This is a genomic window from Cupriavidus pauculus (assembly GCF_002858765.1).
Classification (GTDB): domain Bacteria; phylum Pseudomonadota; class Gammaproteobacteria; order Burkholderiales; family Burkholderiaceae; genus Cupriavidus; species Cupriavidus pauculus_B.
Genome location: NZ_PJRP01000002.1, coordinates 684,406 through 731,234 on the forward strand (window position 1 = coordinate 684,406; position 46,829 = coordinate 731,234).

The 46,829-nt window shown below is 65.4% G+C and carries 47 protein-coding genes and 1 tRNA gene (1 of these 48 running past the window's edge); 19 read left to right on the plus strand and 29 right to left on the minus strand.

What is annotated here, in order from left to right; all coding sequences use genetic code 11:
• From tolB to CYJ10_RS35075, 8 genes are all read left to right on the plus strand, one after another.
• Window positions 1-900, plus strand: partial view of a Tol-Pal system beta propeller repeat protein TolB gene (tolB, locus tag CYJ10_RS07990; protein WP_101680951.1) — the 3' portion only. The gene continues 441 nt to the left of window position 1, outside the view; only the last 900 of its 1,341 coding nucleotides appear in the window; its start codon lies beyond the left edge, outside the window; it ends in the stop codon at window positions 898-900.
• Window positions 901-920: 20 nt separating this feature from the next.
• On the plus strand, window positions 921-1,430 hold the full coding sequence (pal, locus tag CYJ10_RS07995; RefSeq protein ID WP_180862856.1) for a peptidoglycan-associated lipoprotein Pal: 510 nt from the start codon (window positions 921-923) through the stop codon (window positions 1,428-1,430).
• Window positions 1,431-1,448: 18 nt separating this feature from the next.
• Window positions 1,449-2,204, plus strand: a complete 756-nt coding sequence (gene ybgF / locus CYJ10_RS08000; RefSeq protein WP_101680953.1) for a tol-pal system protein YbgF — start codon at window positions 1,449-1,451, stop codon at window positions 2,202-2,204.
• A 238-nt stretch (window positions 2,205-2,442) separates the two neighbouring features.
• Window positions 2,443-3,126, plus strand: a complete 684-nt coding sequence (gene queC, locus CYJ10_RS08005; RefSeq protein ID WP_101681072.1) for a 7-cyano-7-deazaguanine synthase QueC — start codon at window positions 2,443-2,445, stop codon at window positions 3,124-3,126.
• A 97-nt stretch (window positions 3,127-3,223) separates the two neighbouring features.
• Window positions 3,224-4,339 (plus strand): YeeE/YedE family protein, encoded by a 1,116-nt coding sequence (locus CYJ10_RS08010; RefSeq protein WP_101680954.1) that lies wholly within the window; start codon window positions 3,224-3,226, stop codon window positions 4,337-4,339.
• Window positions 4,340-4,410: 71 nt separating this feature from the next.
• Window positions 4,411-4,486, plus strand: a tRNA-Lys gene (locus tag CYJ10_RS08015).
• Between the two features lie 206 nt (window positions 4,487-4,692).
• Window positions 4,693-5,568 carry a hypothetical protein gene (locus tag CYJ10_RS33640; protein WP_146001997.1) on the plus strand — a complete coding sequence of 292 codons (876 nt, stop codon included), beginning with the start codon at window positions 4,693-4,695 and terminating at the stop codon, window positions 5,566-5,568.
• A gap of 128 nt (window positions 5,569-5,696) precedes the next feature.
• On the plus strand, window positions 5,697-7,709 hold the full coding sequence (locus CYJ10_RS35075) for a diguanylate cyclase domain-containing protein (RefSeq protein ID WP_180862857.1): 2,013 nt from the start codon (window positions 5,697-5,699) through the stop codon (window positions 7,707-7,709).
• Here CYJ10_RS35075 and CYJ10_RS08030 read toward each other — a convergent pair whose 3' ends face one another.
• The 3 genes from CYJ10_RS08030 to CYJ10_RS08040 form a co-directional block, all read right to left on the minus strand.
• Window positions 7,710-8,252: a DUF3318 domain-containing protein gene (locus tag CYJ10_RS08030; protein WP_101680957.1), complete on the minus strand. Its 543-nt coding sequence runs from the start codon at window positions 8,250-8,252 to the stop codon at window positions 7,710-7,712.
• Window positions 8,249-8,626, minus strand: coding sequence for a phage holin family protein (locus tag CYJ10_RS08035; RefSeq protein ID WP_101680958.1), 378 nt, complete (start codon window positions 8,624-8,626; stop codon window positions 8,249-8,251). Before CYJ10_RS08035 ends, CYJ10_RS08030 begins: the two co-directional genes overlap by 4 nt.
• A gap of 166 nt (window positions 8,627-8,792) precedes the next feature.
• Window positions 8,793-9,140, minus strand: a complete 348-nt coding sequence (locus tag CYJ10_RS08040) for a DUF883 family protein (RefSeq protein WP_307188098.1) — start codon at window positions 9,138-9,140, stop codon at window positions 8,793-8,795.
• A 270-nt stretch (window positions 9,141-9,410) separates the two neighbouring features.
• Between CYJ10_RS08040 and CYJ10_RS08045 the strand changes: the two genes are divergently transcribed.
• Entirely contained in the window at window positions 9,411-10,049 is a 639-nt protein-coding gene (locus CYJ10_RS08045) for a peroxiredoxin (RefSeq protein ID WP_101680959.1), read from the plus strand.
• A 143-nt stretch (window positions 10,050-10,192) separates the two neighbouring features.
• Here CYJ10_RS08045 and CYJ10_RS08050 read toward each other — a convergent pair whose 3' ends face one another.
• Window positions 10,193-11,386: an acyl-CoA dehydrogenase gene (locus CYJ10_RS08050; protein WP_101680960.1), complete on the minus strand. Its 1,194-nt coding sequence runs from the start codon at window positions 11,384-11,386 to the stop codon at window positions 10,193-10,195.
• Between the two features lie 199 nt (window positions 11,387-11,585).
• Between CYJ10_RS08050 and CYJ10_RS08055 the strand changes: the two genes are divergently transcribed.
• Window positions 11,586-12,395 carry an IclR family transcriptional regulator gene (locus CYJ10_RS08055; protein ID WP_101680961.1) on the plus strand — a complete coding sequence of 270 codons (810 nt, stop codon included), beginning with the start codon at window positions 11,586-11,588 and terminating at the stop codon, window positions 12,393-12,395.
• 88 nt (window positions 12,396-12,483) lie between these two features.
• On the opposite strand, the gene kynA is transcribed toward CYJ10_RS08055, so the two are convergent.
• From kynA to kynB, 3 genes are read right to left on the minus strand one after another with little or no spacing between them, the layout of a single operon-like run.
• Window positions 12,484-13,365 carry a tryptophan 2,3-dioxygenase gene (gene kynA / locus CYJ10_RS08060; RefSeq protein ID WP_101680962.1) on the minus strand — a complete coding sequence of 294 codons (882 nt, stop codon included), beginning with the start codon at window positions 13,363-13,365 and terminating at the stop codon, window positions 12,484-12,486.
• A gap of 12 nt (window positions 13,366-13,377) precedes the next feature.
• The gene (gene kynU, locus CYJ10_RS08065; protein WP_101680963.1) at window positions 13,378-14,634 is read right to left on the minus strand and encodes a kynureninase; all 1,257 of its coding nucleotides are present in this window, start codon (window positions 14,632-14,634) and stop codon (window positions 13,378-13,380) included.
• Between the two features lie 30 nt (window positions 14,635-14,664).
• The gene (gene kynB, locus CYJ10_RS08070) at window positions 14,665-15,327 is read right to left on the minus strand and encodes an arylformamidase (protein ID WP_374703237.1); all 663 of its coding nucleotides are present in this window, start codon (window positions 15,325-15,327) and stop codon (window positions 14,665-14,667) included.
• A 157-nt stretch (window positions 15,328-15,484) separates the two neighbouring features.
• Between kynB and CYJ10_RS08075 the strand changes: the two genes are divergently transcribed.
• Window positions 15,485-15,973: an Lrp/AsnC family transcriptional regulator gene (locus CYJ10_RS08075; protein ID WP_101680965.1), complete on the plus strand. Its 489-nt coding sequence runs from the start codon at window positions 15,485-15,487 to the stop codon at window positions 15,971-15,973.
• A 1-nt stretch (window position 15,974) separates the two neighbouring features.
• Here CYJ10_RS08075 and CYJ10_RS08080 read toward each other — a convergent pair whose 3' ends face one another.
• Window positions 15,975-16,565 carry a flavin reductase family protein gene (locus tag CYJ10_RS08080; protein WP_180862858.1) on the minus strand — a complete coding sequence of 197 codons (591 nt, stop codon included), beginning with the start codon at window positions 16,563-16,565 and terminating at the stop codon, window positions 15,975-15,977.
• Window positions 16,566-16,926: 361 nt separating this feature from the next.
• On the opposite strand from CYJ10_RS08080, the gene msrA reads away from it, so the two are divergent.
• Window positions 16,927-17,469 carry a peptide-methionine (S)-S-oxide reductase MsrA gene (gene msrA / locus CYJ10_RS08085; RefSeq protein ID WP_101680967.1) on the plus strand — a complete coding sequence of 181 codons (543 nt, stop codon included), beginning with the start codon at window positions 16,927-16,929 and terminating at the stop codon, window positions 17,467-17,469.
• Here the strand turns inward: msrA and CYJ10_RS08090 are convergent.
• The 5 genes from CYJ10_RS08090 to CYJ10_RS08110 all read right to left on the minus strand — a co-directional run bounded on the left by CYJ10_RS08090 (window position 17,466) and on the right by CYJ10_RS08110 (window position 24,704).
• The gene (locus CYJ10_RS08090; RefSeq protein WP_101680968.1) at window positions 17,466-18,545 is read right to left on the minus strand and encodes a DUF72 domain-containing protein; all 1,080 of its coding nucleotides are present in this window, start codon (window positions 18,543-18,545) and stop codon (window positions 17,466-17,468) included. The genes msrA and CYJ10_RS08090 overlap by 4 nt on opposite strands.
• 3 nt (window positions 18,546-18,548) lie before the next feature.
• The gene (locus CYJ10_RS08095) at window positions 18,549-19,790 is read right to left on the minus strand and encodes an SAM-dependent methyltransferase (protein ID WP_101680969.1); all 1,242 of its coding nucleotides are present in this window, start codon (window positions 19,788-19,790) and stop codon (window positions 18,549-18,551) included.
• A 256-nt stretch (window positions 19,791-20,046) separates the two neighbouring features.
• Entirely contained in the window at window positions 20,047-20,685 is a 639-nt protein-coding gene (pdxH, locus tag CYJ10_RS08100; protein WP_101680970.1) for a pyridoxamine 5'-phosphate oxidase, read from the minus strand.
• A 129-nt stretch (window positions 20,686-20,814) separates the two neighbouring features.
• The gene (locus CYJ10_RS08105) at window positions 20,815-22,014 is read right to left on the minus strand and encodes an MFS transporter (protein ID WP_101680971.1); all 1,200 of its coding nucleotides are present in this window, start codon (window positions 22,012-22,014) and stop codon (window positions 20,815-20,817) included.
• Between the two features lie 362 nt (window positions 22,015-22,376).
• Entirely contained in the window at window positions 22,377-24,704 is a 2,328-nt protein-coding gene (locus CYJ10_RS08110; RefSeq protein WP_101680972.1) for an AsmA family protein, read from the minus strand.
• A gap of 194 nt (window positions 24,705-24,898) precedes the next feature.
• On the opposite strand from CYJ10_RS08110, the gene tcdA reads away from it, so the two are divergent.
• Window positions 24,899-25,768: a tRNA cyclic N6-threonylcarbamoyladenosine(37) synthase TcdA gene (tcdA, locus tag CYJ10_RS08115; protein WP_101680973.1), complete on the plus strand. Its 870-nt coding sequence runs from the start codon at window positions 24,899-24,901 to the stop codon at window positions 25,766-25,768.
• Window positions 25,769-25,770: 2 nt separating this feature from the next.
• Here the strand turns inward: tcdA and CYJ10_RS08120 are convergent, their stop codons facing one another.
• Window positions 25,771-26,349, minus strand: a complete 579-nt coding sequence (locus CYJ10_RS08120) for an AAA family ATPase (RefSeq protein ID WP_101680974.1) — start codon at window positions 26,347-26,349, stop codon at window positions 25,771-25,773.
• Window positions 26,350-26,484: 135 nt separating this feature from the next.
• On the opposite strand from CYJ10_RS08120, the gene CYJ10_RS08125 reads away from it, so the two are divergent.
• A complete protein-coding gene (locus tag CYJ10_RS08125) occupies window positions 26,485-26,958 on the plus strand; it encodes a bacteriohemerythrin (RefSeq protein WP_101680975.1) in 474 nt (157 codons plus the stop codon).
• A gap of 52 nt (window positions 26,959-27,010) precedes the next feature.
• Here CYJ10_RS08125 and trxA read toward each other — a convergent pair whose 3' ends face one another.
• On the minus strand, window positions 27,011-27,850 hold the full coding sequence (gene trxA / locus CYJ10_RS08130) for a thioredoxin (protein ID WP_101680976.1): 840 nt from the start codon (window positions 27,848-27,850) through the stop codon (window positions 27,011-27,013).
• Window positions 27,851-28,085: 235 nt separating this feature from the next.
• Here trxA and CYJ10_RS08135 point away from each other — a divergent pair, with 235 nt between their 5' ends.
• Window positions 28,086-29,795, plus strand: coding sequence for a long-chain fatty acid--CoA ligase (locus CYJ10_RS08135; RefSeq protein ID WP_101680977.1), 1,710 nt, complete (start codon window positions 28,086-28,088; stop codon window positions 29,793-29,795).
• Between the two features lie 65 nt (window positions 29,796-29,860).
• Here CYJ10_RS08135 and CYJ10_RS08140 read toward each other — a convergent pair whose 3' ends face one another.
• Both CYJ10_RS08140 and CYJ10_RS08145 read right to left on the minus strand, forming a co-directional pair.
• Entirely contained in the window at window positions 29,861-30,664 is an 804-nt protein-coding gene (locus CYJ10_RS08140) for an ankyrin repeat domain-containing protein (RefSeq protein ID WP_101680978.1), read from the minus strand.
• A gap of 21 nt (window positions 30,665-30,685) precedes the next feature.
• Window positions 30,686-31,483 carry a gamma-glutamylcyclotransferase gene (locus CYJ10_RS08145; RefSeq protein WP_101680979.1) on the minus strand — a complete coding sequence of 266 codons (798 nt, stop codon included), beginning with the start codon at window positions 31,481-31,483 and terminating at the stop codon, window positions 30,686-30,688.
• A 199-nt stretch (window positions 31,484-31,682) separates the two neighbouring features.
• Between CYJ10_RS08145 and CYJ10_RS08150 the strand changes: the two genes are divergently transcribed.
• A complete protein-coding gene (locus CYJ10_RS08150; RefSeq protein ID WP_101680980.1) occupies window positions 31,683-32,003 on the plus strand; it encodes a hypothetical protein in 321 nt (106 codons plus the stop codon).
• A 67-nt stretch (window positions 32,004-32,070) separates the two neighbouring features.
• Here CYJ10_RS08150 and CYJ10_RS08155 read toward each other — a convergent pair whose 3' ends face one another.
• The 7 genes from CYJ10_RS08155 to CYJ10_RS08185 form a co-directional block, all read right to left on the minus strand.
• Window positions 32,071-32,418: an FKBP-type peptidyl-prolyl cis-trans isomerase gene (locus tag CYJ10_RS08155; protein WP_101680981.1), complete on the minus strand. Its 348-nt coding sequence runs from the start codon at window positions 32,416-32,418 to the stop codon at window positions 32,071-32,073.
• 52 nt (window positions 32,419-32,470) lie between these two features.
• Window positions 32,471-33,019, minus strand: a complete 549-nt coding sequence (locus tag CYJ10_RS08160; RefSeq protein ID WP_101680982.1) for a YaeQ family protein — start codon at window positions 33,017-33,019, stop codon at window positions 32,471-32,473.
• Window positions 33,020-33,193: 174 nt separating this feature from the next.
• Window positions 33,194-33,502: a hypothetical protein gene (locus tag CYJ10_RS08165; protein WP_101680983.1), complete on the minus strand. Its 309-nt coding sequence runs from the start codon at window positions 33,500-33,502 to the stop codon at window positions 33,194-33,196.
• Between the two features lie 141 nt (window positions 33,503-33,643).
• Complete coding sequence (locus CYJ10_RS08170) at window positions 33,644-34,267, minus strand: YceI family protein (RefSeq protein WP_101680984.1); 624 nt, start codon at window positions 34,265-34,267, stop codon at window positions 33,644-33,646.
• Between the two features lie 10 nt (window positions 34,268-34,277).
• Complete coding sequence (locus CYJ10_RS08175) at window positions 34,278-34,667, minus strand: MAPEG family protein (RefSeq protein WP_101680985.1); 390 nt, start codon at window positions 34,665-34,667, stop codon at window positions 34,278-34,280.
• Between the two features lie 93 nt (window positions 34,668-34,760).
• Window positions 34,761-34,991, minus strand: coding sequence for an RNA-binding S4 domain-containing protein (locus tag CYJ10_RS08180; protein ID WP_101680986.1), 231 nt, complete (start codon window positions 34,989-34,991; stop codon window positions 34,761-34,763).
• Between the two features lie 2 nt (window positions 34,992-34,993).
• Window positions 34,994-36,742: a glutamine--tRNA ligase/YqeY domain fusion protein gene (locus CYJ10_RS08185; RefSeq protein ID WP_101680987.1), complete on the minus strand. Its 1,749-nt coding sequence runs from the start codon at window positions 36,740-36,742 to the stop codon at window positions 34,994-34,996.
• Between the two features lie 431 nt (window positions 36,743-37,173).
• Between CYJ10_RS08185 and CYJ10_RS08190 the strand changes: the two genes are divergently transcribed.
• Window positions 37,174-38,547, plus strand: a complete 1,374-nt coding sequence (locus tag CYJ10_RS08190) for a CoA transferase (protein WP_308302963.1) — start codon at window positions 37,174-37,176, stop codon at window positions 38,545-38,547.
• A 10-nt stretch (window positions 38,548-38,557) separates the two neighbouring features.
• On the opposite strand, the gene CYJ10_RS08195 is transcribed toward CYJ10_RS08190, so the two are convergent.
• Together CYJ10_RS08195 and CYJ10_RS08200 are read right to left on the minus strand one after the other, a co-directional pair.
• Window positions 38,558-39,175, minus strand: coding sequence for a pyridoxamine 5'-phosphate oxidase family protein (locus tag CYJ10_RS08195; RefSeq protein ID WP_101680989.1), 618 nt, complete (start codon window positions 39,173-39,175; stop codon window positions 38,558-38,560).
• A gap of 78 nt (window positions 39,176-39,253) precedes the next feature.
• Entirely contained in the window at window positions 39,254-40,114 is an 861-nt protein-coding gene (locus tag CYJ10_RS08200; RefSeq protein ID WP_101681073.1) for a PhzF family phenazine biosynthesis protein, read from the minus strand.
• A gap of 184 nt (window positions 40,115-40,298) precedes the next feature.
• Here CYJ10_RS08200 and gltS point away from each other — a divergent pair, with 184 nt between their 5' ends.
• Window positions 40,299-41,495, plus strand: a complete 1,197-nt coding sequence (gene gltS, locus CYJ10_RS08205) for a sodium/glutamate symporter (RefSeq protein WP_101680990.1) — start codon at window positions 40,299-40,301, stop codon at window positions 41,493-41,495.
• 111 nt (window positions 41,496-41,606) lie between these two features.
• Here the strand turns inward: gltS and ggt are convergent, their stop codons facing one another.
• Both ggt and CYJ10_RS08215 read right to left on the minus strand, forming a co-directional pair.
• Window positions 41,607-43,232 carry a gamma-glutamyltransferase gene (gene ggt / locus CYJ10_RS08210; protein ID WP_101680991.1) on the minus strand — a complete coding sequence of 542 codons (1,626 nt, stop codon included), beginning with the start codon at window positions 43,230-43,232 and terminating at the stop codon, window positions 41,607-41,609.
• Window positions 43,233-43,298: 66 nt separating this feature from the next.
• Window positions 43,299-44,276: a Bug family tripartite tricarboxylate transporter substrate binding protein gene (locus tag CYJ10_RS08215; RefSeq protein WP_101680992.1), complete on the minus strand. Its 978-nt coding sequence runs from the start codon at window positions 44,274-44,276 to the stop codon at window positions 43,299-43,301.
• Window positions 44,277-44,441: 165 nt separating this feature from the next.
• On the opposite strand from CYJ10_RS08215, the gene CYJ10_RS08220 reads away from it, so the two are divergent.
• The gene (locus CYJ10_RS08220; RefSeq protein WP_101680993.1) at window positions 44,442-45,326 is read left to right on the plus strand and encodes a LysR family transcriptional regulator; all 885 of its coding nucleotides are present in this window, start codon (window positions 44,442-44,444) and stop codon (window positions 45,324-45,326) included.
• A gap of 83 nt (window positions 45,327-45,409) precedes the next feature.
• On the opposite strand, the gene CYJ10_RS08225 is transcribed toward CYJ10_RS08220, so the two are convergent.
• The coding region (locus CYJ10_RS08225; RefSeq protein ID WP_101680994.1) for a tripartite tricarboxylate transporter permease at window positions 45,410-46,829 on the minus strand (1,420 nt) is incomplete at its 5' end.

Below are 46,829 nucleotides of genomic sequence, written 5' to 3' on the forward strand. Positions count from 1 at the left end.
CTGGCGTTCAACGTCAGCCAGAGCCAGCTGCGCGTGACCGCGCACAAGATCGCCGACTATATCTACGAAAAGTTGCTGGGCGAGCGCGGCGTATTTGCCACGCGTCTGTCGTACGTGTCGAAGGTGGGCAGCCGCTACCAGCTGCTGATTTCGGATTCGGACGGCCAGAACGCCCAGGTGGCGCTGTCCAGCAGCGAGCCGATCATCTCGCCGTCGTGGTCGCCTGACGGCCGCCGCGTGGCCTATGTCTCGTTCGAGGCCAAGAAACCGGTGGTATACGTGCATGACCTGGCCACGGGCAAGCGCACGCTGGTGTCGAACCAGAAGGGCAATAACAGCGCGCCGTCGTGGTCGCCTGACGGCCAGCGTCTGGCCGTGGCGCTCTCGCGCGATGGCAACACCCAGGTCTACCTGGTCAACGCCGACGGCTCCGGCCTGCGTCGCATCTCGCGCAGCAGTGCGATCGACACCGAGCCGCAGTTCTCGCCGGATGGCCGCAGCATCTATTTCACCAGCGATCGTGGCGGTGCGCCGCAGATCTACCGTATGCCGGCCTCTGGCGAGGAATCCGGCGCAGCACAACGCGTGACCTTCAAGGGCAACTACAACGTCAGTCCGCGCGTTTCGCCGGACGGCAAGTACCTGGCCTACATCTCGCGTTCGGGCGGCTTCCGCCTGCAGCTGCAGGACCTGTCCAACGGTGACGTGACTTCTCTCACGGATACGTCCAACGACGAAGCCCCGAGCTTCGCCGCCAATGGCAAATACATCCTGTATGCCACCCGCGTTGGCGGCCGCTCGGTACTGGCGGCGGTCTCCACGGACGGCCGAACGAAACAGGTTCTGTCACTCCAGTCCGGCGAGGTTCGCGAGCCGTCCTGGGGTCCTTTCATGCAGTAGAAAAAGAGGAGTCTCTCGCCATGTCCCAAATGATGACCAAATCGCTCGCCCTGGCCGCACTGCTGGCCCTGGGCGCCTGCTCTTCCGGCGTAAAGCTGGACGACGCATCGAAGTCGGGTGCCAACCAGGGCGGCGCCCAGACCGATCCGCGCGCCGTGGCGCCGGTGGTTGCCGCCGACCCGCTGAACGACCCGAACAGCCCGCTGGCCAAGCGTAGCGTGTACTTCGACTTCGACAGCTACTCGGTCAAGTCGGAATACCAGAGCACGCTGCAAACGCACGCCCAGTACCTGGGTGGCAACAAGGGCCGCAAGATCCTGATCCAGGGCAACACCGACGAGCGCGGTACCAGCGAGTACAACCTGGCCCTGGGCCAGAAGCGTGCCGAGGCCGTGCGTCGCTCGATGTCGTCGCTGGGCGTGCCCGATTCGCAGATGGAAGCTGTGAGCCTGGGCAAGGAAAAGCCGAAGGCCACCGGCCACGACGAAGCTTCGTGGGCTGAAAACCGTCGCGCCGACATCGTCTACTGATCCACGGAATAATCCTTCATGAAAGCTCGCGTTTCCACCCTGCTGTGGCTGGTCGCTGTCGCCGGCGGCCTGCCGGCAGCCAGTGCCGCACACGCCGGCGTCTTTGATGACGACGAGGCACGCAAGGCGGTGCTGCAACTGCGGGACCAGTTCAACGGTTTCCAAGCAACGGCATCGCAGCGTATCGACCAGAGCAGCCGCCAGCAGCTCGACATGCAGAACCAGCTGGAAGGTCTGCGTCAGGAAGTGGCTCGGCTGCGCGGTCAGAACGAGGTGTTGCAAAACACGGTGGACACGCTGCAGAAACAGCAGAAGGATTATTACGCGGACCTGGATGCGCGCCTGAAGAAATTCGAGCCGCAACAGGTGACCGTGGACGGCAAGGAAGGGCTTGCACAGCCGACCGAAAAGGCTGAGTACGACGCGGCGCTGAAGCAGTTCCAGTCGGGCGATTTCAAGGGCGCGGGCAACGCCTTCTCGGCGTTTGCGAAGAAGTATCCGCAAAGCCCGTATTTGCCGCTGGCGCAGTTCTGGCTCGGCAATTCGCTCTACGCGCAGCGTGACTACAAGGGTTCGACTTTCGTGCTGCAGAACATGGTGCAACAGTTCCCGACCCATGCGAAGGTACCGGACGCCATGATCGCCATCGCCAACAACCAGATGGAATCGGGCCAGAAGGCAGCGGCCAAGAAGACGCTGGAGACGGTGGTGTCGAAATATCCGGGCACCGAAGGCGCCCAGGCCGCCAGCAACAGGCTGAAGACGCTGAAGTGACCGGCCGGGTCTGTCGACAGAGGTACGAAAGCCAGGAGAGAGCCCGCAATTTGCGGGTTTTTTCTTTTTTGGGCGGTGCAATGGCGGCATCGCGCCCATCGGACGGCGATTCGGCCCATTCCCGCTCATCCCGCCCATCACCCCCGGCTGATCCTCCCCGGGACGTCAGCGCGCTAAAATACGCGATTCGCCCACCGAGGCGTGTTCGACAGCGCGCTTGTTCCGCGCGCACCCCATCATGACCAAACGTGCAATCGTCCTGCTTTCCGGCGGCCTGGACTCCGCCACCGTGCTCGCCATGGCCAATGCGGCCGGCTTTGAAACCTATGCGTTGTCGATGCGTTACGGCCAGCGCCATTCGTCCGAACTGGATGCCGCGAAGAAGGTGGCCTCCGCGCTCGGCGCCAAACGCCACGAGATCATCGACCTGGACCTGCGCCGCTTTGGCGGCTCGGCACTGACCGACGATACGATGGACGTGCCTGTGGACGGCGCCACGGGGGGCATTCCGGTGACCTACGTGCCCGCGCGCAACACGATCATGCTGTCGCTGGCGCTAGGCTGGGCCGAAGCCATCGGCGGCCGCGACCTGTTTTTTGGCGCCAATGCGGTGGACTACTCCGGCTACCCCGATTGCCGGCCCGAGTACGTCTCGGCATATGAAACGCTGGCCAACCTGGCAACCAAGGCCGGTGTCGAAGGCGATCGCTTCCGCGTGCATGCCCCGATCATCGACATGACCAAGGCCGAGATCATCCGCGCCGGCGTGAAGCTGGGCGTGGACTATGGCTTGACCGTGTCGTGCTACAAGGCCGACGACGAAGGCCGCGCCTGCGGGGTTTGCGATTCCTGCCGCATCCGCAAGGCGGGCTTCGAGCAGGCCGGCGTAGCCGATCCCACGCATTACCAGCCGGCTGCTTGAGCGCCTGAACAAGCGGCCGGTCATGGCGAGAGGCGCCGCCAACGAGCGCCTCCGCTGAGAAAAAATCAGAAATCCACGAGCCACCCCCAGTCACGACATGCCCGATATCGACATCCCCGCGCTGACGCACACCGTACTGCTGAGTACCTTCGTCCTGACCTTTCTGTTTGGCGCGGTGCTGCAGCGCACGCACTTCTGCACGATGGGCGCCATCTCCGACATCGTCAACATCGGAGACTGGAGCCGCATGCGCATGTGGGTCATGGCCATTGGTGTGGCGATGATCGGCACCGGCGTGCTGGCGTGGGCGGGGCTGATCGACCCGACCAAGACCATCTACACGTCGGCCAGGCTCGGCTGGCTGTCGGCGGCCGTGGGCGGGCTGATGTTTGGCTTCGGCATGGTGCTGGCGTCGGGCTGCGGCAGCAAGACGCTGGTGCGCATTGGCGCGGGCAACCTGAAATCGCTGGTGGTGTTCGTGTTTCTCGGCCTGTCGGCGTACATGACGCTGCGCGGGCTGTTCGGCGTGGTGCGCGTGAATACCGTGGATGCGGTGGTGGTGGCGCTGCCGTCGACCCAGGACCTGCCGTCGCTGGTGGCGCAGGCCACCGGCATGGCACGTGGCACGCTGCAACTGGTGCTGGGCGTGGCGATCGGCGCGGTGCTGGTGCTCTGGGCGCTGGTCGGCAATGGGTTCCGGACCTTCGACAACCTGCTGGGCGGCCTGGCCGTTGGGCTGATCATCGTCGGCATGTGGTACGTGTCGGGTCACCTCGGCTACGTGTCGGAAGACCCGAATACGCTGGAAGAACTGTTCATCGGTACCAACAGTGGCCGCATGGAAAGCCTGAGCTTTGTGGCGCCGTACGCGTACACGCTGGACTGGCTGATGATGTTCAGCGACAAGAGCAAGGTGCTGACGATCGGCATTGTCAGCGTCTTCGGCGTGATCGCTGGCGCGGGTGCCTATGCGCTGGTGTCGCGCACGTTCCGATGGGAAGGATTCGGCAATGCCGAGGACGTGGCCAACCATATGGTGGGCGGCGTCCTGATGGGCGCGGGCGGCGTGACCGCGCTGGGCTGCACGATCGGCCAGGGCTTGTCCGGCGTGTCGACGCTGGCCATCGGTTCGTTCATCGTGTTCGCGACCATCATCGTCGGCGCGATCCTGGCGTTCAAGTACCAGATGTGGCGTCTGGAGCGTATGGCCTGAGTGTCCGCGCGGCATGCCCGAAACTTGACACCCCATAGGGGGCTCCCTATAATCGCGGATTCAGTTTTTCCGGGTCGTTAGCTCAGTCGGTAGAGCAGCGGACTTTTAATCCGTTGGTCGCGTGTTCGAGTCACGCACGACCCACCAGCATTCCCAGAAGGGCCTGTGGCGAAAGTCACAGGCCCTTTTGTTTTGCCTGCGTTTTGCCTGCTCGATTTGTTCGCCCATGCTTGCCCGCTCCGGCAGCCCACCTCTTCGGTCCATGCGCAAACGCACGTAACAGATCGGGCAGCGTGCGGCGGCGCTGCCTAGAATGAATTTCCCGGTTCCCGAAAGGCCAATGCGCAGACACTATGCAGCGGATTGCAGGCCACCTGGCTTTCTTCGTTGTCCTGGCATTGTGGGTTGCCGATCTGACGTGGGCTTCCGATGTCTCATGCCCGCAAAGCTATCGCCCACGTTGTGATGTTTCCGCCCCGGCCGGGACGCTCTGTGCGGACCCGGTCCGGCAGCATGTGCGCGGTTCGCAGTTGATCTGCGAGTACGCGATGCTGCACGAAACCTACGAGGGCATCTACGCGGACCAGCAACGCAGGCGGTACGCCGGAACGTTGCGCAAGAGTGATCTGGACGCCTGGCGCAGGGCGCGCGACGCATGTACGACCGTACGGTGTCTCGACCAGCTGTTCGCGGATTGGCGCAGGGCGCCACAGGGACCCGCCACGCGCGATTGGACGACACCGAAACCGCCAGCGATTGCCGACAACCGGGCGGTCAGGCGAACGCCGCCGGCTTTGCCGACGCCTCGCGCCATGCCGGGCAGGGATGCGGAAATGGCGGCGGTGGATGCCGCGGAGGATCTGCATCCGCCTGCCCCCACCTTCGAGTCGGTGCCGACGTCGCTGCGCGATTCGTTGCAGCCACTGCCACCGGTATCCGCGCGCGCGGCTAGCAGGGCGAACAATGCCCCGGCGCCGTTCGGATGGCTGGCCTGGCTGTCGTGGATCGTGGTGGTGCTGGCGGCCAGCGGTGGCTTCTATTGGCTGGTCGTGCGCAAGCAGGCCGCGCGCTATCTGGATGCGGCATTTGCTTCGGCTTCCGCCGGGCTGTCTTGGCTCAAGACCCTGCCGACCCTGGCCTTCATCCTCACCGGTCTCGCGCTGTTGAACGGCGTGTTGCTTGTCGTTCTGCTAGGCGGTTGGCCGATGCATATTCCCGGCGTCAATTAACCAGTCTGAGTTAGAGACACCCCGTAACGCCTCATTGACAATGCAACCAGACAAGGCTGGCCGCCCAGGCCGGCCATGGTGCATTCATCGACAGGGCCGGGCCCATGGCCTGGCGCGGGAAGTCTCATATGCAGCAAGCTGGTGGCGGCGGTAGCCTGCCGGCCAATGAGCACGTACTGCGTGTCGTCTGGCCGTTTGTCCCGGTAGTTCTGGCGTTGGCATTGTTCTGCATCGCCAGCGTGGACGTGTTGTCCGCCGCACGCGGCTTCGTTGCCGGCGAAAGCCTCTGGACCAAGGGCCAGAAGGCGGCGGTCCTCCATCTGCTGCGCTACGCCGAAAGCCGCGACGAAGCCGAATACGACGCCTACCTGGCCGGCATCGCCGTGCCGCAGGGCGATCATCAGGCGCGCCTCGAACTCGAAAAACCCGACTACGACCGTACCCGCGCGGTGCAGGGGCTGCTCACCGGCGGCAATCATCCCGACGACGTGCCCGGCATGATCCGGCTGTTCCGCTATTTCCGTCAGGTCCCGGAGATCGACGAGGCGATCGCGATCTGGGCTGCCGCCGACGTGGAAATCGCCCGGCTCGATGTCATGGCGCGGCGCCTGCGCGAGCGCGTGGCCGAGCACGGCTGCGACGCGGCCTGCGTCATGCCGCTGCAGCGCGATATTGCCGACATCGACGCATTGCTGACGCCCATGGAGGAAGCCTTCTCCGCCGCGCTGGGCAAGGCGTCGCGGCGCGTACGCGAGTTGTTGATCTGGAGTTCGGCCGGGCTGGCGGTGGCGCTGCTCGGCTGCGCATCGTGGATGTCTACCCGGGTGATGAGCCGCCAGCGCCAGCTCCGGCAGGCCCTGACGGTCAGCGAGGAGCGCCTGCAACTGGCCGTGGCCGGCAGTACCGATGGCTTGTGGGACTGGCATCCGCATCGCGGCGAACTGTATTTTTCGCCGCGCTGTGCCGAGATGCTGGGCTATGGCGCGCAGGAACTACCGCAAGCGCGCGAGACACTGCTGGCCCTGATGCACCCGGCAGACGTGGCCGAATTCGACCGGCGCTTGGTGTTGCATGTACGTCAGGCCGTGCCCTACGACGTGGAGTTGCGCCTGCGCCGCAAGGGCGGCGGCTATCTGTGGGTCAGGGCCAGAGGACGCATGGTGCGCAGTGCCATTGGCAAGGCGACGCGCATGGCCGGCTCGCTGAGCGATATTTCCGACCGCAAGCGCTTCGAGGCGCAGTTGTTCGCCGAAAAGGAGCGTGCGCAAGTCACGCTGCAGGCCATTGGCGATGCGGTGATCACCACCGATGTCTGGGGGCGCATCCAGTCGCTGAACCCCGTGGCGGAAACCATGACCGGCTGGACCGATGCCGAGGCCGCTGGCTGTTTCCTGCAACAGGTCTGCCGGCTGCACGACGAAGCCACGCGCGAGCCGGTTGCCGACCTGATGCCGCGCGCCCTGGCGGGCACCTGGCCGGGTCAGATGGTGATGCTGCTGGAGCGCCGGGAGCCCGCAGCGCAGGGGGCCACGCTGGCGGTCAAGCCATCGGTGGCGCTGATTCGGGACAAGGGCGAACAGGCGATCGGCATGGTCGTCGTCCTGCACGATGTCAGCCTGGAGCGTGCCCACGCGGCGCAACTGGCGTACGAGGCCAGCCACGACCCGCTGACCGGCCTGGTCAACCGTCTGGAATTCGAGCGGCGCCTGGGCGCGGCGGTGACGCGCGCCCAGCATGAAGGCTGCACGCACACGCTGATGTATCTCGATCTCGATCAGTTCAAGGCCGTCAACGACACCTGCGGACACGCGGCGGGCGACGAACTGATCTGCCAGATTGCCGATGTCATGCGCCATCAGCTTCGGCGCAGCGACACGCTGGCCCGGCTTGGGGGCGACGAATTCGCGGTGTTGCTGGAATATTGTGCCGCCACCGACGGCGAGCGCGTGGCGGAAGGGCTGCGCAGTGCCATCGCGGCCTACCGGTACCGCTGTCACGAGCATGAATTCTCGATCGGCGTCAGCATCGGCCTGGTACGGGTCGACGAACGCACGGTGAAGCGCGAAGATGCGCTCGATGCGGCCGACCTGGCCTGTTACCGGGCCAAGCGCGAGGGCCGCAATCGCGTGCGGGTTGGCTGATCAGGGCGCCTGATCGGGTTTGGGGGAGGTGGCCGGGGGCGGCGAAGGCACCAGCGGGTCGCGGAAACCCGTGTCGACGGGCACCGCCACCGCACGCGCGTCCGAGGCCCGGTGCGGGTGCGGGTGTGGCTGCGGCTGCGAGCCGCGCCAGGTCTTGTACGCCCAGTACCCGGCCCCAGCCAGAACGCCCAGCTTCGACGCCTTCCAGGCCACGCGGCCGACCGGCGTCTTGCGCAGCAGGGGCAGGGCAAGGGTGATGGCCGTGCTCAGCATCGGATAGTCGCGTGTGATGCCGAACAACTTGAGCCAGCCCGACGGGCGGGTCACGCGTGGCAGCCACGCGCCGAGATTGGTCATGCGGCGGGCGCCGCCCTTGACCTGGCGCAACGCCTGCACCGCGTCGTAGCGTTCCAGCGCGGCGCGCGTGACCAGCAACTCCTTGCGCACGGCCAACGGCAGGCGAACTTCGCGCGTAAAGCGGACCGGACGAGGATGCTCGTGGCGCGGGCGGCTGTCGATCGAATCGTCTTCGGGCGTGGTCATTGGCGCAGCATCTCCCGGTCTTTATCCAGCTCGGCCAGCGTGGATTCAAACAGCGGCGGGGCGGAGCGGACCTTGTTGCGTGCCACCAGCAGGCAAATCGCGGCGCAGATCAGGTAGAACAGCACGATCGCGCCCAGGGCCTGCCAGCGATAGGTTTCCCAGAACAGGATGGCGACCAGCAGCGTGAAAGTCATCAGCGCCATGCTGAAGAACACCAGCCCGAAGCAGGCCAGCAGCGCAACCTTCATCAGCCGCTCGCGTTCCTCGGCCAGTTCCACGCTGGCCAGCTCCAGGCGCGTCTGCAGCATCGACACCACCGAACCGGCGAGGTTGCGAAGGGATTCGAGGAACTTGGGGGAATGGGATTCGCTCATGCGGCTCCGGCGAAAAATCGATGCGCCGGCATGGGCGGCATCTGCGAGGGATGGACCGGCAGCGGCGGGATGGGGCCGTGCCAGTCCGTCTTCAAGACTGCATGCACCCGGCGCAGATGCGCAGCCGGGGCTGGTAATGCGTATGGCTAAGGTACTGCAGTACGGCTTACTTGCGGTTCAGCAGCAGACCGATCAGCAGGCCCACGCCCGCTGCCACGCCCACGGCGCGCCACGGGTGGTCGTGCACGTAGTCGTCGGTGGCACGGGCGGCCGCCTTGCTCTTGGTCACGACGGCATCTTGCAGATCCTGGGCCTTTTCCTTGGCCTGCTTCAGCAGGCCCATGCCGCGCTCGCGCAGTTCGGCGGCTTTTTCGCCGGTGGTCGAGGCCGCTTGCTTAAGCAGTTCTTCGGCGTCGGACAGAACGGTCTTGACATCGCTCATCAGTTTCTCCTGTTGCGGGCGGTTAGGTTCAAGTGGGTGACATTTTGCCTTGCCCGCTCGGGCTTGTGGCATTTCTTGTCGTCCACTTAGCATATGTGGCGGCTGCCCATCGTTTCAAGCTCGCCGACACAATGCCGTATCGCTGTCACCAACGTGCCATCGGCCCCGGGCAGGGTTGCTACAAGGGAACCATGGCCCGATCACCCCGGTCTTTATGACTTCGAGTGATTTTGTAGTGACTTTATATTCGTTTGGGTTGGATGGCAATCCAACTAAGCTGGTTCACCGGTTTTTACCTTTCATTACTTTCGTTTATTTTCCGTTTCTCTGGAGACTTCATTCATGGCACTGCGTCTTGGCGATATCGCACCGGACTTCGAGCAAGAATCGAGCGAGGGCCGCATCCGCTTTCACGACTGGCTGGGCGAAGGCTGGGGTGTCCTGTTCTCGCACCCGGCCGACTACACCCCGGTTTGCACGACCGAACTGGGCCTGACCGCCAAGCTGAAGGAAGAGTTTGCCAAGCGCAAGGTGAAGGCCATCGCCCTGTCCGTGGACAGCGTGGAGTCGCACAAGGGCTGGATTCAGGACATCAACGACACCCAGTCGACCTCGGTCAATTTCCCGATCCTGGCCGACAGCGACCGCAAGGTGTCCGAGCTCTACGACATGATCCACCCGAATGCGAATGAGACGCTGACCGTGCGTTCGCTGTTCGTGATCGATCCGAAGAAGAAGGTGCGCCTGATCATTACCTATCCTGCAAGCACCGGTAGAAATTTCAACGAAATCCTGCGCGTCATCGACTCGCTGCAGCTGACCGACCACCACAGCGTGGCCACGCCGGGCAACTGGCAGGACGGCGACGACGTGGTCATCGTGCCGTCGCTGCAGGACGAAGAGGTGATCCGCCAGAAATTCCCGAAGGGCTACAAGGCGGTGCGTCCGTACCTGCGTCTGACGCCGCAACCGAACAAGTAAGAAAAAGCCGGGCACGGGGGTAGTCCCCGGCCCGGCTCAGTACGGCTTTACCGATGTCGTAAAACGGCGGGGTCGTGCCCGTCGTCTCCTTGGTAGTGTGCTTCTGCCCGGCTTTTCAGCCGGGCTTTTTTACGTCCGGACGATCAGAAGAACGCCTGCAGGCCGGTCTGGGCGCGGCCCAGGATCAGCGCGTGGATGTCGTGCGTGCCTTCATAGGTGTTCACCACTTCCAGGTTCACCACATGGCGGATCACGCCGAATTCGTCCGAAATGCCGTTGCCGCCCAGCATGTCGCGCGCCACGCGGGCGATGTCCAGAGACTTGCCGCACGAATTGCGCTTCATGATCGAGGTGATTTCCACCGCGGCGGTGCCTTCGTCCTTCATGCGGCCCAGGCGCAGGCAGCCTTGCAGGCCCAGCGTGATTTCGGTCTGCATGTCGGCCAGCTTCTTCTGCACCAGCTGCGTCTGCGCCAACGGGCGGCCGAACTGCTTGCGGTCCAGCGTGTACTGGCGGGCGGTGTGCCAGCAGAACTCGGCGGCACCCAGGGCGCCCCAGGCGATGCCGTAGCGGGCCGAATTCAGGCAGGTGAACGGACCCTTCAGGCCCTTCACGCCCGGCATGAGGTTCTCTTCGGGCACGAAGACCTGGTCCAGCACGATTTCGCCGGTGATCGACGTGCGCAGGCCCACCTTGCCGTGGATGGCCGGTGCGCTCAGGCCCTTCCAGCCCTTTTCCAGGATGAAGCCGCGGATGTCTTCCTTACCGTCTTCACCGGCCAGCTTGGCCCACACGACGAAGACATCGGCGATCGGCGAGTTCGTGATCCACATCTTGGCGCCGCTCAGCTCGTAGCCGCCGTCCACCTTCTTGGCGCGCGTGACCATCGAGCCCGGGTCCGAGCCGTGGTTCGGCTCGGTCAGGCCGAAGCAGCCGATCCATTCGCCGGTGGCCAGCTTGGGCAGGTACTTCTGCTTCTGCGCTTCGCTGCCGAATTCATAGATCGGCACCATGACCAGCGACGACTGCACGCTCATCATCGAGCGATAGCCCGAATCCACACGCTCCACCTCACGCGCGATCAGGCCGTAGCTGACGTAGTTCAGGCCCGGGCCGCCGTACTGTTCGGGGATGGTCGGGCCCAGCAGGCCCAGTTCGCCCATCTCGCGGAAGATCTCCACGTCGGTCTTCTCGTTGCGGAACGACTGCAGCACGCGCGGCATGAGCTTGTCCTGGCAATAGGCCGCGGAGGCGTCGCGGATCATGCGCTCGTCGTCGGTCAGTTGCTGGTCCAGCAGCAGCGGGTCGGCCCAGTGGAATTCGGCGTTGGCAGCCATGGAGGTCTCCTTCTTTGGTGGCGCGGTGAAGGCAGTGCCGCCTTCATTCGATCCGGTCGATCAAAAAGTTTTGGTTCCGCATTGCGGAACCTTGTTCCGATGAGCTAGTATAGCTGAACCGATTCGCGCTGCAACAGGGGAAATCCGCCCCCTGGCGATTAGCGTTCGGCAATCGACCAACTTCCACAGGAGCTGTCTCTTGGCCACATCCACTGCCACGGCCGTCGAGCCGGTCCAGAAGGAACGCGAGAGCGATCCCAATTTCGTGACGGCCCTGGCGCGCGGACTGGAGCTGCTGCGCTGCTTCCGCACCGGCGAGGCGATGCTCGGCAATCAGGATTTCGTGCGCCGCACCGGGTTTCCGAAGGCAACCGTGAGCCGGCTGGCCGGCACGCTGGTCCAGTTGGGCTACCTGCGCTACGACGACAGCCTGGGCAAGTACGCGCTCGACGCCGGCGTGCTGGCGCTGGGGTTCTCGTACCTGTCGGCGTCCGACGTGGTGGCGCTGGCGCGGCCGCACATGCTGGCCTTCGCGCAGTCCTATGGCGTGTCGGTGTCGTTGGGCAAGCGCGAGCGCATGGAAGTCATCTACATGGAATCGATCCGGAACGATGCCGGCGTGATGCTGGGTCTGGGCGTGGGTTCGCGCCTGTCGCTGGTGTCGAGTTCGATGGGCCGGGCCTACCTGGCCGCGCTGCCGTCGGCGCGCCGTGACAAGGTGCTGGCCGAGTTTGCCCAGGCGTATCCTGAACAATGGAAGCAGCAGGAGGTACCGACGCGTGCCGCGCTGGCGCAGGCGGAGCGCGACGGCTATGCCGCGTCGTTCCGCGACTGGCACCCGGCCATTCACGCCTGCGCGGTGGCATTCAAGCCGGTGGGGGAGAAGGATCTGCACATGCTGAGCTGCAGTGCGTCGTACGGGGCCGTCAGCGAGGAGACGTTCAACGAAAAGCTGGCGCCCGCGCTGCAGGCGCTAGGGGTCAGGCTGTCGGATCCGGCGGGGCGGTAGGGGAATTTTCGCGCCCCTCTCCCGCTTGCAGGTGTTCAGACCGGGGGCATCGCCACGGAGTGGGAGAGGGGCGTAAACCGGGCGACGCTTACAGGTCCGTCCGCAGCTTCCACAATTCCGGGAACAGCACCACATCCAGCATCCGGCGCAGGTAGCTGACGCCTTCGGTGCCGCCGGTGCCGCGCTTGAAGCCGATCACGCGCTCCACGGTGGTCACATGGCGGAATCGCCATTGGCGGAAAGCGTCCTCCAGGTCGACGAACTTCTCGCCTAGTTCGTAGAGTTCCCAGTGCGCCGACGGGTTGCGATACACCTCCAGCCAGGCCGCCTCCACCGACGCGTTGTACTGCGTCGGCTGGGTCCAGTCGCGCTCCACCACGTCGGCGTCGATCTGGAACCCGCGCCGCGCCATCAGCCGGATCGCCTCGTCGTACATCGACGGCGTATGCAGCGCCGTTTCCACCAGTTCCAGATGCTCGGTCCGGTGCGCGTGGGGCCGCAGCATGGCCGCGTTCTTGTTGCCGAGGATGAACTCGATCTCGCGATACTGGTACGACTGGAATCCCGACGACGCGCCCAGGTAAGGGCGCATGGCCGAGTACTCGGGCGGCGTCATGGTGGCCAGCACGTTCCAGGCCTGCACCAGCTGATCCATGATGCGCGACACGCGCGCCAGCATCTTGAACGCTGGCCGCAGCTGGTCGTTCTTCACGCCGTCGCGCGCGGCGCGCAGTTCGTGCAGCATCAGCTTCATCCACAGCTCGGTGGTCTGGTGCTGGACGATGAATAGCATCTCGTTGTGGTCCGGCGACAGCGGATGCTGGGCGCTCAGGATCTGATCCAGACCCAGGTAGTCGCCATAGCTCATGTCGCGGGCGAAATCCATCTGTGCGCCATGCCAGCTATCTTCGCCAGCCGCGTCAGCCGGCTGGCTGCCGTGCCCCATCGGGCATCCCTTGAATTCACTCATGATGCGCTCCGCTCAGGTCACCGCCGTCCGCACCGCAAAGCGGGCGTCGCGATAGGCGCCGCTGTCCAGCACGTCGCGCATGATCTCCACAGCATCCCAGACTTCGGTAAAGCTCGTGTAGAGCGGCGTGAAGCCGAAGCGGGCAATGCCGGGTTCCCGATAGTCGCCGATCACGCCGCGTTCGATCAGCGCGGCCACCAGCGCATAGCCGGCAGGGTGCGCAAAGCTCACCTGGCTGCCGCGCTTGCCATGCGCGCGCGGCGTGACCAGGGTCAGCGGATGCTTCGCGCATCGTGATTCGACGAGTTCGATAAACAGGTCGGTCAGCTTGAGCGACTTCGCGCGCAGCGCGCTCATGCTGGTCTGCGCGAAGATGTCCAGGCCGCATTCGACCATGGCCAGCGACGTCACCGGCTGCGTGCCACACAGGAAGCGGCTGATGCCCTTGGCCGGGGCGTACTGCGGCGACATCGCGAACGGCGCGCCGTGGCCCCACCAGCCAGACAGCGGTTGCCAGAACTGGTCACGCAGCGCGGGCGCCACCCAGACGAAGGCGGGCGAGCCCGGGCCGCCATTCAGGTACTTGTACGTGCAGCCGATGGAGTAGTCTGCGCGCGCGGCGGTCAGGTCCACGGGCACGGCGCCGGCCGAATGCGCTAGGTCCCAGACGGTCAGCACGCCGCGGGCGTGCGCGAGTTCGGTCAGGCCGGCCATGTCGAGCATCTCGCCGGTCTTGTAGTTGACGTGCGTCAGCATCAGCACGGCCGTATCGGCGCCGACGGCGGCGTCGATCTCCTCGGGGCTGTTCACCAGGCGGACTTCGTAGCCTTGCTGCAGCAGGTCGGCCAGACCTTGGGCGATATAGAGATCGGTCGGGAAATTGCTGGCCTCGGACACGATCACGCGGCGCGACGGGTCGCGTTGCTGCTGCACGCGCAGCGCGGCGGCCAGCACCTTGAACAGGTTGATCGACGTGGTGTCGGTCACCACCACCTCGTCGTGGCCCGCGCCGATCAGCGGCGCCAGGCGGTTGCCCAGCCGGCCCGGCAGGTCGAACCAGCCGGCGGTATTCCAGCTGCGGATCAGGCCATCGCCCCATTCGCTGCTCACGACCTCGGCGGCACGCGCCGCGGCGGCGCGCGGGCGGGCGCCCAGCGAATTGCCGTCGAGATAGATCACGCCGGCAGGCAGGGCAAATTGTTCGCGCAGCGCGCGGAGCGGGTCGTCCCGGTCCAGCGCCTGGCAGCGTTCACGTGTCAGGTTGGTCATGCTTTCCGTGTTCAGAGGGTTCGGGAGGATTCAGAGCGCACGCAGCACCGCGCGGACCGGGCTTGCGTCAAGCGTGGCCAGGCGCAGCGGCAGCGCGATGAGTTCGTAGTCGCCGGCCGGCACGTCGTCCAGCACGATGCCTTCGAGAATGGCCAGCCGGTGGTCGCGCACGGCGTGGTGGGCGTCCATCGTCTTCGAGGTTTCGGGGTCCAGCGACGGCGTGTCGATGCCGATCAGCTTCACGCCGTGGCGGGCCAGCAGCGCGATGGTCTCGGGGGCGACGGCGCAGAACGCCGAATCCCACGCGGCCTGCGGCACGCGTTCATAGGTACGCAGCAGCACGCGCTGCGGCACGTCGGCCAGCGCCGATTCGATGTGGTGCGGCTCTACGCACGGCGCGGCGCCGATGCAGTGGATCACCCGGCAGGGGCCCAGGTAGGCGTCGAGCGGGACATCGCCAATCGGCGCGCCATCGGCCGCGTAGTGCAGCGGCGCATCGGCATGGGCGCCGGTGTGCGGCGACATCGTGATGCGGCCAACGTTGACCGGGCAGTGTTCGTCCAGTTGCCAGGCGGGTTCGTGCCGGAACGGCGTATCGCCGGGCCAGACCGGCGTGGCATTCGACACCGGCGGGGTGATATCCCAGATCTGGCGCGCGGCGCCGCTGGGGGCGTTCATGGGGGCGTTCGGCATGGTGACTTGCAATCTCCTGGGCGCGTTTCTGAAGACGCGGTGCGTGTGGGGATCATAGTCAAAAGCGCCGAGAAGAGGCTTGCGAAATGGCCCGTCACAGGCGTCATCTTTCGCATAAAATTGTGTGGATCAAGCAAGAAAACGTGGATTCTGCGAAATGACCCTCGATCCGATTGATTTACGCATCCTGACCGCCCTGCAGGAGAACGGCCGCATCAGCAACCAGGACCTGGCCGACCGTGTGGCGTTATCGCCATCCGCATGCTTGCGCCGCGTGCGGTTGCTGGAAGAAAACGGGGTGATTGGGGGCTACAAGGCATGGTTCGACGCCGAGCAACTGGGGCTGGAACTCGAAGCCATCGTGCAGGTGTCGATGCGGCACGACGTGGAAGGCTGGCACGACACGTTCAACGCTGTCGTGCAGACCTGGCCCGAGGTACTGACCGCCTATGTGATCACGGGCGACAGCAACTACATCTTGCGGGTGCAGGCGCGCAACCTGAAGCACTACTCCGATTTCATCGTAAATCGGCTATATCGCACGCCCGGGGTGATGGATATCCGCTCGAACATCGTGCTCCAGCGGATCAAGACGGACGGATCGCCGCTGGCGATCCTGAAGGACAGCAAGGACGCGAACCCGTGACCTAGCGTTCGCGCGCCTCGATCTGCTCAAGCGGATCGAGTGGGCACAGCGTGGAAAACTGCGCGCCCTGGAACACCAGCGGCTCGCCGCCGGCGTCGAGAATGCCGCAGCGTTCCACTTCGCCAACGAAGATCACGTGGTCGCCTTCGTCATAGCGGCTGCGGTTGTGGCACTCGAACCAGGCCAGGGCATTGGCCAGGACAGGCAGCCCGGTCTCCGACAGCCGATAGTCCACGCCGGCAAAGCGGTCGCCCTTGAGCGTGGCAAAGCGCTGGCACAGGTCCAGTTGTGAGGCCGAAAGCACGTTGATGATGTAGTGCGAGCCATCGCGGAACATCGGCAGGCTGTTGGCGCGCGTGGCCATGCTCCACAGCACCAGGGGCGGATCGAGCGATACCGAATTGAACGAACTGGCCGTGATGCCGACGAACGGCGCGCCGTTGGCATGCGGGTGGCCGGCGGCACGCGTGGTGATCACCGTCACACCTGTGGCGAACTGCGACAGCGCGTGCTTGAAGTGACGGCTGTCAAAATCGGGGGCGGCGGCCTTGCGGCCCCGGGTAGCGGGGACGTCGACCTCAGGAATGCCCATGTCTCGGGCTCCACACAAATCCATGATCTTCATATCGGGATGGCCAGCGCGCATTCAACACGCCAAACCTAATCCGGGGGGGCGGCAATTTCGGTGGCCTGGCGCACACATGACGCGGGCCTGCCAGACGCGCGCTGCGGGACGACTTGCAGGCGCCAATACAGGTGCGATTGTAGCGGACTCCGGACATTTCACGCGGAGTGGCCCTTGAGGGACACTGACACGGCCTTTACGCCATCCCGATTGCACTTGTTTCATTTTTAACGGCAGTTCGCTGCGCCATTGTTTATGCTGGATTTTGATGCCCGCTAGAGCCGGCGCGGTGTCGGAACCCCCTGAACGCGGGAAAGGGAGCGAGCAGATGGATCACGAACTTGAGATTGCCACGCTCGGTGGCGGGAGTTTCTGGTGTCTGGAAGCGGTGTTCCAGCAGGTGCATGGCGTGCGTGCCGTGGAGTCGGGCTACACCGGAGGCTATGTCCACCATCCCACCTATCGCCAGGTGTGCGAGGGCGATACGGGCCACGCCGAGGTGGTGCGCCTGACCTTCGACCCTGCCACGATCACGTTCCGCGAGATTCTGGAGATCTTCTTCTCGATCCATGATCCGACCCAGCTTAATCGCCAGGGCAACGATGTGGGCCTGCAGTACCGCTCGATCATCTTCACGCATTCCGAGGCCCAGCGCGCCGTGGCCGAGTATGTGATGGGCGAACTGGTGGCCAACAAGGTGTTCGACGCGCCGATCGTGACGCAGCTTGAACCGGAGCAGCCGTACTGGCGCGCCGAGATGAGCCACCAGAACTACTACCAGGAGCACCCGGCGCAAGGCTACTGCGCGTTCGTGATCACGCCCAAGCTGGCGCAGTTCCGGCGCGACTTTTCGCACCGCATGCGTCGCTAGGCAGGCAGGGTCGCGTCTTCCAGCCGATCGGCAATGGCCGCGGCCAGCCGGGCGATGCTCAGCGGCGCGCAGCCTTCGGCATTGTTGCTGACGATGACGTAGGCGGGCTGGCCAGTGCGCAACGTGTTCGCCACCACGTCGGCGATGGCGTCGCGCGTCGCATCGTCGGGGTCTACGAGCTTGTCAAAGGGCATGTAGGCCTTTTCGGCCATCGCATAAGAGCGGCCCTCGCGCAGCATCCAGCGCAGCACCAGCGGGCCGGGCGCGCCGTCGTCCATCAGCGCCTGCGCCTGGGCTTGGCGCGATACCGGCGGCAGGCGGTCACGGGCAGCCAGGCAGAAGCGCACGCCGCGCTCGCGCAGCAGGCGGATGTAGCGCGGCGTCAGCAGCGCCGGATCGCGCATCTCCACGGCATAGCACGCGTACGGGGTCAGGCTGGGGTCCAGCGGCGGCAGCGCGGCCAGGAAGGCGTCGAGCCGCGCGAAGAACGCCGGCCCGTCATCGGCCACGCTTTGCAGTGGCGACAACTGGAACAGCAGCGGCCCGCAGCGCAGGCCAAGCCCACCCGTGGCCGGCACGATGAAATCGCGGATGGCAATTTCGGCGTTCAGGAATGCCGCGTTGGCCAGGCGCCCTGTGCCGTCGGGGCCGCGCAGCCACGCATCGCAGACGCTGGCCGGGGCCTTGACCAGAAAGCGGAAGCCCTCCGGCACCTGTGACGCGTAGTTCAGGTAGTCGGCTAGCGGAATCGGACCGTAGAAGCCGCGGTCGATGCCTGCCGCATGCAGCAGCGGGTGCTGGCCGCAGGCGCGCAGGCCCTTGCGGGATAGCAGGCTTTCCGTGTACTGGCCGTCGTAGACCATGCCGTGCCAGCCCGGATATGACCACGACGAGGTGCCGAAATACAGGTTGGGCGGCAGCCGGCCGGCGAGCGCGGTCAGCGCGGCATCGGGCGTCCAGGGCTGGACGACCTTGCCAACGGGCTTTTTATTTTCGGGGGTGCCGGCCGCGGCGGGCCGGGGCGAGGCGTCCGGCGATGCCGGGGCATCGCCGAACAGGTCGAGGTTGTCAGTCAAACGTCAGACGGCATTTCCAATCGGAGAGGCGTAAATATAGCGCCGCGAGATCGGGAACGTGTCGGCGGCGCGATTTGCCTTCTGACACACCACCTGGTGCAGCGACATGATGCTGTTGGTGAACGCGTGCTCGCAGCCGGCCAGGTAGACGCGCCAGATGCGGTACTTTTTCTCGCCCACCATGGCCCGGATCGCGTCGGCGTTCGTCTCGAAGTTGTCGCCCCAGTGCCGAAGCGTCTGGGCATAGTGCCGGCGCAGCAACTCCACGTCGAACGCCTCCAGGCCGCCCTTGGCCATCGTGTTCAGCACCATGCTGATGTGCGGCAGCTCGCCCTGCGGGAAGACGTAGCGGTCCATGAAGCCCGAGCCGTCGAGCGGCACCGCGCCGCTGTCGGGGTCGGTGGCCGTGATGCCGTGGTTGATTGCCACGCCATCGTCCTTGAGCAGGTCGTGGATGCGCTGGAAGTAGCCGATCAGGTTGTCCTTGCCCACGTGCTCGAACATGCCGACGCTGGTGATACGGTCAAACTGGCCCTGGATATCGCGATAGTCCTGCAGCCGGATCTCGACGCGGTCCTGCAGCCCGGCGGCCTTCACGCGCTCGGTGGCCAGGTCGAACTGGTTCTGCGACAGCGTGATGCCCACGCACTGCGCGCCGAACTTCTGCGCGGCGCGAATGACCAGCGCGCCCCAGCCGCAGCCGATGTCGAGCAGGGTCTGGCCCGGCTGCACGTGGATCTTGGTCAGGATGTGATCGATCTTCTTGAGTTGCGCCGTGGCCAGGTCTTCGACGCCTTCCTCGAAATACGCGCACGAATACACCATGCGCGGATCGAGCCAGAGCGCGTAGAACGCATTGGAAACATCGTAGTGATACTGGATCGATGCCTTGTCTTCGGCGCGGCTGTGCGCGAAATGCTGCGCCACCTTGGCCAGGGCGCCGCCCGCACTGCGCGCGGCGGCTGCCGACAGGCCATAGCCCATCTTGATGATGTCGGCCAGGCGGCCATCGAGGTCGATCTTTTCCTGGACGTATGCCTCGCCCAGGTTGTCCAGGCTTGGCGAGAGTAGCAGCGGCAGCGCCGAGGCCTCGCGTACGGTCAGCGTGACCTCGGGTTTGTCGAACTGGCCAAGCTGGTACTCGCTGCCATTCCACAGCCGTAGCCTGACAGGCAGGTTGGCGTGCTCGCGCACGTCGGAAATCCAGCTATCAAGCTGCTTGTCAATTGCGTGCTTGAAGAACATGCGGCTTTCTCCCGATTGGTTGATTATCCCTCTCGAATGAAATGCCCCGTGGTCGGCTGCGCAGACTGCGTGTTGGAACGCAGCACTGGCCCTGGGGGCGCACCGATGCATGGCCGGTGCGGCATCCCAACAACTTTAATCCAAATCGCGGAATTGTGCAGTGTGGGGCGCCGCAGTCAGTGGCTGTCAGCACAAGCAGACATTGACGATGCAGCGATGGCTCCCGGTGCAGCGAGCCGCCCCACGATGTGCCGGCTCAGGGCGACAGCCGGACGATCTGCCAGGTGCCGTCGGCCTGCTGCCGGAAGGCGATGCGGTCGTGCAGGCGCGACGGGCGACCCTGCCAGAACTCGATCCACGTCGGCCGCAGGCGGTAGCCGCCCCAGTGCGGCGGGCGGGGTGGGTTGTCGCCGAACTTGCTGCGGAAGTCGGCTTCGCGTGCCTCCAGCACGTCGCGACCGGCCACCTCGCGGCTCTGTTCGGATGCCCAGGCGCCCAGGCGCGATCCAAGCGGGCGCGACGCGTAGTAGGCGTCGCTCTCGGCATCGTCCACCTTCTCGACGATGCCTTCCACGCGCACCTGGCGTTCGAGCTGCACCCAGTGGAACAGCAGCGCCGCGCGCGGGTTGGCTTCCAGATCCAGCCCCTTGCGGCTTTCGTAGTTGGTGAAGAACGTGAAGCCGTTGGCGTCCATGCCCTTGAGCAGCACGATGCGCGCCGACGGCTGGCCATCGGCGCCCACCGTAGCCAGCGTCATCGCGTTGGGTTCGGGCAGCTTGGCCTGCATGGCCTCGTCGAACCAGTTCTGGAACTGGCGGATCGGGTTGCCTGCCACGTCGGTTTCGGAAAGGGCGCTCAGCATGTAGTTGCGGCGCAGATCAGCGAGTTGGGTCATATCGCATATCGAAGAGTCGGGCCGCACGGGAACCGTGCGGACGAGGATGATTCGAGTATAGCGAATGCGCCGCTCACCGCATTTGCGCCATGGCAAAGCGGCATCGCTGTTTTACGAGTCCGCCAGTTGCTAGTCCGACAGTTTCGGCGCGGCGATCTTGCGCGTCTGCCGCCGCGAGTAGTAGTTGGCCATACCCATTGCGCCCGCCATCGACAGGAAGATCGGCAGCATGCCCAGTGCGGTACCCACCACCCCGAACGTGAGCGGCCACACCACCTGGCTGGTATTGAGCACGGCGGAACGCAGCCCCAGTGCCTCGCCGGCGCGGCCCGAAGGCGAGACCGTATGCAAGATGTTCATGACATTGGGCTGGGCACTCCCCAGCGCCAGGCCCAGCACGAACGCCAGGGCGCACATGAGCCAGAAGTGCGACACGAACGGATAGACCACGTATGCCAGCGCGCCCACCAGCAGCGCCAGCCGGATGATTTTCCATTCCGAGAAATGGCGCGACACCATCGGCATGGCAATGCGGATGGCCAGTGTGGCGATCGAGAATGCCCCGAGCACCCAGCCGATCATCGACGGCGACAGGCCGATATGGGTGCCCTGGATCGGGATCAGGAACGCGTGCAGGTCCCACGCGGCGGACAGCACCGCGCTGGCGACGAACACGGCACGCAGTTCGGGATGCTGGAGCAGGTCCAGCGTCGAGTGGCGCGAGCCGTCTTCGATGGCCATGCGCCCGGCGTTGCCGCCAGTGGCCGGTAGGCGCGGCCGCACATACTGCAGCCCGGCCTGGCCCAGCAGCGCCACGCCCACCAGGATGCAGAACGCGGTACGAAAGCCCGCGTGTTCGATCGTGTAGCCCATGGCCACGGGCCCGAGCGTGCCCGAGATCGACAGCCCCAGCGCATGCAACGTGTAGTTGCGCAGGCGGGTCTCGTTGGTCGACACCTGCCCGATCAGCAGTTGCATGGCCACCTGTACCAGCATGAAGCCCACGCCGATCAGCGCGCACGCCGCGTACAGCGACGCAATGTCATGCCAGATCGCGGGCAGCAGGGTACCGGCCACCACCATCATCGACCCGGCCGTCATCGGCAGGCGCGGGCCGATTTCGTCGATGCGCTTGCCGGCGCGAATCGCCAGGAACATCGGCAACAGCGCATAGAGCGACATCAGGATGCCCAGCGTGACCGTGGACGCCTTGAGCGAGATGGCAAATAAGGAAACGACGACACGACTGGCGTTGAACGCCACGTGGTTGCACACCGTCAGCGCGATCAGCCAGCTGATCGGGGGAACGGCGGCATGAGGCAACGTCATGGCAGGGGGTGCGCGGGGGCGGGGAAGGTGGTTCGCGCCGCCGGCAAGGGTCTCTGGTCCGGACGATAAGACGCGCGAAAAAAGAAAATCAGTGCGGCCGGAGCCGCACCTTACAAGGCATCGCTGGCCAGGCTGGAACCCGGCAAGCGAAGGCGTTGCGCGTCGTTGTTCATTAATTGCTTGCTTAATCAACGACCAGCCGATTATGCGACTGCGAGTGGGATCTGCACAACATCGGTGTCGTAGGGCGTGCCAAATCCGCAACACATTCGATACACCTGTGTTGCGGATATGCCGCTGGTGTCAGCGTGCAATGACGAGAGCGGCTGTCGGCGGCCGTGCCGCCGCGTGCTAGCCACCCGCTAGCCGCCCTGGTAGAGCTGCTTGTCGTTGTCCGGTCGCAACGGCGGCTGCTGCACGGTAGGGCCCGGAATGCGCGGCTGGGTCGGCGGCGGGGCCAGCTCGCCGCGTGCGGCGTCCGACTTCGTGGGCGATTCGGGAATGGCGGGGCCGACTTGCTGCTGGCCCTTTGGCGCGGCCGGTCCCTGGTAGGTCTTGCCCGGCGGCGGCGCGGTAGGTCGCTTCTTGAGTTCCGCCAGTAGCGCGGCGCACTGGCTTTCGTCGCCGCCACCGGAGATGTCGAGCAGCGGCACCACCATGGCCACCGGGGCGGTCAGGGCCAGCGCCAGCGCGCCGCCAGCACGCAGGGCCAGGATGGCGATGTTCGGGCTCACCGACGGGTTCTTGAACGTGCCACCCACATAGAGCGGCGAGCGCAGCGAAATGATGCGCAGCCCCTTCGAGTTGGGATGGATCGTCAGGGCCAGGCGTTCGTCCTTGAAATCGACCGCGCCGTCGGTGTTGATAATGGCGTCCTGCGTATCGAGCACGAAGGTCTGAACCCGGGCGATGCCGTTCTGGAAGCCAAACGCACTGGCGCCGCAGTTGATCTGTACCGGCTTGTCGCCGAACAGTTTCGAGATCACCACGCTGCCCACGTTCAGGCCCATGGCTTCGAGGATGAACTTGCTGACGGTGCCGTTTTCCACCAGCAGCTTGGCCTCGCCATTCGACGATCCCAACAGCGCGGCCACCGAATTGCCCGTGGCTGACAGCTTGGCGCTACCGTTCACCTCACCGACGCTGGCGCGGGTACTTTCCACCTTCGGGAACAACTGCTTGATCTTCAGGTGCCGCGCGGTCATGTCGATCTTGGTCCCCATCGGTTCGCGCTTGCCGTCGAGCTCGATGGTCGACACCAGATTGCCGCCAGCCACGCCGAAGTTGAGCGGATCGAGCCGCAGCACGCCGTCGGTCAGCTTCAGGTGCGTGGTCAGGTCGGTGATCGGCAGGTCTTCATTGCGCACGATGCGCTTGCCCGTGAACTTCACGTCCGCGTCGATCTCGTCCCAGCGTTCAGTGCGGAATGGCGCCACCGGCAGCTTCTTGTCCGCGGGCTGCTTCACGGGGCTGTCCTTGGCCGCCTGGCCTGGCTTGGCACCGCCGCCGATCAGCGGCGCCAGGTCGGCGAACAGCATCTGCTTCGAGACCAGTTCGCCCGACAGCAGCGGGCGCGGCGAGCGCTGGGCAAACGTGAGCGTGCCGCCCAGGTCGCTGCCGCCCACCTTGCCGGTGAAGTCTCGGTAGGTATAGGTCGACGCGCCTTTCTTCAGCGTGGCCACCAGCCGGCCGCGCGTTTCATACGGCGGGGTGGACGGCAGCACGATACCGGTCAGCTTGTAGAGCGACGCCATGCTGTCGCCAGCCAGCGTCAGGTTGACGTCGAGCGCGCCAAGGTGGGCCGGATTGGTCACCGTGCCTTCCATCGTGGCGTGGGTGGCGCCCACGCGCACATCGGCCTGTACCGGATAAGGCGTGTCCACGTCGCGCAGGCTCAGCACGGTGCCTGCCTTGCCGGTGGCGTTGATGGTGGCCTGGTTGTAGTGGCCCACGGCTTTCCAGCGGATGCCGTAGCGGTCGTCGTTGCCGGTCTTGCCGCCCTTGTTGTCGTTGGCCTTCGCCTCGGGGGTCGATGCGGCGGAGCCCTGCGATGCGGCCACGGCCGATGCGTCGGACGGCATCAGCGCGCCGTCGCGTGCCTTGTCGTAGATGCCCTGGTCGCCAACGGTGTCGAGCGTGGCCTGCAACTGGATCTTCTCGGCGGCGTCGTCCAGCGCCAGGTTGCCGCGCTGGAGCACCACTTCGCCAACATCGAGGTGCCATTTCGACTTGCCCGAATCGGTCTGCTTGCGCAGGTCGAAGGTCCAGTTGTTGCGTTTGTCGGCCAGCCGTTCGAGCCACACGGCGGGGCTGTCGACGACGATGGTCGGCACGTTGATCTCGTGGGCCAGCAGCGGCAGCGGGCGCAGCACGAAGATCAGTTCGCGGACGGTGCCCATGTTGGGGGCCTGGGCCCAGTCGGGGTTGCCCACGGTGATGTCCCTGGCCGACAGCCGCGGCCATGGCACAAACGTGCGCCAGCCGGTCTCGCCCTGGCCACGTTTCCAGGTGACGGTCAGATCGCCATTGATGGCGAAGGGGCGCCCGATCGACTCCGAAATCTTGTCGTTGAGCCACGGCTTGAGCCGGTTCCAGTCGAAGGTCAGGATGATGACGACAAGGATCGCGATCAGCGCCAAGGGCGTGAACACGCTCCAGAAAACGATCTTGTGGCGACGCGAGGCGGGCATAAGGGGGTGGACTCCTGGTGGCAGCCGTGCGGCGGATCAACCACTGCACTGGTAATTGTAGGGAGGCCAATCGTGGGTGGTTGTCGGCCTCAGGCTGACATTTCGGTCGTCGGGACGCCTATTTGTCGCCAGGCGGTCGATCGGAAGAAATCCCGCCGGTGACATAAAATGCCGGCAGATTTGAGAATTCCACTATGACCATCGCCCCCACGCCCCTTGCAGAGCAAGACCTGCCCGCGCCCCTGTCACACGAAAGCCCTGCCGACGACGACTACCATCGCCGATTTGGCGGCGTCGCACGCCTGTACGGCGCGCATGGCCTGGCCCGGCTGGAGGCCGCCAAGGTGTGCGTGATCGGTATCGGCGGCGTGGGCAGCTGGGCGGCCGAGGCGCTGGCGCGCAATGCGGTGGGGCGTATCACGCTGATCGACCTCGATCACATCGCGGCCTCGAACACCAACCGGCAGATCCACGCGCTGGGCGACGCCTACGGCCGCGCCAAGGTGGAAGCCATGGCCGAGCGCATCGTGGCCATCAACCCGCGTTGCCGCGTGACGCAAATCGACGATTTCGTGACCGAGGACAACGTGGCGGCATTGCTATCAGGCTTCGACTATGTAATCGACGCCATCGATGCCGTAAAGGTCAAGACCGCCATTCTGGGCTGGGCGCGCCGCGAAGGCGTACGTGTGATTACGTGCGGCGGCGCGGGCGGCCAGCTCGACCCCACGCGCGTGCGCATCGAGGACCTGGCCCGCACGATCCAGGACCCGCTGCTGGCCAAGGTGCGTGGCAATCTGCGCCGGCAATGGGGCTTTCCGCGCGATCCCAAGAAGAAGTTCGGTATCGAGGCGATCTACTCCGACGAGCCGCTGCGCTATCCGGAGCCCGAGCAGCAGGCGTGCGAGATCGACGAAGTGCCGCCCGCTCCGACTCGTGGCCCGCAAGGCCTGGCCTGCGCAGGCTTTGGCTCATCGGTGGCGGTGACGGCGGTGTTCGGGTTCGTGGCGGCGTCGGCGGTGATCGGCGCGCTGGTAGCTGACCAGGCGCCGGCCGCCAGCTAGGCTCAGGCGGCCAGCGTCCGCAGCAGGCCGCCGACGGCGGCATCGTCGGGCGCCTGGTTGTCGAAGAAGATCAGCTCGGGATATTCGGCCGGATCCGGCGAAAACCGGCGGGCGCGGTAGGCGTCCCAGTGCGTGAGCTTGTAGGCGTCGTTGGGGTTGGCGCGGCGAATGATGCGCGCATGCGCCTCGTCCTCGGGCAGGTGCACCCACACGATCTGGGTGCGGGTGCCTTCCGGCACATGCAGCCATTGCGGGTCGGTCAGCTGATGGGCGCGAATTTCGCGCGACAGCGGGCCGATCACGATCACGCTGATGCCCAGCGTCAGGTTCTCGCGTGCGGTATCGAGCAGGCCCTCGTATTCGGGGTCGCGCAGGTTGTCCAGATAGGCCGGGCTGTCGCGGTCGTTGGGGTCGCCGGTGATGGCGCGCATGGCGGCCGCGCTGTAGCGCCCGTAGAGCGTGTCCTTGTCGAGCAGGCAGAACGGTTCGCCGGTGGCCTGCATCAGCGGGCCGATCAGCCGATGGGCGAGGGTGGTCTTGCCGGTGCCGGCGTGACCGCAGAAGAAGATCAGTCGGGGCATGTCGGTGGCTTGCTGGAAATCAGTCACTTGCCAGGGGCGCGAGGGTCAAGCATACCGTTCTTTGCGGAAAATCAGATCGGACGGCAGCGAAATCGGTATCCTTGCCGCTTATCTCAAAGAAAAGTTTTCAGATCCATGTCTGCAGCACAGAACCCCTACGACGGTCTTTCCTCGGAAGGCTTGCCAGACGAACTCCGGCTGGGCGAGCCCGTCACCGACGCCACGCACGCGGAATTCCTGCAACTGCTCGATGCCGTGGCCAAATCGGACGATGGCGGCTTCCTGGCCGCGTACGACGAGTGGATCGCGCATACGCGCCACCATTTCGAGCAGGAAGAACAGTGGATGGAGGCCATGCAGTTTGGGCCGCGCTTCTGCCATACGAACGAGCACAAGGGCGTGCTGCAGGTGGTGCAGGCCGTGCGCGACAAGATCGCGCAGGAAGTGGAAGATCCGGAAGGCCCCGGCAAGGGCGGCCTGTCGCTGGGCCGCCGCCTGGTGGATGAGCTGTCAGGCTGGTTCGACAATCACGTGAAGTCGATGGACGCGATGATGGTCGAACATATGAAGGCCAACAATTTTTCGCTGATCGAAGCGCCGGCTGCCTGAAGCCGTTCTGCATCGGAGAGGGACTACGCCCTCTCCGATGCACGATGTCCCGTCAGTTCAGCGCCGTGCTCAGCTGTCGGCGCCATTTCGACACCACTTCTGGCGAATCGGCCATCAAGTCGAACACCGACAGCATCGTCTTGCGGCCGATGTCGTCTTCAAAGCCACGGTCGCGGCGCACGATTTCCATTAGTTGCGCCAACGCGGGTTCGTACTCGCGGCGCGCGATCAGCACCTTCGCCAGATCCAGGCGCGCGGCCACGTTGGCCGGGTTGGCCTCGACCTGCGCCTTCAGATCGGCGCCTTCGGGCAGGTCATCGAGTCCTTTCATTGCATCCAGCCGGGTCCGCAGCGCGGCGTAGCCGTCTTCCTGCGGCGCGCGTGGCGTCAGGCGGCCAAACTCCGCTTCGGCAGCGTCGATGGCATCGTCGTCAAGCAGGAAGCTGATATACGCCAGGCGATTCGGATCGTTCTCGGGGTCTTGCGCGAGCGCGGCCTGCCATGCGGCCTTGGCGCCTTCACGGTCACCGGCCGCGGCCAGCGCCTGGGCATCCGGCTGCGCGGCCTCGCCGTCGCCGGGGGCCAGCGTGTCGATGAACTCGCGCAATTGCGATTCAGGCAGCACGCCCACGAACTGGTTGACCGCCTCGCCGCCGGCAAACGCCACGACGTGGGGAATGCTGCGTACGCCAAAGTGCCCGGCAAGTTGCTGGTTCTCGTCGACATTGACCTTGACGAGCTTCCACGTGCCGCCGGCTTCGGCTTCCAGCTTTTCGAGCATCGGCCCGAGTGTGCGGCATGGTCCACACCAGGGCGCCCAGAAATCCACCAGCACGGGGACTGGGCTGTTGATGACTTCAGCTTCAAAGTTCTGCAGGGTGACGTCGCTCATGTTCTGCACCTTGGAATCGGGTTGGCCAGCGCTGCGGCCGGATTTACCTATTGTGAGGACGAAGCCCCAAATTGCAACCGGCCCCGGCCCGGGGTAGCTGCGATGGGTAGGAAAACCTCCTGTTGAAAATAGAACGGTCGTTCAGTTATATTGCTTGACCACTACGCGGGGCCCACCTCGCGAGACACGCGCTTTCCAGAAACTGGTCCCTTGAAGACCATCCGCAGGAGACACCATGACCACCAAGCCCGCCCGTCCGCATTTTCAGTTCTGGCCCAAGCGAGTGCCGACCGAAATCGTGCTGCCGGAAACTTCGCTCTGGTACAACCTCGAAGTGTCGGCACGCCGCTATGCGGACAAGGCCGCCATCCGTTACTTCGGCAATGCCATCACGTTCCGCGCGCTGGAAGCGCAGGCCACGGCGATGGCCGGCTGGCTGCAGCAGAAGGCGGGGGTGAAGAAAGGCGACCGCGTGTTGCTGTACATGCAGAACTGCCCGCAGTTCATCGTCAGCTATTACGCGATCCTGCGTGCGGACGCCGTGGTGGTGCCGGTCAATCCGATGAACCGCGCGGAGGAATTCAAGCACTACATCACCGATGCCGGCGCGCGCGTGGCCATCTGCACGGTAGACCTGGCTGCCGGCGCGATGCAGGCCGACAGCGAACTGGCCGCCGAACAGCGCCTGCAGCATCTGCTGGTGACGCAGTACACCGACGCGCTGCCGCCTTCGCACGAATTCCCCGAGGATGCGCCGCCCGCCTGGCTGACCGTGCAGCATCCGCTGCCGGGCAACGCCACGCCGTGGGCCGAGGCGCTGGGCGCCGGCCTGCAGCCGGGGCCGCATACCGCAGGCCCCGACGACATGGCCGTGATGCCGTACACGTCGGGCACCACGGGCTTCCCGAAGGGCTGCATCCACACCCATCGCTCGGTGATGCACAACGTCATCGGCGGGGCGACGTGGTCGGGCAGCGGCGCGGAATCGGTGATCCTGTCGGTGCTGCCGCTGTTCCACGTGACCGGCATGCAGTACGGCATGAACGGCCCGATCTACACCGGCGCCACTGTGGTGATGCTGCCGCGCTGGGATCGCGAAGTGGCCGGGCGCCTGATCTCGCGCTACCAGGTCACGCACTGGACCAACATCCCGACCATGGTGATCGACTTCCTGGGCAGCCCGAACCTGGCCACCTTCGACGTCAGCAGCCTGCGCTACATCGGTGGCGGCGGCGCGGCCATGCCGCAAGCGGTGGCCGAGCGCCTGAAGACGCAGTTCGGCCTGAGCTACCTGGAAGGCTACGGCCTGTCCGAAACGATGGCGCCGACGCACAGCAACCCGTCCGAGCGTGCCAAGCTGCAGTGCCTGGGCGTGCCGACGTTCAATACCGACGCGCGCGTGGTGGATCCGGTCACGCTGCAGGAACTGCCGCCCAACGAGGTGGGCGAGATCATCGTGCGCGGCCCGCAGGTGTTCAAGGGCTATTGGGGCAAGGAGGATGCCACGCGCGACGCGTTCATCGAGTTCGAGGGCCAGACCTACTTCCGCACCGGTGACCTGGGTCGCATGGACGAAGAGGGCTACTACTTCATTACCGACCGTCTCAAGCGCATGATCAACGCGTCGGGCTTCAAGGTCTGGCCGGCCGAAGTGGAAAACCTGCTGTACAAGCACCCGGCCGTGCAGGAGGCGTGCATCATCGGCACGCGCGACCAGTATCGCGGCGAGACGGTGAAGGCGGTGGTGGTGCTGCGTGCCGACGCCAAGGGCAAGACCCGGCCCGAGGACATCATCGAATGGGCCAAGGAAAACATGGCGGCCTACAAGTACCCGCGTGTGGTCGAGTTCGTTGACGCGCTGCCGAAGTCGGGGACGGGCAAGGTGATGTGGCGCCAGTTGCAGGAATCGGAAAACGCGCGTCAGACGCCTGCCGCCACGGCCTGACCGGAGTCTTTTCCCCTCTTTCGCCGGGCGGGAGAGGGGAGCAGGTATATCGCGGTGCAACCGCTTCAGTGCCCCCGGGCCCGCATCAACATCTTGACCATCGTCTTGTAGCCGCGTTCGCGCGCATGGCGCGACGGCGTGATGCCCTCGCGGTCGGCCAGATTGGCGTCGGCGCCGGCATCGAGCAGCAATTGCACGATGTCTTCATAACGGGCGCTGCCGTCGCCGAGGATGATGGCTTCCAGCAGTGCCGTCCAGCCCAGCTGGTTGACGCGATCCACCGGCACGCCTGCCTTCAATAGCAGTTTTACGACTTCGACGTTGCCATGCTGGCAGGCCGCAATCAGGGCCGTGCCGTCATAGCGGTCGGTGCTGCGGGTGTCGGCGCCATGCGACAGCGACAGCCGCACCACCTCGATCTGGTTGGTGGCTGCCGCCAGCAGGAAGGCGCTGTTGGATTCGCCGTCTTTCTGGTTCACGTCGGCGCCAGCCATGATCAGCGCGCGGGCCACATCGCCCCGGCGGTTGTACACGGCCGCCAGCAGCGCCGAGCGGCCGCGTTCGTCGACGGCGTGCAGCGACGCGCCGGCCTGGAGTAGCCGATTGACGAGATCGAGATCGCCAATGCTGGCAGCCGTGATCAGGTTGCGGTCGAGCGCGGAGATGCCTTCGCCACGCGTTGCCGGATGGGATGGCGCAGGATGAGACGCCGGTGCCGACGGCGACGATGCGTCGCGCATGCTGCCGAGCGACCGTGCCAGTGTCTGGCCGCCCTGGCCGGCCAGTAGTCCGCCACCCATCAGCAATCCCATGAGCCCGAGCATTTCGGCGAGCGCCTGGCGGCGGGGGCGGGTCTGGGAGCGCGTCATGATGGTCGGCAGTGGCTTCGGTCAGACGGTTTCGTGGGGGTGGACGGTGGCAGCCACGGCGTCCTCGGGGCACGTTGCCGCAGAGGCCGAGGTGCCGACCGGGGTGGCCACCGCGCAGGTGTCGCGGGCGGCTTCGGTGGCGTCGCTTTCCTGCAACTGGCGCCAGAGGCGACCCAGATAGGGATCGTCCACGCCATGCGTGGCCAGGCCCAGCAGCGTCTGGTGCAGATATTCGCGGGCCGGCCCGTACAGGCCGCAAGCGTGGCGCAGGCAGTCCACCACCCGTGCATCGGGCAGCCGGCCGGCGTACCCGGCATGTTCGCGATTCATCACGAAAGCGAGCGCCCGCTGTTCGGGGGCATCAGGCGTGGCATCCATTTTCACGCGCAGCCACCGCGGGTGATAGGCGCCGGTCATCATTTCGCGGCGCCACAGCACCCGGAATTCCTGCTCGACGACGTGGCGCGGGATGCGGAACACCATGCCCGTGCAGCAGCCGCCACGGTCCAGGCCGAGTACCAGCCCGGGGTTGTCCCAGGTGCCGCGATTGATTTTCGAGTACAGGTAGAAGCCGCGATGATAGCCATGCACGGTGGCCAGGCGGCTTTCGGTATGGACGACCATCGGATTCCAGATCAGCGATCCGTAGCCGAAGACCCAGACGTCGCCATCCAGATCGGCCGAGTCGGGGCGGCTGGCCAGCGTGTTGCATAGCGAGCGCTCCACATCGGCCTCGGGCAACAGCGAAGACGCGACCGGCGTGCTGCACAGCGACGTGCGCAGCCTGTTTGCTTCGAGGTCCTGTCTTGTAATGGCCATGGCTGAAAGAATAATCCAAAGCGCATTGACGCGTCGCAAGCAAACCACACATCGGAGCGAAGGTGTGTGTAGCAGGCAACGGTCGCCGGGGTGGGTCGGGCCCGATCGATTGGCCGGATCGGGTGCCAAGTCACTACAATAGGGGCCCTAACGCAAGCAACTGTCGTTCAACACTCGGCGAATTTCGGAGAAACCGCACATGGCGCACACCCTGACCGTGGTATTTGGCAGCGGCAAGGAATTTGAATTCACGGTGGGCGATAGCGAGCTCGCTGCGGTCACCGAGGACGCCGCCTGGCGCTGGTTCGACCGCGAGTATGCCGAGCTGGACTGCCAGGCATCGAGCCCCGTGGGCAAGGTGCTTGTGATCGACAAGATCCTTAACGTTGCGAAGTTCTCCGGCGAGAACCGTTTTGCCGGCAACGCGGATTGGGCGCAGGATTTCGCCCGCCATGCCGGACGCCTGCTGGACCGCGACAAGGTTCGTATCGACGTGGGCAACGCGGCCATCGGCTTCTGACCGATTCTGGCACCGGACAAACAAAAACGGACGCCTTGGCGTCCGTTTTTTGCTGTGTGCGCCGGAATTAGACCGACAGCAGTTCCACTTCAAACAGCAGCGTGGCATTCGGCGGGATCACGCCGCCGGCGCCGCGTGCGCCGTAGCCGAGATCGGCCGGGATCACCAGGCGACGCGTGCCGCCCACTTTCATGCCTTGCACGCCTTCGTCCCAGCCACGGATCACGTGGCCGGCGCCCAGCGGGAAGACGAACGGGTCGTTACGGTCCTTGCTCGAATCGAACTTGCGGCCGGGCGTGCCGTTTTCGTAGAGCCAGCCGGTGTAATGCACGGTCACGTGCTTGCCAGCCGTGGCTTCGTCGCCCGAGCCGACGACCGTGTCTTCGTATTGCAGGCCGGAGGGATTGGTATGCATCGCGGTCTTCCTTTTTCTGTGTGGCGGTAAGTATGTCCGGCGGCCGCTTTGACTAGCCGTCGGCGCGCTGGAGCACGTCGCGTGTCAGCTGCACGTTGTGATCGTCGTCGCTGACCCAGATGTCGCCGTCCTGGATGGTCACGGACAGGCGCATGGCGCGCTGGGCCATCTGCGCCAGCGCGTCCACGGCTTCGGACGGCACATTGTAGACGGTCACGTTACGCAGCTTGCTGGCCTTGCCGGCCATGCCTTTCCACCATTCGCGCGCGCTGGCGCTCTGATAGGTATAGACCGTGACGTGATCGGCACGCGCAGCGGCGCGCTTCAGGCGGGTTTCGTCGGGCTGGCCCAGGTCGATCCAGTGGATGATGTCGCCCGTCAGGGACTTGTCCCAGAGGTCAGGCTCATCGGGTTCGTCCAGGCCACGCGTGAACGCCATGGTTTCGGTGGCCTCGCAGGCGAAGGCCAGCAGGCGGACCATCATGCGGGCATCGTTCTCGGACGGATGCTGCGCGATGGTGAGCGTATGACTGCCGTAATACGGCCGGTCCATGTCCGAGACGGACAGGTCGGCCTTGAAGATCGTGGATTTGAGCGCCATGGGGTCGGGAATGCGGCGCGTGCGGGCAACGGTGCCTAGCACGCGAAAGGCCGAATCATACGTGATCCGGGCGGCGGCGCGATGGAAAACCGGCGTGGGTATGTGCGCCGCCCCGTTGAGACTTGTGCGCAGACTGCGGCGGGGGGAGGCGGTACGGCGCGGGAAGGCTAGGGTTCAGGACTTGCGGTATTCGCCAAGCCAGAAGCGCAGCATGGCCGATACCAGCACCAGCGTCAGGAACGCTGCCGCGGCCACCAGGGCCAGGCCACCGTCGCTGTTGATCTGGCCGTGCACGACCAGGCGTGCCAGCAGGAGGCCGACCATGCCAGCCAGCATGGGCAGCAGCAGGGCGCCCCGGCCGTAGGTCTTGAAGGCCCACAGCGGAAAGCGGCGGAGAAAATTGGCGGGAATGCTGCACGCCAGGCACGCACCGGCAGCAGCCAGCGACGCCGAAACGACGTCGTTGAGGGAGATCAGGCTCATCTTGACTCGCGTAGGGCCGGGTTTGCTTAGGCGAAACGCGGCAGGATGGGAATAGGCAAGGCCCTGATTTTACTGAAGATTTTGTTCGCAAAGGTGACGCCGGGACGTCATCGTACGTCCGCGTGCCGCTTTTTTGGGGAGTTATTGGGCGGGCCCGGCCGGGGACGCCTCGACCGAGATCTGCAATGTGACGGTGTCGCCTACCTCGGGTAGAAAACGCGTCATGCCGAAGGCACTTCGTTGAAGAGTGGCGTGAAAATCACCACCGCAGACGTCGCGCTTGATGCCGAACAGGACAGTCTGGCCACAGCTGAACCGGTCGGCTTCAAGCCGAAGCGGCTGGGCAACGCCATGTAGCGTGAACGTCCCGTCCACGGCCACCAGCTTGCCGCCTTCCGTGACAAATTGGTTGGCCTGGAACCGGGCGACGGGGAAGGCTTGGGCGTCGAAGAATTGGGGCGAACGCAGCACACCATCGAGGCTGCGGTTGCCACTGTCCACCGAATCGGTATCCACGGTGAAGTCGAGAGCGCCCGCACCCGTGGCGGGGTCGTAAGTCACGCGGCCGTCGATCTTGCCGAAGCGGCCGCGCACGCTGGTGCGGTCAAAGTGGCTGACGCCGAAATAGACGCTGGTGTGCGTGGGATCGACGGTGTAGTTGGTGGGGGTCGCCAAGGCCGATGTACCGGTCAGGCCGGCGAGCGCGACAAGCGCGGTGAGCGCGGCAAGGGTCGGCAGGGTGGGGGCAGTGCGTCGCGTCGGCATGGACGTGGGCTCAGTGGACGAAAACAGGCAGCAGGAAGATGCCAATCACCGTCAGATAGCCGATCGTCCAGCACAGGGTTCGCAGCGTGGCCCGGTCAGTCAGGTAGCAGATCGTGTAGAGAATGCGGACCACGATGAACAACATGGCCAGTTCGTTTATGCGTGCCTCGGGGGCCGCGAGATGCGTGGCCGTGAAGACCGCTGCGGCGAAGAACGGAAATGCCTCGAAATGATTGCGGTGCGCCATGTCGGCGCGGCGGGCGCGACCGCTTTGCCTTTCCAGCCACGCGCGCGGGTCGTGATTGTCGAAAGCGCCCGCCCGATTGCCGGCCTTGGCGATGGACACAGTCAGCACTGGCAGCAGGCCTGCCAGCAGTACACACCAGAACGCGATCGGCATGAAGACTCCTTGCGTGCTTCGGTGTGGAGGCGGCATGGACTGCCGCCTCCCTTTCCTTTAACGGCTGCGTTGGGAAAACGGCCCCGAGCAGTGTCAGGCGGCGACGACCTTGATGCGAACGCCGTCAGCGCCGCCAACGGCAATCACCTGGCCGGCGCGGATCTTGGCGGTCTTGCGCGACTCCGTCGCACCGTCCACCGAGACCTCGCCCGCCGCGACCAGCGCCTTGCCGGCGCCACCGCTGTCGCAAACGCCAGCCACCTTCAGCAGGTCATTCAGGGCGATGAACTCGCCCTCGAGCGGAAACGTAATCGTCTGTGCCATGGTCACTTGCCCCAGCTGTCCTTGAGGCCAACCGTCCGGTTGAACACCGGCTTGCCAGGCTGCGAATCGATACGGTCCGCCACGAAATAGCCGTGACGCTCGAACTGGAAGCGCTCTTCCGGCTTGGCGTCGCGCAGGCCTGGTTCCAGATACGCGGTCACCACCTTCTTCGAGTCCGGGTTCAGGGCATCGAGGAAGTTCTTGCCGCCGGCATCCGGATTCGGGTCATTGAACAGTCGATCGTATATGCGCACTTCGGCCGGGCAGGCATGCGCTGCGCTGACCCAGTGGATGTTGCCCTTGACCTTGACGCTGTCCGCGCCCGGCGTGCCGCTCTTCGTTTCCGGCAGGTAGTTCGCGTGTACGGCTATCACGTTGCCATCGGCATCCTTGTCCACGCCCGTGCATTCGATCACGTAGCCGTAGCGCAGGCGCACCTTGTTGCCCGGGAACAGGCGGAAATAGCCCTTCGGCGGGTTCTCGTTGAAGTCCTCGCGCTCGATCCACAGCTCGCGCGACAGCGGGAACACGCGGCGGCCCATGTCCGGCAGCTTCGGGTGAACCGGCGCCGAGCATTCCTCGCTCTGGCCCTCGGGGTAGTTGTCCAGGATCAGCTTGACCGGATCCAGCACGCCCACGCTGCGCGGGACGCGTGCGTCCAGGTCGTCGCGCACGGCGCCTTCCAGCGTGCTCATGTCGATCCAGCTATCGGCCTTCGACACGCCGATGCGGTCGCAGAACAGCTGGATCGATTCCGGCGTATAGCCGCGGCGGCGCATCCCGACGATGGTCGGCATGCGCGGATCGTCCCAGCCGTCCACGCGCTTCTCGTCCACCAGTTGCTTGAGCTTGCGCTTGCTGGTGATCGCGTAGGTCAGGTTCAGGCGGGCGAATTCGTACTGGTGCGGCAGCGGGCTGGCGAAGACGCCGGCGTCGCGCAGGTGTTCCAGCACCCAGTCATAGAGCGGGCGGTTGTTCTCGAATTCGAGCGTACACAGCGAGTGCGTGATGTTCTCGATCGCGTCCGAGATGCAGTGCGTGAAGTCGTACATCGGATAGATGCACCACTTGTCGCCAGTACGGTGGTGATGGGCGTGGCGGATGCGATAGAGCACCGGGTCGCGCATCACGATGTTCGGCGCGCTCATGTCGATCTTCGCGCGCAGCACGTGCTCGCCATCGCCGTACTTGCCGTCGCGCATCTCGCGGAACAGCTTCAGGTTTTCCTCGACGGAGCGGTCGCGGAAGGGCGACGGCTTGCCGGGCTCGGAGAAGTTGCCGCGGTTGGCGGCCATCTGCTCGGCGCTCTGGCTGTCCACGTAGGCCACGCCGCGCTCGATCAGGGTCTCGGCGAACTGGTACAGGCGGTCGAAGTAGTCGCTCGCGTAGTACAGGTGCGGCGCGCCGCCGGGCTGCTTTGCGTCCCACGAGAAGCCCAGCCAGTGCACCGCGTCGATGATGGAATCGACGTACTCGGTATCTTCCTTGACCGGATTCGTATCGTCGAAGCGCAGGTGGCAGCGGCCGGCATAGTCACGGGCCAGGCCGAAGTTCACGCAGATGCTCTTGGCATGGCCGATATGCAGGTAGCCGTTCGGCTCCGGCGGAAAGCGCGTGATGACCGTCGGCAGTGGCTGGCCCTGCTTGTCCGCGCGGCCGCCGTAGGTGTCGGCGGAGAGGTCCTGGTCGATGATGCTCCGCAGGAAATTGGAGGCGGCTGGCGTGTCGGTAGGCTTGTTGTCGTGGCTCATGTTGGCGCCGCATCACCTGCGGCTCGATAACTGGTGGACCGGCGGGTCTGGATTGACCCGGCCGCGTTCCTGGTGTTCCTGGGTTGGGTGCGCTGGAATTGCGACGGAAAGTCCGGCGAATGGCGCGATTTTACCGTGCCTGCGGCGCGACCCGGCGGTACGGCACGAAATTCGGACTCGTCTCACAGCGCGACCGGTCAAAGTGGTGCAGAATCCACGGCACGGTACGGCTCGTCGTACCCGCCTCGCGCATGCTCCGTGCGACGCTATCGTCGCATGCCGTCTCCATTCCCGCCGCAGGAATACATGCCATGAATGCCGCCAGTTCCACCACGAACACCCCCGACACCTCCGGCCACGCCAGTTCGGGCAGCCCCGCCACCCACCAGGCGCCCGCCGAGGCACTTGCCGCGCTGTGGGCCGGTGCCAACATGCCGCCCGAGGCGCTTTCCCACGTGACGCTGACCGGCGAGGATCCGGTTCTGCCCTCCAGCTTCGCCATCGGCACCGCCGCGCAGGCCAGCCTGGGCGCGTCGGCGCTGGCGGCTGCGGCGATCTGGGCGCAGCGCACCGGCCGCTGGCAGGATGTGTCGGTCGACATGCGCCATGCGCTGGCGGAATTCCGTAGTGAGCGCTACCTGCGCGTCAACGGCGGGCCGGCGCCCGAGCTCTGGGACAAGATCGCCGGGCTGTATCCGGCCGGGGACGGTCGCTGGGTGCGCCTGCATACGAATTTTCCCCACCATCGGGACGGCGTTCTGAAGATCCTCAAATGCGCGTACGACAAGGACGCCGTGCGGGCGGCGTTGTCGGCCTGGAAGGCCGAGGATTTCGAGACGGTCGCATCGGACGCCGGCATGGTCGTGTCGGCCATGCGCCCGCTCGACGAATGGCTGCGGCACCCCCAGGCCCAGGCGCTGCGCGGGCTGCCGCCGGTGATCATCGAAAAGATCGGTGACGCCCCCCCGGAACCGCTGCCAGCGTTCGGCCCCCATGCCGAGATCAATGTCGATGCGCGGCCGCTGAGCGGTGTCCGGGTGCTGGACTTCACGCGCATCATCGCCGGGCCGGTGGCCGGCCGCACGCTGGCCGCGCATGGGGCCGACGTGCTGCTGGTGACGGCCGCGCACCTGCCCTCGATGCCGTCGCTGGTCATCGATACGGGCCGTGGCAAGCGGTCATGCCAGCTTGATCTGCGCGACGCGGACGACAAGCGCACGCAACACAAGCTGTTCCACGGCGCCGATGTGGTGGTGCAGGGGTATCGCCCCAATGGGCTGGTGGAACTGGGCGCCGGCCCCGAGGCGGCGGCCCGGGCCCGCCCCGGCATCGTCTATGTGTCGCTGTCCGCCTACGGCCATGTGGGTCCGTGGGCGGGCAAGCGGGGCTTCGATTCGCTGGTGCAGACCGCCACCGGCATCAATACCGACGAGGCGCAGGCGGCCGGCAGCGCCGAGCCGAAGCCGCTGCCGGCGCAGGTGCTGGACCACGCCTCAGGCTATCTGCTCGCGTTCGGGGCGATGGTAGCGCTGCATCGTCGCGCGGTGGAAGGGGGAAGTTGGCACGTGCGCGTGTCGCTGGCGCAGGTGGGCCAGTGGCTGCGCAGCCTCGGGCGCGTGCCCGGCGGCGCAGCGGTGCCGGATCAGCACATCGACGAAATTTCCGATCTGCTCGAGGTGGAAGAGTCCGGCTTCGGCGAACTCACCGTGGTGCGCCACGCGGCGCACCTGTCGGAGACGCCCGCGCACTGGGCGTTGCCCTCGGTGCCGCTGGGCACGCACGCGGCGGAGTGGCTGCCGCGGTAGGGCCGCGGCATCAGTACAGCGTGGTGCGTACGCGCTCGGGCAGTTCGCGGTCGTAGGCGGCGCCATCGATCGCGTTCTGGCTCAGGGCGGCCAGCATGGTGCCGGTGCTGGGCAGCGCTTCGCGCGGAACCTGCGCGTCGGCCAGCCACAGGCGCGAGCGCAGCAAGGCACGCGCGCACTGGAAGAACACCGAGTGGATGCGGATCACCAGCACCGTGGTGGGCGCCTTGTCCTGCATCATGCAACGGGCGATCAGGTCCGGGTCGGTGGAAACGGTGGCCGTGCCGCTGACGCGCAGCGTTTCATTGACGCCGGGTACCAGGAACAGCAATCCCACGCGCGAGTCGGCCAGGATATTGCGCAGGCTGTCGATGCGATTGTTGCCGCGCCGATCGGGCAGCAGCAACGTGCGGTCGTCCAGCACCTGCACGAAGCCGGGCGCATCGCCGCGTGGCGAGCAGTCGCCGCCATGGTCGTTCAGTGTGGAAAGCAGGCAGAACGGCGAGGCTTCGACGAACGCGCGATAGTGCGGATGCAGGTAGTCGACTTCCTTGGCCAATGAGGCGGCGCCGGGCTCGGCGTAGAGCGCCTCAAGATCGACCAGCGTGGCAATGTCGTGCGATGGCATGGAACGGCTTGCGAAGTGGGGACGTGGGGGGGGAAGGCGCCAGTATGCCGCACATCCCCCGGATTCGATGTCGCGCGGTCAGATGCTGACCGTGCCGCTTCCCAGTTCGATCACGCGGCCGCCCACGCGGATTGCGCCGTCGGCAGTGACGGCCAAGTCCAGGCGGCATCGGCGATCGACGAATTCCCCCTGATCGACTTCATAGCGGGCCGGCAGTGCGTGGCCCGTTGCCAGCAGCCAGCCCCCCAGGTTTGCGCAGGCCGAGCCGGTGCCCGGATCTTCGGCCACGCCGCCGCCCTGCTTGGTGAAGAAGTAGCGCACCAGCACCTTGCCCGGTTGCTCGGGATCGAACGCAAACACATAGGCGGTCTTGCGGCCCAGGCTGCTTTGCGGCCAGCGGTCCAGGCGGCTGCTGTCCGGCTGGGCGCGGCGCACGGCGTCGGGTGTTTTCAGCGGCACCAGCAGCTGATCCGCGCCGGTATCGACCCACATCGGCGCGCCGGCCAGGTCGTCGGCATGCAGCCCCAGCAGCGACGCCATCTCGGCGTCGGGCAGGCCGGCCGGCGCCGTCTTGGGCGCACCCTGGTGCGGGGCGGTCAGCGTCCAGCGATCTGCCTCGGCGGTCACGGGTACCACCCCGGCCTTGAACTCCAGCGACAGCGCGTTGCCGGTTCGGGCCAGGTCGCGCACCACGTGGGCAGTGCCCAGCGTGGGATGGCCGGCAAAGCGCATCTCGTAGCCGGGCGTGAAGATGCGGGCGGCGGCAGTGGCCTTGTCGGACGGCAGGATGAACGTCGTCTCGGACAGGTTGAACTGCAGGGCCAGGGCCTGCATGGTGGCATCGTCCATGCCGCGCGCATCCTCGAACACACACAGGGGATTGCCGCCGAACGTGGATTCGGCAAAGACATTGACGATTCGGTATGCGTAGGTGGCCATGGGCGTATCGCGGACGTGAATGGGAAACCACACAGTGTAAGGAAGCGACGCGCCGACGCCATGCACAGTTTCACGCAAGTGCAACGTAACAGTTGCGCTCTGCATCCGTTCCACATCTTTAAGCGGAATGCGATTGGCGACAGCCGGCCGGGCGCCAAGAATCGAGCTTTTTCGGTTGCTCGCCATGCTGGAACTTAACAACTACGAAACGCTTGTCGCGGCATCGCTGGTGCTGCTGGTCGGGCGCAAGCTGCTGCAGGTCACAACGCCGCTACGCACCTTCAATATTCCCGAGCCGGTCGTCGGCGGACTGGTCGTGGCGCTATGCCTGGCCCTGGCCCGCTTTACCGCCGACGTGCAGGTGAAGTTCGATACCACCGCGCAGACACCGTTGATGCTGGCCTTCTTCGCCACGCTTGGCCTCAGCGCCAACCTGGCCAGCCTGAAGCAGGGCGGCAAGTCGATCGGCATCTTTCTGCTCGCGGTGGCGGGCCTGCTGGTGATCCAGGATGCGATTGGCGTCGGGCTGGCCAGTGCGCTGGGGCTGCATCCGGCCACCGGGCTGCTGGCCGGGTCGATTGCGCTCTCGGGCGGACACGGCACCAGCGCGGCCTGGGGCAAGACGTTCGTCGAGCAGTTCGGCACGTCGTACGCCACGGAACTCGGGGTGGCGTGCGCCACGTTCGGCCTGGTTCTTGTCGGCCTGATTGGCGGCCCGGTGGCGCGCTACCTGCTGCGCAATGTGGCCAAGCCAGGGGTGGGTGCCAGCGACGACCGCGTGCTCAACTTCGAGAATCCGCAGGCGGTGCGGCCGATCACGGCTTCCGCGCTGATCGAGACCCTGGCGCTGATCCTGGTCTGTCTGACCGCGGGGCAGGCGTTGGGCGACCTGTTCAAGGGCAGCTGGCTGGAACTGCCGACCTTTGTCTGGGTGCTGTTCGTCGGGGTGCTGCTGCGCAACGGGCTGGCGCTGCTTGGGTGGTACACGGTGTTCGATCGCGCGCTGTCGGTGCTGGGCAACGTGAGCCTGTCGATGTTCCTGGCGATGGCGCTGATGAGCCTGCGGCTATGGGAGCTGACGTCGCTGGTGCTGCCGATGCTGCTGATCCTGCTGGTGCAGACCGGCGCCATGGCGGCCTACGCGATCTTCATCACCTTCCGGATCATGGGCCGCAACTACGATGCCGCCGTGCTGGCTGCCGGCCATTGCGGCTTCGGCCTCGGGGCCACACCCACAGCCATCGTCAACATGCAGGCCATCACTGACCGCTACGGCACGTCGCACCTGGCCTTCCTGATCGTGCCGATGGTGGGCGCCTTCTTCATCGATATCGTCAACGCCGTGGTCATCAAGCTGTTCCTGAGCCTGCCGGTCTACTGACGCGCGGGCATAAAAAAGGCGCCACGGATGACTCGGTGGCGCCTCGCAGGACTTCAACTACAGTGCTACTTACTGCGGTACTACAATTGCGATACGTCTGGCGGTGAAGCGTCAGAAGCCCACGGCCTGGCCGTCGCGGCGGCTGTCGCTGGCGGCCACGTAGCCTTGTTCGGCGTCATCCGACAGACGCCAGATGAACTGGCCGGAGCCGAAGTCCATGTACGGGTCTTCCACCGACTTGAGCTTGTGGCCGCGATCCTTGAGGCCGGCCACGGTGTTCGGGTCCATGGTGCCTTCAACGTCCAGCGTGAAGTCGCGGTTGACCTTCCAGCGCGGCGCGCAGCAAGCGGCCTGCGGCTGCTGGTTGTAGTCGAGCATGCGCACGACGGTCTGCAGGTGGCCTTGCGGCTGCATGTCGCCGCCCATCACGCCAAAGCTCATCACGGGCTGGCCGTCCTTGGTCAGGAACGCCGGGATGATGGTGTGGAACGGACGCTTGCCACCTTCCACCACATTGGCCGACTTCGGGTCCATCGAGAAACCCACGCCACGGTTCTGCAGGCTGATGCCGGTGCCCGGCACCACCACGCCCGAACCAAAGCCCATGTAGTTCGACTGGATGAACGAGATCATCATGCCGTTTTCGTCGGCGGCGGTCAGGTAGATGGTGCCGCCCGTGCGCGGCATGCCGAAGTTGAAATGCGTGGCACGCTGCATGTCGATCAGCTTGGCGCGCGACTTCAGGTACGCGTCGTCCAGCATCTGCTCGGGGGTGACTTCCATGCTGCGCGGGTCGGCCACGTAGCGGTACAGGTCGGCAAACGCCAGCTTCATCGCCTCGATCTGCAGGTGCTGCGAATCGACCGAATCCACGGGCAGGGCGCCCAGGTCGAACTGGTCCAGGATGCCCAGCGCCATCAGCGCGGCAATGCCCTGGCCATTCGGCGGAATCTCATGGACGTCGTAGCCGCGATACGACTTGCTGATCGGCTTGACCCACTCGGGGCGATAGTTGCGCAGGTCGTCCAGCGTCATTGCGGCGCCGCATTCCTTGCTGAAGGCGGCGATCTTCTCGGCGATCTCGCCTTCGTAGTAGGACCGGCCCTTGGTGGCGCCGATCTTGCGCAGCGTCTCGGCGGCATTCTTGAACACGAACTTCTCGCCCACGAGCGGCGCGCGGCCGTTGGGCATGAACGTGTCGGCAAAGCCCGGCTGGCCCTTGAGGTCCGGCACGGCGGCAGCCCACTTGTGCGCCACCACCGGCGGCACGGCGTAGCCGCGCTCAGCGATTTCGATGGCGGGCTCCATCAGGTCCTCGAACGGCAGCTTGCCAAAGCGCTCGTGCAGTGCGGCCCAGCCGGCGATCACGCCCGGCACGGTCACCGAATCCCAGCCACGGATCGGCCGGTTGGCCAGTCCGTTGCCGTCCACCCCGTACTTGTTCTTGAAGTATTCGGGGCTCCAGGCCTTGGGGGCCACGCCCGACGAGTTCAGGCCATGCAGTTCCTTGCCGTCCCACAGGATCGCAAAGGCATCGCTACCCAGGCCGCACGACACCGGTTCCACCAGCGTGATGGCCGCGGCGGCGGCGATGGCGGCGTCCACGGCATTGCCGCCCTTCAGCAGCATGCGCAGGCCGGCCTGCGCGGCCAGCGGGTGCGAGGTCGATACCACGTTGCGCGCGAACAGCGGAATGCGCACGGTGGGATAGGGGTTGGTCCAGTTGAAGTTCTGCATGGTGTCTCTCGTTACTGCCTGGTTGTAGTGCGACGGCAGGGCGACGCCATTGTCGCCCGCTTGTCCTTAATCCACCTGGATCTTGCGATCCTTGATCAGCTTGCCCCAGCGCGCGCTGTCCTTCTTCACCATCGCGGCGAACTGGGCCGGCGTGCCGCCAATGGGTTCGGCGCCCAGCTTGGCCAGGCGGTCCTTCACGTCCTGCGACTGGATGGCCTTGTTGAATTCGGCGTTCAGGCGATTGACGATCTCGGGCGGCAGGCCCTTGGGACCGTAGATGCCGAACCAGGTATCCGATTCAAAGCCCGGCAGGCCCGATTCGCTGGCCGTGGGCAGGTCCGGCGCCAGCGGCGAGCGCTTCAGGCTGGTCACGGCCAGCGCCTTGAGCTTGCCGTCCTTCACGTGTGGCATGCCGGACACGATGCTGTCGAACAGCACCTGCACCTTGTTCGAGATCAGGTCGGGCACGGCCAGCGCGGTGCCACGGTACGGGATGTGCGTGATGAACACGCCGGCCTGGGCCTTGAAGGCCTCGGCGGTCAGGTGGACCACCGTGCCATTGCCGCTCGACGCGTAGTTCAGCTCGCCCGGATGTTTCTTGGCGTAGTCGATCAGTTCCTTGACGTTCTTGACCGGCAGCTGGTTGGGCACCACCAGCACGTTGGTGGCGGTGGCTACCTGACCAATCGGCGTGAAGTCGGTGTCGGTGTTGTACGGCAGGTGCGTATTGATGTACGGCCCGATCGAGTGCGTGCTGGTGGTGGCGATCAGGATCGTGTAGCCGTCCGGCGCGGCCTTGGCGGCCATGTCCGAACCGATGGCGCCGCCGGCGCCGGGCCGGTTGTCCACCACGATCTGCTGGCCCAGGTTCTGGCCTACCTTCTGGGCGATGGCGCGTGCCAGCAGGTCGGTGGCGCCGCTGGCCGGAAACGGCACGATCAGGCGGATCGGCTTGCTGGGGAAGGTGTCGGCATGCGACGGGGCGGCAGCAAGGGTCAGGCTCGTGGCAAGGCCGATGCCAAGATGGCGTAGCCAGGATTTCATGTTGTGCGTCTCCGGGACGGATGGGTGCGACGTGGAACTGCGGCAGGAAAACACAAATTATTCCGCGCCCGCGTCCACAATGAAAGTTAATATTCCTTGCTTGATTAATAAGAAAACCTTGTGGATCGTCCCAGCCGGACGGTCGCCTGGAAAGATGCACCAACGATGAGCACGATCCGCTTCCTGCGAACCTTCGTCGCCGTGGCCGAACACGGCTCTTTTGCGGCTGCCGCCAGCCAGGTGGCAGTGACCCAGGCGGCCGTCAGCCTGCAGATGCGGTCGCTGGAGGAAGAGCTGCGCCGCGCCCTGTTCGACCGCAGCGGCCGCGTGGCCGTGCTCAATGCCGACGGGCGGGCGCTGCTGCCCCAGGCGCGCCGGCTGCTGGCGCTCTACGACGACATGCGCGTGCCGCTGGCCGACACCGAAGCCATGGCCGGGGCAGTGGCGGTGGGCGCTGTGGTCTCCGTGATGGGTGGGCTCTCGCACGTGGTGGCGCAGCTGAAACGGACGTATCCAGCGCTCGACGTCAGGCTGATCGGCGCCAAGTCGTTCGAGCTGGCCGCCATGGTGGAGAGCGGCGAACTCGACGCCGCCTTTGTGGTGGAGGGCTCGGCGCGGCTGGCGGGCACGCTGCACTGGACGCCGCTCTACGACGAGCCGCTTGTGGCGATTGCCGCACGTGGTAGTCAGGGCGACGACGCGCGGCAGGCGCTGGCTTCCAACCCGTTCCTGCGCTTCGACCGCAGCCAGCGCACCGGCGCGCTGGTGGAACGCGCGCTGCGGCGCGCACACCTTCGTACCAACGAATACCTGGAACTGAACTCGATCGAGGCGCTGGTGGAGCTGGTGCGGCAGGAAGTGGGCGTGACCGTGGTGCCGCTGCTCAAGCGCGCCCGCTGGCGCGACGACCGCGCGCTGCGCATCTTGCCGTTGCGGGCCGGCGGCGAACCCACCGTGCGCACCATCGGCATGCTGGAGCGGCGCGATCACGGCCGCGTGCACGTGACCGAGGCGATTCGCACCGCCTGCGCGGCCCTGTTTGGCGACTGAGGCCGGGGCGCCAGTCATAGAAACGCCAAAAGAAAAAGGGCGCCACAGGGGCGCCCTTTTTTCGTACAGCGGGGGAAACGTCCTTATTCTTCCTGGAACGCTTCTTCGCGCTTGGCCTTGATCGACGGCATGGCCACGATCAACACCAGGACAGCCGCGGCGATCAGCAGGCCCAGCGACAGCGGACGCGTCACGAACACGCTGAAGTCACCACGCGACAGCAGCAGCGAGCGGCGGAAGTTTTCTTCCATCATCGGTCCCAGCACGAAGCCCAGCAGCAGCGGTGCGGGTTCGCACTTCAGCTTGATGAACAGGTAGCCGATGATGCCGAAGGCGGCGGTCTGGAACACGTCGAACGTGGTGTTCTGAACCGAGTACACGCCGATGCAGCAGAACGTCAGGATGGCCGGGTACAGGTAGCGGTAAGGCACCTTCAGCAGCTTCACCCAGATACCGATCATCGGCAGGTTCAGGATGATCAGGATCAGGTTGCCCAGCCACATCGAGGCGATCAGGCCCCAGAACAGCGCCGGGTTGCTGGTCATGACCTGCGGACCGGGCTGGATGTTGTGGATGGTCATCGCGCCCACCATCAGCGCCATCACGGCGTTGGGCGGGATACCCAGGGTCAGCAGCGGGATGAACGAGGTCTGTGCCGCGGCGTTGTTGGCCGACTCCGGACCGGCCACGCCTTCGATGGCGCCTTTGCCGAACTCGTGTGCGTACTTCGACGTCTTCTTTTCCAGCGAGTAGGCTGCAAACGAAGCCAGTGCCGCACCGCCGCCCGGCAGGATACCCAGTGCCGAACCCAGCAGCGTGCCACGCAGCACCGCCGGAATCATGCGCTTGAAGTCTTCCTTGGTCGGGAACAGGTTGGTCACGGCGTCCGTGAAGGTTTCGCGGGCTTCCTTCTGTTCCAGGTTCGCGATGATTTCCGCGAAGCCGAACACACCCATCGCTACCGACACGAAGTTCAGGCCGTCGGTCAGTTCAGGCACGTCGAACGAGAAGCGCGCCGCGCCCGAGTTCACATCGGTACCGACCAGACCCAGCAGCAGGCCCAGCACGATCATCGAAATGGCCTTGACCAGCGAACCCGAGGCCAGCACCACGGCACCGATCAGACCCAGCACCATCAGCGAGAAGTACTCGGCAGGGCCGAACTTGAACGCCAGTTCCGACAGCGGTGCTGCGAAGGCGGCCAGGATCAGCGTGGCCACGCAGCCGGCAAAGAACGAGCCGATACCGGCCGTGGCCAGCGCCACGCCGGCACGGCCGCGCCGTGCCATCTGGTAGCCGTCGATGGTGGTCACCACGGACGACGATTCACCGGGCAGGTTCACCAGGATGGCGGTGGTGGAACCACCGTACTGGGCGCCGTAGTAGATACCGGCCAGCATGATCAGCGCGGCCACCGGGGGCAGCGTGTAGGTCACGGGCAGCAGCATCGCGATGGTGGCCAGCGGGCCCAGGCCCGGCAGCACGCCGATCAGCGTACCGAGC

Coding starts and splice junctions, on each gene's coding strand:
- CYJ10_RS08120 (WP_101680974.1), bottom strand. CDS start 26,349: ATGCCCCGACTGATCTTCTTCTGCGGTCACGCCGGCACCGGCAAGACC.
- kynU (WP_101680963.1), bottom strand. CDS start 14,634: ATGACCAACCTGACACGTGAACGCTGCCAGGCGCTGGACCGGGACGAC.
- CYJ10_RS08140 (WP_101680978.1), bottom strand. CDS start 30,664: ATGACGCGCTCCCAGACCCGCCCCCGCCGCCAGGCGCTCGCCGAAATG.
- pdxH (WP_101680970.1), bottom strand. CDS start 20,685: ATGACCCAACTCGCTGATCTGCGCCGCAACTACATGCTGAGCGCCCTT.
- CYJ10_RS08045 (WP_101680959.1), top strand. CDS start 9,411: ATGGCACTGCGTCTTGGCGATATCGCACCGGACTTCGAGCAAGAATCG.
- gltS (WP_101680990.1), top strand. CDS start 40,299: ATGCTGGAACTTAACAACTACGAAACGCTTGTCGCGGCATCGCTGGTG.
- ybgF (WP_101680953.1), top strand. CDS start 1,449: ATGAAAGCTCGCGTTTCCACCCTGCTGTGGCTGGTCGCTGTCGCCGGC.
- CYJ10_RS08110 (WP_101680972.1), bottom strand. CDS start 24,704: ATGCCCGCCTCGCGTCGCCACAAGATCGTTTTCTGGAGCGTGTTCACG.
- CYJ10_RS08125 (WP_101680975.1), top strand. CDS start 26,485: ATGTCTGCAGCACAGAACCCCTACGACGGTCTTTCCTCGGAAGGCTTG.
- CYJ10_RS33640 (WP_146001997.1), top strand. CDS start 4,693: ATGCAGCGGATTGCAGGCCACCTGGCTTTCTTCGTTGTCCTGGCATTG.
- CYJ10_RS08175 (WP_101680985.1), bottom strand. CDS start 34,667: ATGCCGATCGCGTTCTGGTGTGTACTGCTGGCAGGCCTGCTGCCAGTG.
- CYJ10_RS08190 (WP_308302963.1), top strand. CDS start 37,174: ATGCCGCCCGAGGCGCTTTCCCACGTGACGCTGACCGGCGAGGATCCG.
- CYJ10_RS08160 (WP_101680982.1), bottom strand. CDS start 33,019: ATGGCGCTCAAATCCACGATCTTCAAGGCCGACCTGTCCGTCTCGGAC.
- queC (WP_101681072.1), top strand. CDS start 2,443: ATGACCAAACGTGCAATCGTCCTGCTTTCCGGCGGCCTGGACTCCGCC.
- CYJ10_RS08075 (WP_101680965.1), top strand. CDS start 15,485: ATGACCCTCGATCCGATTGATTTACGCATCCTGACCGCCCTGCAGGAG.
- CYJ10_RS08150 (WP_101680980.1), top strand. CDS start 31,683: ATGGCGCACACCCTGACCGTGGTATTTGGCAGCGGCAAGGAATTTGAA.
- CYJ10_RS08165 (WP_101680983.1), bottom strand. CDS start 33,502: ATGAGCCTGATCTCCCTCAACGACGTCGTTTCGGCGTCGCTGGCTGCT.
- CYJ10_RS08145 (WP_101680979.1), bottom strand. CDS start 31,483: ATGGCCATTACAAGACAGGACCTCGAAGCAAACAGGCTGCGCACGTCG.
- CYJ10_RS08185 (WP_101680987.1), bottom strand. CDS start 36,742: ATGAGCCACGACAACAAGCCTACCGACACGCCAGCCGCCTCCAATTTC.
- CYJ10_RS08155 (WP_101680981.1), bottom strand. CDS start 32,418: ATGCATACCAATCCCTCCGGCCTGCAATACGAAGACACGGTCGTCGGC.
- tcdA (WP_101680973.1), top strand. CDS start 24,899: ATGACCATCGCCCCCACGCCCCTTGCAGAGCAAGACCTGCCCGCGCCC.
- CYJ10_RS08105 (WP_101680971.1), bottom strand. CDS start 22,014: ATGACGTTGCCTCATGCCGCCGTTCCCCCGATCAGCTGGCTGATCGCG.
- trxA (WP_101680976.1), bottom strand. CDS start 27,850: ATGAGCGACGTCACCCTGCAGAACTTTGAAGCTGAAGTCATCAACAGC.
- CYJ10_RS08200 (WP_101681073.1), bottom strand. CDS start 40,114: ATGGCCACCTACGCATACCGAATCGTCAATGTCTTTGCCGAATCCACG.
- CYJ10_RS08215 (WP_101680992.1), bottom strand. CDS start 44,276: ATGAAATCCTGGCTACGCCATCTTGGCATCGGCCTTGCCACGAGCCTG.
- kynB (WP_374703237.1), bottom strand. CDS start 15,327: ATGCCGAACGCCCCCATGAACGCCCCCAGCGGCGCCGCGCGCCAGATC.
- CYJ10_RS08195 (WP_101680989.1), bottom strand. CDS start 39,175: ATGCCATCGCACGACATTGCCACGCTGGTCGATCTTGAGGCGCTCTAC.
- pal (WP_180862856.1), top strand. CDS start 921: ATGTCCCAAATGATGACCAAATCGCTCGCCCTGGCCGCACTGCTGGCC.
- CYJ10_RS08030 (WP_101680957.1), bottom strand. CDS start 8,252: ATGACCACGCCCGAAGACGATTCGATCGACAGCCGCCCGCGCCACGAG.
- CYJ10_RS08220 (WP_101680993.1), top strand. CDS start 44,442: ATGAGCACGATCCGCTTCCTGCGAACCTTCGTCGCCGTGGCCGAACAC.
- CYJ10_RS08050 (WP_101680960.1), bottom strand. CDS start 11,386: ATGGCTGCCAACGCCGAATTCCACTGGGCCGACCCGCTGCTGCTGGAC.
- CYJ10_RS08080 (WP_180862858.1), bottom strand. CDS start 16,565: ATGGGCATTCCTGAGGTCGACGTCCCCGCTACCCGGGGCCGCAAGGCC.
- CYJ10_RS08170 (WP_101680984.1), bottom strand. CDS start 34,267: ATGCCGACGCGACGCACTGCCCCCACCCTGCCGACCCTTGCCGCGCTC.
- kynA (WP_101680962.1), bottom strand. CDS start 13,365: ATGAGTGAATTCAAGGGATGCCCGATGGGGCACGGCAGCCAGCCGGCT.
- CYJ10_RS08035 (WP_101680958.1), bottom strand. CDS start 8,626: ATGAGCGAATCCCATTCCCCCAAGTTCCTCGAATCCCTTCGCAACCTC.
- CYJ10_RS08010 (WP_101680954.1), top strand. CDS start 3,224: ATGCCCGATATCGACATCCCCGCGCTGACGCACACCGTACTGCTGAGT.
- CYJ10_RS08095 (WP_101680969.1), bottom strand. CDS start 19,790: ATGTTCTTCAAGCACGCAATTGACAAGCAGCTTGATAGCTGGATTTCC.
- CYJ10_RS08135 (WP_101680977.1), top strand. CDS start 28,086: ATGACCACCAAGCCCGCCCGTCCGCATTTTCAGTTCTGGCCCAAGCGA.
- CYJ10_RS08040 (WP_307188098.1), bottom strand. CDS start 9,140: ATGCCACAAGCCCGAGCGGGCAAGGCAAAATGTCACCCACTTGAACCT.
- CYJ10_RS35075 (WP_180862857.1), top strand. CDS start 5,697: ATGCAGCAAGCTGGTGGCGGCGGTAGCCTGCCGGCCAATGAGCACGTA.
- msrA (WP_101680967.1), top strand. CDS start 16,927: ATGGATCACGAACTTGAGATTGCCACGCTCGGTGGCGGGAGTTTCTGG.
- CYJ10_RS08180 (WP_101680986.1), bottom strand. CDS start 34,991: ATGGCACAGACGATTACGTTTCCGCTCGAGGGCGAGTTCATCGCCCTG.
- ggt (WP_101680991.1), bottom strand. CDS start 43,232: ATGCAGAACTTCAACTGGACCAACCCCTATCCCACCGTGCGCATTCCG.